Source organism: Streptomyces sp. A0642 (genome assembly GCF_004795105.1).
In the GTDB taxonomy this organism is placed as follows: Bacteria; Actinomycetota; Actinomycetes; order Streptomycetales; family Streptomycetaceae; genus Streptomyces.
Map to the genome: position 1 here is coordinate 1 of NZ_SSBL01000030.1, position 57,671 is coordinate 57,671.

General features: G+C 71.8%; 34 protein-coding genes, 6 tRNA genes, 1 pseudogene and 1 riboswitch (1 of these 42 running past the window's edge). Of the genes and pseudogenes, 19 read left to right on the forward strand and 22 right to left on the reverse strand.

Going from position 1 to position 57,671, the window contains the following annotated elements:
• Nucleotides 1-470: 470 nt before the first annotated feature.
• Nucleotides 471-1,025 carry a MarR family transcriptional regulator gene (locus E6R60_RS31610; protein WP_136330145.1) on the reverse strand — a complete coding sequence of 185 codons (555 nt, stop codon included), beginning with the start codon at nt 1,023-1,025 and terminating at the stop codon, nt 471-473.
• A 148-nt stretch (nt 1,026-1,173) separates the two neighbouring features.
• Here E6R60_RS31610 and E6R60_RS31615 point away from each other — a divergent pair, with 148 nt between their 5' ends.
• Nucleotides 1,174-2,481, forward strand: coding sequence for an MFS transporter (locus E6R60_RS31615; RefSeq protein WP_136330182.1), 1,308 nt, complete (start codon nt 1,174-1,176; stop codon nt 2,479-2,481).
• 6 nt (nt 2,482-2,487) lie between these two features.
• Here the strand turns inward: E6R60_RS31615 and E6R60_RS31620 are convergent, their stop codons facing one another.
• Both E6R60_RS31620 and E6R60_RS31625 read right to left on the reverse strand, forming a co-directional pair.
• The gene (locus E6R60_RS31620) at nt 2,488-4,170 is read right to left on the reverse strand and encodes a SpoIIE family protein phosphatase (RefSeq protein ID WP_136330146.1); all 1,683 of its coding nucleotides are present in this window, start codon (nt 4,168-4,170) and stop codon (nt 2,488-2,490) included.
• Between the two features lie 194 nt (nt 4,171-4,364).
• On the reverse strand, nt 4,365-5,762 hold the full coding sequence (locus E6R60_RS31625) for an NAD(P)/FAD-dependent oxidoreductase (protein WP_136330147.1): 1,398 nt from the start codon (nt 5,760-5,762) through the stop codon (nt 4,365-4,367).
• A 337-nt stretch (nt 5,763-6,099) separates the two neighbouring features.
• On the opposite strand from E6R60_RS31625, the gene E6R60_RS31630 reads away from it, so the two are divergent.
• Both E6R60_RS31630 and E6R60_RS31635 read left to right on the forward strand, forming a co-directional pair.
• Nucleotides 6,100-7,014: a helix-turn-helix domain-containing protein gene (locus E6R60_RS31630; RefSeq protein WP_136330148.1), complete on the forward strand. Its 915-nt coding sequence runs from the start codon at nt 6,100-6,102 to the stop codon at nt 7,012-7,014.
• 678 nt (nt 7,015-7,692) lie between these two features.
• Nucleotides 7,693-9,693 (forward strand): sigma-70 family RNA polymerase sigma factor, encoded by a 2,001-nt coding sequence (locus E6R60_RS31635; protein WP_136330149.1) that lies wholly within the window; start codon nt 7,693-7,695, stop codon nt 9,691-9,693.
• A 192-nt stretch (nt 9,694-9,885) separates the two neighbouring features.
• Here the strand turns inward: E6R60_RS31635 and E6R60_RS31640 are convergent, their stop codons facing one another.
• Nucleotides 9,886-13,380 (reverse strand): BTAD domain-containing putative transcriptional regulator, encoded by a 3,495-nt coding sequence (locus E6R60_RS31640; RefSeq protein ID WP_136330150.1) that lies wholly within the window; start codon nt 13,378-13,380, stop codon nt 9,886-9,888.
• A gap of 241 nt (nt 13,381-13,621) precedes the next feature.
• Nucleotides 13,622-15,733, reverse strand: coding sequence for an asparagine synthase-related protein (locus E6R60_RS31645; protein ID WP_136330151.1), 2,112 nt, complete (start codon nt 15,731-15,733; stop codon nt 13,622-13,624).
• Nucleotides 15,734-17,067: 1,334 nt separating this feature from the next.
• Here E6R60_RS31645 and E6R60_RS31650 point away from each other — a divergent pair.
• The 4 genes from E6R60_RS31650 (at nt 17,068) to E6R60_RS31665 (ending at nt 22,891) form a co-directional block, all read left to right on the forward strand.
• The gene (locus E6R60_RS31650) at nt 17,068-18,732 is read left to right on the forward strand and encodes a sporulation protein (protein ID WP_136330152.1); all 1,665 of its coding nucleotides are present in this window, start codon (nt 17,068-17,070) and stop codon (nt 18,730-18,732) included.
• A 120-nt stretch (nt 18,733-18,852) separates the two neighbouring features.
• Nucleotides 18,853-20,109: an L-2-hydroxyglutarate oxidase gene (gene lhgO / locus E6R60_RS31655; protein WP_136330153.1), complete on the forward strand. Its 1,257-nt coding sequence runs from the start codon at nt 18,853-18,855 to the stop codon at nt 20,107-20,109.
• Nucleotides 20,099-20,983, forward strand: a complete 885-nt coding sequence (gene trmB / locus E6R60_RS31660) for a tRNA (guanosine(46)-N7)-methyltransferase TrmB (RefSeq protein WP_240802763.1) — start codon at nt 20,099-20,101, stop codon at nt 20,981-20,983. Before lhgO ends, trmB begins: the two co-directional genes overlap by 11 nt.
• 378 nt (nt 20,984-21,361) lie before the next feature.
• Nucleotides 21,362-22,891: a PrsW family intramembrane metalloprotease gene (locus E6R60_RS31665; RefSeq protein WP_240802764.1), complete on the forward strand. Its 1,530-nt coding sequence runs from the start codon at nt 21,362-21,364 to the stop codon at nt 22,889-22,891.
• 11 nt (nt 22,892-22,902) lie between these two features.
• On the opposite strand, the gene E6R60_RS31670 is transcribed toward E6R60_RS31665, so the two are convergent.
• The 4 genes from E6R60_RS31670 to E6R60_RS31685 all read right to left on the reverse strand — a co-directional run bounded on the left by E6R60_RS31670 (nt 22,903) and on the right by E6R60_RS31685 (nt 27,260).
• Nucleotides 22,903-23,847 carry an aldo/keto reductase gene (locus tag E6R60_RS31670; protein WP_136330155.1) on the reverse strand — a complete coding sequence of 315 codons (945 nt, stop codon included), beginning with the start codon at nt 23,845-23,847 and terminating at the stop codon, nt 22,903-22,905.
• Between the two features lie 305 nt (nt 23,848-24,152).
• Entirely contained in the window at nt 24,153-25,322 is a 1,170-nt protein-coding gene (locus E6R60_RS31675; RefSeq protein ID WP_136330156.1) for a M23 family metallopeptidase, read from the reverse strand.
• A gap of 11 nt (nt 25,323-25,333) precedes the next feature.
• Nucleotides 25,334-25,489, reverse strand: a riboswitch (cyclic di-AMP (ydaO/yuaA leader).
• 321 nt (nt 25,490-25,810) lie between these two features.
• Entirely contained in the window at nt 25,811-26,998 is a 1,188-nt protein-coding gene (locus tag E6R60_RS31680; protein ID WP_136330157.1) for a PP2C family protein-serine/threonine phosphatase, read from the reverse strand.
• A 188-nt stretch (nt 26,999-27,186) separates the two neighbouring features.
• Nucleotides 27,187-27,260, reverse strand: a tRNA-Met gene (locus E6R60_RS31685).
• Between the two features lie 422 nt (nt 27,261-27,682).
• On the opposite strand from E6R60_RS31685, the gene E6R60_RS31690 reads away from it, so the two are divergent.
• Together E6R60_RS31690 and E6R60_RS31695 are read left to right on the forward strand one after the other, a co-directional pair.
• Nucleotides 27,683-28,051, forward strand: coding sequence for a hypothetical protein (locus tag E6R60_RS31690; RefSeq protein ID WP_240802759.1), 369 nt, complete (start codon nt 27,683-27,685; stop codon nt 28,049-28,051).
• Between the two features lie 104 nt (nt 28,052-28,155).
• Nucleotides 28,156-28,566, forward strand: coding sequence for an SHOCT domain-containing protein (locus tag E6R60_RS31695; RefSeq protein WP_136330158.1), 411 nt, complete (start codon nt 28,156-28,158; stop codon nt 28,564-28,566).
• A gap of 312 nt (nt 28,567-28,878) precedes the next feature.
• Here E6R60_RS31695 and E6R60_RS31700 read toward each other — a convergent pair.
• The 6 genes from E6R60_RS31700 to E6R60_RS31725 all read right to left on the reverse strand — a co-directional run bounded on the left by E6R60_RS31700 (nt 28,879) and on the right by E6R60_RS31725 (nt 38,550).
• A tRNA-Lys gene (locus E6R60_RS31700) sits at nt 28,879-28,952 on the reverse strand.
• A gap of 91 nt (nt 28,953-29,043) precedes the next feature.
• Nucleotides 29,044-30,642, reverse strand: coding sequence for an amino acid permease (locus E6R60_RS31705; protein ID WP_240802760.1), 1,599 nt, complete (start codon nt 30,640-30,642; stop codon nt 29,044-29,046).
• Nucleotides 30,643-30,773: 131 nt separating this feature from the next.
• Nucleotides 30,774-33,845, reverse strand: a complete 3,072-nt coding sequence (locus tag E6R60_RS31710) for an FG-GAP-like repeat-containing protein (RefSeq protein ID WP_240802761.1) — start codon at nt 33,843-33,845, stop codon at nt 30,774-30,776.
• Between the two features lie 491 nt (nt 33,846-34,336).
• Nucleotides 34,337-36,544, reverse strand: coding sequence for a DEAD/DEAH box helicase (locus E6R60_RS31715; protein WP_136330159.1), 2,208 nt, complete (start codon nt 36,542-36,544; stop codon nt 34,337-34,339).
• 241 nt (nt 36,545-36,785) lie between these two features.
• Nucleotides 36,786-37,352, reverse strand: coding sequence for a hypothetical protein (locus tag E6R60_RS31720; RefSeq protein WP_136330160.1), 567 nt, complete (start codon nt 37,350-37,352; stop codon nt 36,786-36,788).
• Nucleotides 37,353-38,199: 847 nt separating this feature from the next.
• On the reverse strand, nt 38,200-38,550 hold the full coding sequence (locus E6R60_RS31725; RefSeq protein ID WP_206309567.1) for a metallopeptidase family protein: 351 nt from the start codon (nt 38,548-38,550) through the stop codon (nt 38,200-38,202).
• 174 nt (nt 38,551-38,724) lie between these two features.
• Here E6R60_RS31725 and E6R60_RS31730 point away from each other — a divergent pair, with 174 nt between their 5' ends.
• From E6R60_RS31730 to E6R60_RS37630, 7 genes and pseudogenes are all read left to right on the forward strand, one after another.
• The gene (locus E6R60_RS31730) at nt 38,725-40,209 is read left to right on the forward strand and encodes a metallophosphoesterase (protein WP_136330161.1); all 1,485 of its coding nucleotides are present in this window, start codon (nt 38,725-38,727) and stop codon (nt 40,207-40,209) included.
• Nucleotides 40,210-40,385: 176 nt separating this feature from the next.
• Nucleotides 40,386-40,458 (forward strand) — tRNA-Glu (locus E6R60_RS31735).
• Between the two features lie 36 nt (nt 40,459-40,494).
• Nucleotides 40,495-40,569 (forward strand) — tRNA-Asp (locus E6R60_RS31740).
• Between the two features lie 23 nt (nt 40,570-40,592).
• Nucleotides 40,593-40,666 (forward strand) — tRNA-Phe (locus E6R60_RS31745).
• A gap of 239 nt (nt 40,667-40,905) precedes the next feature.
• A complete protein-coding gene (gene hrpA / locus E6R60_RS31750) occupies nt 40,906-44,826 on the forward strand; it encodes an ATP-dependent RNA helicase HrpA (RefSeq protein WP_136330162.1) in 3,921 nt (1,306 codons plus the stop codon).
• A 140-nt stretch (nt 44,827-44,966) separates the two neighbouring features.
• A tRNA-Asp gene (locus tag E6R60_RS31755) sits at nt 44,967-45,041 on the forward strand.
• 241 nt (nt 45,042-45,282) lie between these two features.
• Nucleotides 45,283-45,396: pseudogene (locus tag E6R60_RS37630) on the forward strand (DUF6274 family protein); the annotation flags it as partial.
• A 903-nt stretch (nt 45,397-46,299) separates the two neighbouring features.
• On the opposite strand, the gene bldC reads toward E6R60_RS37630, so the two are convergent.
• Together bldC and E6R60_RS31770 are read right to left on the reverse strand one after the other, a co-directional pair.
• Entirely contained in the window at nt 46,300-46,506 is a 207-nt protein-coding gene (gene bldC / locus E6R60_RS31765) for a developmental transcriptional regulator BldC (protein WP_003949541.1), read from the reverse strand.
• A 524-nt stretch (nt 46,507-47,030) separates the two neighbouring features.
• Nucleotides 47,031-47,876 carry a hypothetical protein gene (locus E6R60_RS31770; RefSeq protein WP_136330164.1) on the reverse strand — a complete coding sequence of 282 codons (846 nt, stop codon included), beginning with the start codon at nt 47,874-47,876 and terminating at the stop codon, nt 47,031-47,033.
• Between the two features lie 176 nt (nt 47,877-48,052).
• On the opposite strand from E6R60_RS31770, the gene E6R60_RS31775 reads away from it, so the two are divergent.
• Together E6R60_RS31775 and E6R60_RS31780 are read left to right on the forward strand one after the other, a co-directional pair.
• Nucleotides 48,053-49,144: a Glu/Leu/Phe/Val dehydrogenase dimerization domain-containing protein gene (locus E6R60_RS31775; protein ID WP_136330165.1), complete on the forward strand. Its 1,092-nt coding sequence runs from the start codon at nt 48,053-48,055 to the stop codon at nt 49,142-49,144.
• A gap of 313 nt (nt 49,145-49,457) precedes the next feature.
• Nucleotides 49,458-49,715 carry a DUF3073 domain-containing protein gene (locus E6R60_RS31780; protein WP_136330166.1) on the forward strand — a complete coding sequence of 86 codons (258 nt, stop codon included), beginning with the start codon at nt 49,458-49,460 and terminating at the stop codon, nt 49,713-49,715.
• A gap of 233 nt (nt 49,716-49,948) precedes the next feature.
• Here E6R60_RS31780 and purM read toward each other — a convergent pair whose 3' ends face one another.
• Together purM and purF are read right to left on the reverse strand one after the other, a co-directional pair.
• Nucleotides 49,949-51,022: a phosphoribosylformylglycinamidine cyclo-ligase gene (gene purM / locus E6R60_RS31785; protein WP_136330167.1), complete on the reverse strand. Its 1,074-nt coding sequence runs from the start codon at nt 51,020-51,022 to the stop codon at nt 49,949-49,951.
• 60 nt (nt 51,023-51,082) lie between these two features.
• Nucleotides 51,083-52,609, reverse strand: coding sequence for an amidophosphoribosyltransferase (gene purF / locus E6R60_RS31790; RefSeq protein ID WP_136330168.1), 1,527 nt, complete (start codon nt 52,607-52,609; stop codon nt 51,083-51,085).
• Nucleotides 52,610-53,582: 973 nt separating this feature from the next.
• On the opposite strand from purF, the gene E6R60_RS31795 reads away from it, so the two are divergent.
• Nucleotides 53,583-55,028 (forward strand): sulfatase-like hydrolase/transferase, encoded by a 1,446-nt coding sequence (locus E6R60_RS31795; RefSeq protein ID WP_136330169.1) that lies wholly within the window; start codon nt 53,583-53,585, stop codon nt 55,026-55,028.
• A 33-nt stretch (nt 55,029-55,061) separates the two neighbouring features.
• On the opposite strand, the gene E6R60_RS31800 is transcribed toward E6R60_RS31795, so the two are convergent.
• The 3 genes from E6R60_RS31800 to purL form a co-directional block, all read right to left on the reverse strand.
• Nucleotides 55,062-55,862: a maleylpyruvate isomerase family mycothiol-dependent enzyme gene (locus E6R60_RS31800; RefSeq protein ID WP_136330170.1), complete on the reverse strand. Its 801-nt coding sequence runs from the start codon at nt 55,860-55,862 to the stop codon at nt 55,062-55,064.
• 136 nt (nt 55,863-55,998) lie between these two features.
• Nucleotides 55,999-56,637, reverse strand: a complete 639-nt coding sequence (locus tag E6R60_RS31805) for a TetR/AcrR family transcriptional regulator (protein ID WP_136330187.1) — start codon at nt 56,635-56,637, stop codon at nt 55,999-56,001.
• A gap of 133 nt (nt 56,638-56,770) precedes the next feature.
• On the reverse strand, nt 56,771-57,671 hold the end of the coding sequence (gene purL / locus E6R60_RS31810) for a phosphoribosylformylglycinamidine synthase subunit PurL (RefSeq protein ID WP_136330171.1). Its footprint extends 1,349 nt past the window's final position; only the last 901 of its 2,250 coding nucleotides appear in the window; its start codon lies beyond the right edge, outside the window — the gene reads right to left on this strand; it ends in the stop codon at nt 56,771-56,773.

The window sequence follows — 57,671 nt, forward strand, 5'->3', positions numbered from 1 at the left end:
GGTCTGCCAGGACTTTTCAAAGGAACCTCGAACCTGCCGAAGCAGGTCGGGGTATCAACATATCTGGCGTTGACTTTTGGCACGCTGTTGAGTTCTCAAGGAACGGACGCTTCCTTTGTACTCACCCTCTCGGGCTTTCCTCCGGGCGCTTCCCTTCGGTCTTGCGTTTCCGACTCTATCAGACTCTTTCGTGCCTGATTCCCAGTCAGCGGGATTTGTCTTTCCGGCTGTTGGGCCGTTCCGACGTCCAAACTCTAGCGAATTTTCCCGGCGACTCATAATCGAGTCATCGCAATCAATTCCGGCATGCCGAAATCGATCCCGAGTGGGAGATCATGCTGAGAGTTGGTTGCCGCATACGCGGCGGAGTGGCTGTCGAAGAACCGTCCGGCTCCGTGACAACTCGAAGAACCTTACGGACCGGGGCGGGGCGTGTCAACCCCTCCCCGGACAGGCCCGACGGGTCGGTCTCAGCCCAGGTCGGTGAGGCGGCCGCCGGCATCCGGCTGAGCGTGCTCGACGCGGCGCAGGAGGCGGATCAGCATCTCGCCGAGGACCCCGCGCTCGTCGCCCGAGAGGTCCTGGAGCAGGTCCTCCTCGAATTGCGTGGCCATCCGCATCGCCTCCAGCCACTTCGTGCGGCCCTCGTCCGTCAGCTCGACGATGACCCGCACCCGGTTGTTCTCGTCGCGGTCGCGGGTCACGAGTCCTTCGCCCGCCATGCGGTCGATGCGGTGGGTCATCGCGGCGGGAGTCAGGCCGAGCCGCTTGGCGAGCTCCCCCGGGCCCAGCCGGTAGGGGGCGCCGGACAGGACGAGGGTCTTGAGGACCTCCCACTCGGCGTTGCTGATGCCGAGGGCGGCGACCTGCCGTCCGTACGCCACGTTCATCCGGCGGTTCAGCCGGCCGAGGGCCGAGACGACCTGCTCGACCTGGGGGTCCAGGTCGCGGAACTCGCGTTGGTAGGCGGCGATCTGCTCGTCGAGGCTCGGCTCCTGGAGCTCGGGCTCGGTGGTGTCGGACATGGCGGGCAGTATGGCACGCCCTCCATGGCCGTCGAAGTCCTTCAATCTGTATTGTTGACGTTCTAACTTTAGTGCTAAAGTCTTCGGGTTCGAGTCATTCGACGAACGTGGTTTCGAGACCTTGAGGTAGGTGAGTGTGACCAGGGAAATGGGTGCAGCACTGCGGCGGATCCAGCTGGGGAGCGCGCTGAGCGCGTTCGGGCTGGGGTTCACCGTTCCGTATCTGTACGTCTACGTGGCGCAGGTACGGGATCTGGGTGCCGGTACGGCGGGAGTCGTACTGGCGGTCTTCGCCATGGCAGCGCTGGCCGTCCTGCCGTTCACCGGCCGGGCCATCGACCGTCGCGGGCCCCTGCCCGTGCTGGTCGTCGCCTCGGTCGTCGCCTCCCTGGGCGCTGCCGCGCTGGGCGTCTCCTCGCAGGTCACCGCAGCCGTCGTGTCGGCGGCGGTGCTCGGCGCGGGTACCGCCGTCATGCAGCCGGCCCTCGCCACGATGCTCGTCCGCTGCTCCGGCACCGCCACCCGCACCCGCGCCTTCGCCATGCAGTTCTTCCTTCAGAACCTGGGCCTCGGCATCGGCGGCCTGGTCGGCGGGCTGATCGTGGACACCAGCCGGGCCTCGTCCTTCACGCTGCTGTTCCTGATCGAAGCGGTGATGTTCCTCGTGCTCGGCGCCATCGCGGCGACCGTGCGGATGCCACGTACCCCTGTCGTCGCGGAGGAGGCGACGGCGGGCGAGTCCGCTCCGCGCGGCGGGCTGCGGGTGCTGCTCTCGCACCGGGCCATGGTGCAGCTGTGCGTGCTGGGCTTCGTGGTGTTCTTCGCCTGTTACGGGCAGTTCGAGTCCGGTCTCGCGGCGTACGGCACCGAGGCGGCCGGAATCCAGCCTTCGACGCTCGGGATCGCGCTGGCCGCCAACACCGCCGTCATCGTCGTGGCCCAGTTCGTCGTGCTGCGCCTGGTGGAGCGCCGCAAGCGCAGCCGGGTCATCGCCTCGGTGGGCCTGATCTGGGCGTTCGCCTGGATCGTGGCGGGCTACGCGGGTCTCGGTCACGGGAGCCAGACCATGGCGACCGCCGCGATGATCTCCACGTACGCGCTGTTCGGGCTCGGTGAGGCGATGCTGTCGCCGACCGTCGCCCCTCTGGTCGCCGACCTGGCGCCGGAGTCGATGGTCGGTCAGTACAACTCGGCGTTCGCGCTCTGCAAGCAGCTGGCGCTGGCGGTCGGGCCCGCTGTGGGCGGCCCGATGGGGGCCTCGCTGCACGGGCCGTACATCGTGACGTTCGTGCTCTTCTCGCTGGGCATCACGGTGCTGGCGCTGCGGCTGGGCAAGCGGCTCACCCCCGTACAGGACCAGCCTTCGCTCGCGGCCGTGCCGTCGCGGGTGGTCGCCGTGTCGTTGCCGGAGAACGCGTCGACGGACATGCCGGCGCCGGTCGCCGCCGTCCGCTGACGTCCGCTACTGCGGCAGGGCGAATTCGCACCAGACCGCCTTGCCGCCGCCGGGTGTGCGGCGGCTGCCCCAGGACGTGGCGATCGACGCGACGATCGTGATGCCCCGGCCCGCCTCGTCACCCGGCTCCGCCCGGCGGCGGCGCGGCAGGTGGTCGTCGCCGTCGGTCACCTCGATGATCAGTCGGCGGTCCGTGCGCCGCAGGCCCAGGCGCATCGGCGGCGTCCCGTGCTGCAGGGAGTTGGCCACCAGCTCACCGGCGGCGAGGACGCCGAGGTCGCACAGCTCCATCGGGAAACGCCACGAGGTCAGCACGCCCGTCGCGAAGGCACGGGCGCGCGGGGCCGCTTCGACGCCGCCGAGCAGATCGAGCGAGGCGTTGTGGAACAGCTCCGCCGTCGGGCCCGTGCGGGCGGGGTGCTGGACGACCAGCACGGCCACGTCGTCGTCGTGCTCCGCCGTGACGTTCAGGGAGCGGATCAGACGGTCGCAGACCACCTGGGGCGAGCCCTTCGCCCCCGACAGCGCCCGCTCCAGCGCGGCCACGCCCTCGTCGATGTCCTCGCTCCTGCGCTCGACCAGGCCGTCCGTGTAGAGGACGGCGGTGGAGCCGGGCGGCAGCGCGATCGTGCCCGAGGTGTGGATCCAGCCGCCGGTGCCGAGCGGGGGACCCGTCGGGTCCGCGGCGCGGCGCACGGTGCCGTCCTCGTCGCGCACCAGGATCGGGAGGTGACCCGCGGAGGCGTAGACCAGCAGGCCCTCGTTGGGATCGTGGACGGCGTAGGCGCAGGTCGCGATCTGGCTGGCGTCGATCTCGGCGGCGAGCCCGTCGAGCAGTTGGAGCACCTCGTGCGGGGGGAGGTCGAGGCGGGCGTAGGCGCGCACGGCCGTGCGCAGCTGACCCATCACCGCGGCGGCGCGCACCCCGCGGCCCATCACGTCCCCGATGACCAGCGCGGTCCGGCCCGCCCCGAGGGTGATGACGTCGTACCAGTCGCCGCCGACCGCGGCGTCCGTGCCGCCCGGCTGGTAGGTGGCGGCGATCCGCAGGTCGTCGGGCTGCTCCAGCTCCTGCGGGAGCAGCGAGCGCTGAAGGGTGACGGCCGTTTCACGGTGCCGGCTCTCACTGGTGCGCAGCCGCTCGGCCGCTTCCGCGTGGTCGGTGACATCGACGGCGTACACGAGGACACCGCTCTCGTGCCCCTTGTCCTCGCCGTGTCCCTTGTCCTTGTCGTGCCGTACGGGGGTGCAGGTGACCGTGTACGAGTTGCCGCTGGCGGCCTTGCGGGACTTGACGGTGCGCGGCGTGCCGCTGCGCAGGACCTGGTCCATCAGGGGGAGGAGGCTGAGCTCGGTGAGTTCGGGCATCGCCTCGACCGCGGGGACACCGCTGGGGCGCGGTCCGAACGCGGTGGAGTAGGCGTCGTTGACGTACGCGATGCGGTGGTCGGGGCCGTGCACCAGGGCGACGAGGGCGGGGAGCCGGCTGAGGATGTCGCGGGCGGAGAGGTCCTCCAGCGCGGCTGCGGTGACGCGGGTGGCGGGGCCGTCGGGATCGCCGGCCGCAGGGCCCGGCCGGGTGTCGGCCCGGGCGAACTCGGCGCGGGCGGCCGGTACGGGACTGCGGTCGTCGCGGACGGTTTTACGCTGCGTACCGGGTAGGCGGGCGCTCCAACGCGTGAAGTTCACGGAATCCATTGCCTCGTGTGTCGGTCTGGTCCGCTCGGGCGGGTTGCTTCCTGCGCCGGGGCGTCACCCGTGGGTGCCGGCGGTCGGTCGCCCCTGGAACGGTCTACCTCGGTGGTCACTGTCGGTGGCGGCCTGCCGGGTCACTCTGTGCAGATGTGAGCCCACCTATGGTCACACGTCCAGTGTGCCGGACCCTACTGACAGTCGCCGTCGTCCGGCCGCGGGCGCTTGCCTGCGGCGATTTCGAACTCGGCCCTGGGATGTTCCAGGGAGCCGAGTGAGACGATCTCGCGCTTGAAGAGCCCGGCGAGGGTCCATTCGGCCAGCACCCGGGCCTTCCGGTTGAACGTCGGGACGCGGCTCAGGTGGTACGTGCGGTGCATGAGCCAGGCCGGGTAGCCCTTGAGCCGGCGTCCGTACACATGCGCCACGCCCTTGTGGAGTCCGAGGGAGGCAACGGAACCGGCGTAGCTGTGCCGGTATTCCTTGAGCGGGCGGCCGTCGATCGCGGCGACGAGGTTGTCGGCGAGGACCTTGGCCTGGCGGACGGCGTGCTGGGCGTTGGGGGCGGTCTCCCTGCCCGGTTCGGCGGCCGTCAGGTCGGGGACGGCGGCGGCGTCGCCCGCGGCCCAGGCGTGCTCGGCCCCGTCGACGGTGAGCCGGGCGGTGCAGACGAGCCGGCCGCGTTCGTTCAGGGGCAGGTCGGTGGCGGCGAGCAGCGGGGCGGGTTTCACTCCGGCGGTCCACACGAGCGTGCGTGTCGGGAAGCGGGAGCCGTCGCTGAGCACGGCGATCCGGTCCTCGCAGGACTCCAGCCGGGTGTCGAGGCGTACGTCGATGTTGCGGCCGCGCAGTTCCCCGACCGCGTACCTGCCCATCGACTCCCCTACCTCGGGGAGGATGCGGCCGGTCGCCTCGACGAGGATCCATTTCAGGTCCTCGGCCTTGATGTTGTGGTAATACCGCGAGGTGTAGCGGGCCATGTCCTCCAGTTCGGCGAGCGCCTCCACTCCCGCGTAACCGCCGCCGACGAAGACGAAGGTGAGGGCGGCGTCGCGGATGGCGGGGTCGCGGGTGGCGGACGCGATGTCCATCTGCTCGATCACGTGGTTCCGCAGCCCGATGGCCTCCTCGATCGTCTTGAAGCCGACGCCGTGCTCGGCGAGGCCGGGGACGGGGAGGGTCCGCGAGACGGAGCCGGGGGCGAGGACGAGCTCGTCGTACGTGATCTCCACGGCGCCGGTGCCCTCCTCGTCGGTGGCGAGGGTGGTGACGGTCGCGGTGCGCTTGCTGTGATCGATGCGCCGGGCCTCCCCGACGAGGATGGTGCAGTGCGGCAGGACCCGGCGCAGCGGTACGACGACATGACGAGGTGAGATGGAGCCGGCGGCGGCCTCGGGGAGGAACGGCTGATAGGTCATGTACGGGTCGGGGGTGACGACGACGATCTCCGCGGCACCGCTTCTCAGCCTCTGCTTCAGCTTCCGTTGGAGACGCAGCGCGGTGTACATCCCGACATAGCCCCCACCGACGACGAGAATGCGCACACCCGGCGGGGGGCCGGGGGGTGTTCCCCCGGAATCTGAAGCCATCACCACTCCATGACGCAACGTGCGCAGGAGTTTGTCCACAGCCCCGGCAAATTGTGTGACCGGAGGTTCTGTACGGGCCGTGGGGTGCGGAAGTGGCGTATTTACGGAAGCTCCGCAGGTCAGGGGTTACGGAAAGGGCGGTGGAGGGGGCGCGGCGCGATGTCCGACCCCTCGCCGCTCCGGCCGCATGACGCTCCCGGCGGGCAGCCCCCTTCTGAATTGACCCTCGCTCAACTATGTTCGTATGTCGTCGGGGTGCCGGACGTGACCATCGGTCCACCCTCGACTGACACGGCGGGAGTCTCCGGGGGGAGACGTCATAACCGGGGGAACAGTTATGCATATTCAGGAATCGCATTGGCCGACTGCTGCGGTCACGTCCGAAGGAAACGGACGGATCGGGGCAGTCGGGACGGTGAGCGGAGTCGGGACCGGCGGGACCATCGCACCGTCGGGAGCCCTGACCAGCACGCTGGGGGCCGCGCTCGGCGCCCATGCCGGCGGGACCGGCGCACACAACCGCTCGGCCCCACTGCGGGTGGACGCGCAGCGCAATCTGGAACACGTGCTCCGGGCGGCCCGCGAGGTCTTCGGTGAGCTGGGGTACGGCGCCCCGATGGAGGACGTGGCACGCCGCGCCCGGGTCGGTGTCGGCACGGTGTACCGGCGCTTTCCCAGCAAGGACGTGCTGGTGCGCCGGATAGCCGAGGAGGAGACGGCCCGGCTGACCGATCAGGCCCGGTCGGCGCTGGGGCAGGAGGAGGAGCCGTGGTCGGCCCTGTCGCGCTTCCTGCGGACGTCGGTGGCGTCGGGCGCCGGGCGGCTGCTGCCGCCGCAGATACTGCGGGTCGGCGTCGAGGTCGAGGAGTCCGCGGTCGGTGACGCCGGTGCCGTGCGGACCGCGGAAGGGGCCCCGGGTGAGGCGTGGGAGGAGCCCCGGGTGCCCCAGCAGCGCCAGGAAACCGTTCAGGCTCCGGTCCAGGCCGGTCTGCGCGTGGCCGAGCACCCTTCCGCACCGGAGGCCGACGGCGAGGATCTGGGCGCCGGAGCGGCCGATCTGCTGGAGGTCGTGGGGCGGCTGGTCGACCGGGCGCGGGCGTCCGGTGAGCTGCGCCGCGATGTGACGGTGGCCGATGTACTGCTGGTCATCGCGACAGCGGCGCCCTCACTCCCCGACGCGGACCAGCAGGCGGCGGCCTCGGCCCGGCTGCTGGACATCCTGCTGGAGGGACTGCGCTCGCGGCCTGCGTGACCGCGGGGCGTAGGGGCGGGGCTGGTCGGCGGGCCCGGCCCCTGTCCGGGTTGTGCTGACGGGCGCCCGGGTTCCCCGCATGGGCTACTACGGGTGGGCGGGCCGCTCCCTGGCCGGATGAATCGGGCACGGGCGGTCCGTCGCCCGCCCGTACGGCGGCGCGGGCCCTCCCTCCACTCGGGCGGCACCGATGAGGGCAAGATGCCCGCACCCGATGGGGGCGAGCGAGGGTAGGGCGTCTCCCGCCGGATGGGGGGCAGGCAGGGGGAGGGCTTCCCTCGCCGGATGGGGACAGGCACGGGCAGGGCCTCTCCCCTGCGGACAGGGCCAGCGCACCGGCAGCACTTCCCTCGCCGGATGGAAGTCAGGCACCGGCAGGGCGTCTCCGCTCCGGACAGGGACGGACACCGGCAGGACTTCCCCGTCAGGTCGGGAGCAGGCACGGGCAGGACTTCCCTCTGTCCGGATGGGGCGCTTCCGTCGTTCTCGTCGTGGTCCGTCCCAACTGCCCGGTCAACAAGACCCGTTACCCCTCCCCCGAATGAGTGCCCGCTAGTGCTCGGAGTCGGGAAAACGCCCCGGACGAGTGGTTGACGGGGCCGCAGAGCCATCGTTTCTGCGCTCTGTGGCACGCTAGCCCGGTATTCGGGTCCGACAGCGCATACGGGGGCGTCCGCGATGAGCGGTGACGGGCAACAGGAAGAGTCGCTCGACGGCGTGGTCGCCGCCGGTGGCATGGAGACGGGCGGGATGCCCGGGCACCAGGTGCCGAGCCAGGCCGGGCAGCGGCGCGGGGAAGCCGGCGACGGGGACGGCGGCACCGTACTGCCCGGACCATGGCCGCCCCTCCCGGACGAGGGCCGCGCGGACGCGATCGATGCCGCGGCCGCGGTGCCCATGCAGCGGGCGCCCCTCAGTGCGCCCGCCGGGGACGCCTCCGGGCTCGCCTCCTCCGACGCCCAGTTGATCCAGGCGATGCGCGAGGGCGACGACCTCGCGTACGAGGAGCTGTTCCGTCGGCACTCGGACGCGGTGCGCCGCTACGCGCGTACCTGCTGCCGGGACGCGCACACCGCCGACGACCTGACGGCCGAGGTCTTCGCCCGGACCCTGCAGGCGGTACGGGGCGGCAAGGGGCCGGAGGAGGCGGTGCGCGCCTACCTGATGACGGCGGTCCGGCATGTCGCGGCCGCGTGGACGAAGACCGCGAAGCGTGAGCACCTGGTCGACGACTTCGCCGTGTTCGCCGCGCAGGCGACGCGCACCTCGGAGGTGTCGGACGCGGACACGCTCGATCTCGGCGCCGATGTGATGGCGATGCACGAGGCTGAGCAATCGATGGCGATGCAGGCGTTCCGCAGCCTCCCGGAGCGCTGGCAGGCCGTCCTGTGGCACACCACCGTGGAGGAGGAGTCGCCCAGTGACATCGCCCCGCTGTTCGGACTGACGGCCAACGCCACGTCGGTCCTGGCCAGCCGCGCCCGTGAGGGGCTCAAACAGGCATATCTGCAGGCCCATGTGAGCCAGGCGCTCACCTCCGGCGGTGACTGCGCGCGCTACGCGGACCGGCTCGGCGCCTACGCACGTGGAGGCCTGCGGGTGCGGGCCGAGCGGGGTCTTCGGGGACATCTGGACGAGTGCGCGAAGTGCCGGCTCGCCGCAGGCGAACTGGCCCATGTCAACGCCGGGATTCCCGCGCTGCTGCCGGTCGCCGTCATCGGCTGGTTCGCCGCCGGTTACACGCTCAAGGCCGCGGGGGTCGTGGCGGGTGGCGCCGTGGGTGCCGCCGGCGCGGGGGCGGCCGCCGCGGCGACGGGGGGCAGCTCGTCCGCGGGTTCCGCCGGGGGCGCCGCCGCTTCCGAAGGGCTCGGTGCCCCGGCGAAGGCCGGCATCGCGGCGGCGGTCGCCGTCGCAGCCGCGGCCGGGCTGGTCTGGGCGCTGGTCGGCAATGACCAGCCGCGCCCCGAGGCGAAGCCGGTTGCCCGGCCCCCGGCCGTCGCGCCCGCCGCGCCGGCGCCGACACCGCCGGCACCCGAGCCGAAGCCCGCCGCGCCGGCTCCCCCGGCTCCGACGCCGCCGGAACCCACGCCCACGCCTACGCCCACTCCCCCACCGACCCCGACCCCACCGCCGAAGCCCACTCCGACGCCGAAGCCCGTCCCTCCGCCGCCGCCCGCGCCGAAGCCGACCCAGACTCCCACCCCTGAGGCGCCGACGCCGCCTCCGCCGCCCGCTCCCGCACCGGAGGAGTACCAGGTCAGCGAGCTGGACTACACGCTGCTCGGCGATCACAGCGGGCCCGAGGTGATGCTCGGTGAGAGCGGCTGGGCATGGCAGCGTTCCGGCCTGTCGATCGGCGGCACGCAGTACGCCCACGGGGTGACCGTCCACAGCCGTTCCTCGGTCTCCATTCAGCTGAACCGCCCGTGCACGCGGTACGAGGCGATGGTGGGCGTGGACGACATGACCATGGGCCTGGGCTCAGTGCGGTTCTCGGTGTTCAACGGCGACGGGGCGCGGCTGTGGCAGTCCCCGGTGATGAACGGTGACGACCCGGCCGTTCCGGTGAGCGTCGGCATCGAGGGCCAGGAGCGCATCCGGCTCGTCGTGGAGCCCACGACCCCGATGGGCGGGGTCGCCCTCGCCGACTGGGCCGAGTCACGCATCAGCTGCCGCTGAGCCGCGGGAAGCCGCCCCGCGCCCTTTCTGCGGGGTCACAGCAGGCTCGCTGTGACGCTTCCGGGGTCACGACAGCCAGCTGCGAACTCTCAAGGAGGCGTGGAAGCCCGGCAACGAACCCTCAAGGGGTCTTGGAAGCCCAGCTGCGAGTCTTACGGAGTCGAGGAAGCCACACTGCCCCGTCTCACGGAGTCACGGATGCCTCGCTGCACCGCCCTCCGGATCCGGCAACTCTGCCGTGATGCCCTGGAGCAGGTCGATGACGCCGTCAAGGCTCAGGCCGAGGCCCGCTTCGTGCTCCTCCTCGTACCGCAGCGCACCCAGCTCCTTGCGGGCCAGCCGCTCGGCCGTGTCCACCTCGGCCTGTTCCGCCGGGGTCCTGGGGCCGGACAGCCGCCAGCTGTCGGCGGCGGCCAGGACGCGTGCGGTGGCCGCGTGGTGGCCCACCCTCGGCAGCACGGTCGCCACGCCGTCCGCCAGGAAGCCGGTGACGATCTCGGCGCACTGCGCCTCGCTCGCGGCGACGAGGGCCGCCGTCAAGCCGCGCAGCCCGGCGACGGGGCCGCCCCCGGGCCCGGTTTCGTGCACGGAGATCCGGGCCGAGAGTCCGTCCAGCGCCACGGTGAAGTGTGAGGGTGATCCGCTGCGCCCGGCCTCGCTCCGGGCTGAGACGAGGTGCTGCCGGGCGGTGGTGACATCGCCCGTGTGGAAGGCCATCGTGGCTCGGAGGTAGTGGATGTACGCGGCGGCGTCGCGTACCTGGTGGCTCTCCGCCTCGGCCTCCGAGCGGTCCAGCCGCTCGGCGGCGGCCGTCAGGTCGCCTGTGCGGTAGGAGAGTTCGGCCAGCCGGGCCAGAAGGAACGGTGCCTCGGCATGGGCGCCGACTTCGCGGGCGAGCAGCAGTGCCTCCTCGTAGGCCGCCCGCGCTTCGTCGTAGCGCCCGCGCATCATCCCCGCCTCGGCCGCCGCGCTCGCGACCTGGGCACGCATCCAACGGTCGCCGACGCGGCGGCTCAGCTCGCGCAGTTCGGCGAGGTCGTCGTCGACGCCGGGCATGCCGCCCGGCATGTCGACGATCATGTGGGTGCGGAACATCAGGGTGATGCCGTACTCCCAGGCGCCGCCGTGGGTACGGGCGTTGTCGACGGCCAGGTCGATCTTCCGCCGCACGTCGTCCGCCGTTCCGGTGAGGAACGAGGTCATCGGCCAGAGCAGTCCGGGGAACCGGGTGCCCCATGGTCCGGAGGAGGCGAAGACGTCGGCCAGCCGGTCCACGAACGCGTGGAACCGCGCGTCATTCTGCTCGCTGTCGGTCGACCCGCGCTCCGCCGCGTAGAAGAACCACAGGATGTGGAGGTTCATCCGGTCCCAGTACCGGGGGTCCGTCTCGTCGGCGGGGTCCTCGCCGAGCGCCAGGACCCGCTCGGCCCAGGAGAGGCCCTCGGGCCGGTAGTTGCGCAGCCACCAGAACCAGCCCATACCCAGCACCAGTCGCGTCGCGTCCTGTTCGCAGGGGAGAGCGGCGGACGTCGTACGGTGAAGCGCCGCCCGGATGTTGTCGAGGTCGGTCTCCAGGCGCTGGATCCAGGGGAGCTGGTCGGCCGAACGCAGACGTGGCTCGGCCTCCTCGACGAGCGCGGTGAAGTACGCGGTGTGCGCACGCCCGGCCGCGACGCGTAGGTCCGGGTTCTCGGCGCAGCGTTCGACGGCGTATTCGTGGATGGTCTCCAGGAGGCGGTAGCGCATCGTGCCGTCCGCGGCCGGGGCGGCGACGACCAGGGACTTGTCGACCAGGGCGCCGATCAGGTCGGCGGTGTCGCCCCAGGCGTGCGGGCCGGGACCGGCGGGGCTGCGGATGACGGCTTCCGCGGCGGTCAGGTCCCAGCCGCCCGCGAAGACGGAGACCTGGCACAGGGCGGTGCGCTCGTCCTCGTCGAGGAGGTCCCAGGACCAGTCGACGACCGCGCGCAGGGTCTGCTGGCGGGGCAGCACGGTGCGGCTGCCCCCCGTCAGCAGGCGGAACCGGTCGTCCAGCCGGTCCGCGATCTGGCGCGGCCCGAGGAGCCGCAGCCGCGCGGCAGCGAGTTCGATGGCGAGCGGCAGACCGTCCAGTCGGCGGCAGATCTCGGCGACGGCTTCCGGATCGTGCGCCGGTTCGTGTGCGGGGTCGAAGCCGGGGCGTACGGCTCGGGCGCGCTCGGTGAACAGGCGGTGGGCGGGGTCCGCGGGCAGCGGGTCGACCGGTCGGACGGACTCGCCGGGGACGCCGAGGGGTTCGCGGCTGGTGGCGAGGACGCGGAGCCTCGGACAGCGGGTCAGCAGGGTCTCGGCCAGGGCGGCGGCCGCCCCGATGACGTGCTCGCAGTTGTCGAGGATGAGGAGGACCGGCCGGGCGCGCGAGCCCAGGCGGTCGACGAGCAGCTCCACCGGTTCGGTGCGCGGAGGCCCGTCGTGGCTGCCGTCCCGCAGCAGCGCCGTCTCGCGCAGCCCGAGTGCGGACAGCACGGCTCCCGGGACGGCTTCGGGGTCCTCCACCGGGGCCAGTTCGGCGAGCCAGACGTCGCAGGGGGCGTCGGGGGCGTGGCCCTCGCGTGCTGCGGACTCCTCGGCGAGTCGGGTCTTCCCCGAGCCACCCGGGCCGGTGAGGGTGACCAGCCGGGACCGGGCCAGGTCGTCCCGGAGGGCGCGGAGCTCGGGCTCGCGGCCCACGAAGGAGGTGAGCCTGGGGCGGAGGTTGCCCCGGGCCGGTTTCACGTGAAACGTGCCGGTCGGAGCGGGGGTGGCCGGGTCAGCGGTGACCGGTGCGGGAGCGGCCGGTGCGGGAGCGAGCAGTTCCCGGTGGAGAGCGGTCAGTTCGGGCCCGGGGTCGGTGCCGAGGCCGTCGGCGAGGGTGCGGCGCGCGTCCTCGTACGCGGCGAGCGCGTCGGCCTGCCGGCCATCGGCGCGCAGGGCGCGGATGAGCTGGGCCCGGAAGCGCTCGTCGTACGGGTGGGCGGCGGTCAGCTCCGTCAGTTCGGCGACGAGAGCGGCGGGGTCGGGGGCAGGGGCGGCGGAGTGGGGGGCAGGGGCGGACGCGCCATCGGAGGGCTCCCCGGCGGAGCCCGGGCCGGCGGCGGCGAAGCCCGCGTGGGGGGTGTCTCCGGCCCCGTTCCGTATCGCAAGCCCTCCCCCTCCCGGTGCCGCCGCGCAGCGGAGGTCGGCCTCGATCCGGCGTTCCAGGGCGGCGAGCCGGTGGGCCTCCGGGCGCAGGGCGTGGCCGCGGTCCCCGTCGGGCAGATCGGCGAGTGCGGGGCCGCGCCAGAGGGCGAGTGCGGTACGCAGAGTGCGGGCGGCGTCCGCCGGGGCGCCGGCCTCCAGCTGGGCACCGCCCTGCCGGGCGAGGCGCTCGAAGACGTGCAGGTCGACGTCGTCAGGGCGGGCGGCGAGGCGGTAGCCGCCGGGGCCGCTGGCCAGTGCGTCCTTGCCCAGCACCCGGCGCAGCCGGCCGACGAGGGCCTGGAGCGCGGCGGTGGCGTCTGCCGGGGGCTGGTCCGCCCAGACATCCGCGACGAGCTCGGTGACGGGTACGGCGCGGCCCGGACGCAGGGCGAGGGCGGCGAGCAGGGCGCGCAGCCGCGTACCGCCGAGGGGCAGCGCCGCGCCGCGCTCGTCTCGCGCCTCCGTGACGCCCAGGATCAGATACCGCACCCCGCCATTGTGTCCCGCCCCAGCACAACGGGGCATCGGACGACCCACCCCGCTCACGCGACGGTCCCGGGCGCACGGGACACGAAGCACGGGGACGGGAGGGCGAGGGGACGGGGGGACACCGGCGGGGGGGGGACACCGGCGCACCCGATACGAGCCACGGCGCACCCCCACAGCACGCGCCGGAGAACATCGCCCCCAGCCGCGCCGCGCCGCCGCTCCGGGAAGCCGCCCGAGCCGCCTACCCCTGCAACGAGCGTCGGGCCGGTGCCACCCCGCCGGCGACCGCGCGCTGCCGGGGCGCCGCCGTCCCCGTCCAGCAGGTTCCGCGCCGCGACACGAGGCGGCGCAGCCACAGTTCCGTGGAGGCGAGGTCGGCCAGGCCGTCCAGGGGCAGGGGCTCCCCCTCGGAGGCCGCACGCAGGGCCTTGCGTACGACGCGGGCCTCGACCAGGCCGGCGTCGGCGAGCAGCGGGGCGTCGAACAGGGCGATCAGCTCGGGCAGCGAGGCGCGCAGGCCGGTCCGGGTGACCGCGGTCGAGGTGGCCTGGGACGGGGCGCCCCAGCCGGGCGGCAGCTCGTGGATGCCCGCGCCCGCCAGCACCCGGCGCAGGATCGCCGCACGGGCGCCCGGCTGGACCCTGAGGGATTCGGGGAGCGCGCGGGCGGCGCGTACGACCTGGTTGTCCAGGAAGGGGGCGTGCAGGCGCTGGCTGCGGATCTCGGCGGCCTGCTCCAGGATGCGGTGACCGGCGGCGTGCCGGGCCAGGGAGGCTCGGGCCCGGGCCTCCCCGGGGCGCTGGACCGAGGTGGGGCGGATCGCCGCCTCCTGAAGACGAACCGATACTTCGGCCAGCGCCTCTCCGGTGAGCCACCGGGCGGCCGGACCCGGGCGGGACCACGCCAGTGCGGCGAGGGAGGCGTCTGCGGGGGTGCCGAGGTCGGGGCTGAGGCGGTTGGCGTCGGGCAAGCGGTCGGCCGCGGCTTCGAGTCCGGTGCGGTAGGACGTACGGGCCAGCCGGCGGGCGGCCCGGTAGACGGTCAGCGGCACGAACAGCGAGTGCGCGGACGGGCCTTCGGCCTTGGCGAGCGCGGCGACCGGGCGCACCAGATGGCGCCGTCTGCGGTCGATCAGCAGGTCCGCGAGGCGCGCCGGGTGGGCGTCGAGCACCTGCCGGGCGCCGTCGCCCACGAAATGGTCCGCGCTGCCCGCGGAGAGGCGGCGGCGGTGGCGTTCGACGAGGACGAGGGAGGGGGCCGGCTCATCGGTGAGCGGGCCGTTCTCCAGGGCTGCGTAGGGCAGCGCCTCTTCGCCCGCGGCGACCACGACGTGGTGCAGCCTCGGGTTGGCGGCGATGAGACGGGCGCGTTCGAGCTCGTCCTCGTGGGCGCGGGTCGTCAGATCGTTGAAGGTGACGGCGAGCAGCCGCTCCCCCGCTCCCGTGCCGTGGCCGAGGATCGTGCCGGGCAGGCCGGGAAGCCCGGCGGCGAGCAGGGCGAGCGTGGCCGACGCGCTGCCCCCGGAGAGGTCGGAGCCGATTCCGGGGACGGGTGCGCCCCGGGCGGCGCGGCGTTCGGCGGGGCCCATGCCGGGGACCGGGCCGGGGTCGGGCGGCAGCGTCTCCGGGGCGTGGCGCGGGGCCAGGAGTCTGGCGCGCACCGCTTCGACCAGGGCGTCGCGCACCCCCTCGACGGCGGTCACGGGGTCGACTTCGGGCGCGGCCACGGCAAGGGAGGCCACCGCTTCGTAGCCCGTGATCTCCCGCGAGCCCTCGCGCAGGATCAGTGCGTGCCCGGGCGGGATGCGCTTCACGCCCTCGTACGGCGTGCCGTCGCGCAGCGCCTCCGGGGTCTCCGGGCAGGCGAGCAGGGCGGCGAGGTGGCCGATGTCCAGCTGGGCCTCGATGAGGTCGGCCAGGGGGAGCGCGGCGGTGGCATAAGCCGTCCCGCCGGCCCAGGGAGTGTAGAAGACCGGGCGGGCTCCGGCGAGGTCTCCGGCCACGGTGATCCGGCGGCCTATCTGCACGACGGCCGTATAGCTGCCCGTCCAAGCGGTGAGGTGGCGGAGGGCTCCGCCGCGGGCGGCGAGCAGACCGACGCGCAGTTGTTCGTCCGTGGCCCCGCAGCAGCCGAGGACGGCGAGGCGTGCGGTGGGGGCGCCTTCGGCGGTGTCCACCCGGACGGTACGGATCTCGTCGGGCCGCCAGTCGCCCACCGCCCACAGCGGATCCGGGTCGCCCCACAGGAGTTGGGAACCCACGGGGTGCATCGTGCGCCCCTCGTCACTGCCGCCGACGGCTCCGGCCGTGCCGAAGCTCGCGGCGATACTGCTCCAACCCACCAACCAACGCATCGCCGCCTCCACAGGCTGTGGACAAAAACGGCGCGACAGGGCGCTATCGGGAGAACTCCGGTAACGCGCGGCGCCGTTGCGGACATGCTGCCACGACAACGGCGCGCAGGAGTGGCTACGGAGCGCGCACGTCGTGAGCGCATGCGCCCCTGGCAAAGGCCGGAGCGTGCACGCCCGACCTGGCGTTCCGCGAAAGGCCCGCGCGCGTCGGACCCGACGCCTACGGAGGTACGGATTCCGTGCGTGGGAGTTACGGTTCCGTGCATCGCGTTCCCCGCACACGTGCCCGCGTAACGGCCCGGATCCCGCCACGGCCGCACCCTCGCCGGGGCGGCTCCCGGATGTCCGTGATCCCTCGCCCCCACCTGTGCCCCACCGGCGACATCCGGCCAATCTCGGGAGGCGGGGGAACCGATCGGGCGGCGCATCGCAGCCAACTATGGCCCGGTTCACCCCGGTTCGCTCCAGGCAGCGCACAGACCCGCGGCGGACCCGGTCCGCGGCCGCCACGGCCCGGCAGTGGCTCTTCGGAGCCGGCTCGGCGGCCGGGGCCGTACCGGCTCCCCGCCGGGTCCGGGAGGCGCGGTCCGCCCCCCGGACCGGTCCGCCGCCTGCGGGGAATGAGGCGGCGGTGCTCCCCCAGCCCGCTGTGTCCAGTGCAGCGGGCCGACCCACGCAGCACCCATGCAAGCGCTCCCGCGGGGACCGGGCGAGAGCGCACGGCCGGGCGCACGGCCACACGCCGGGAGCACGCGCGGACACCCCCGGACGAGGCTCCGGCGGCGGCCGCCGAGACCGCACGGAAGGATGCCGGGACGCGCGCCGTGACCCGGATCGGGGCTGGTCGGCGGGCGGAAGGCGGTCGGCGCCACCCCCTCCTTCCCGTCCCCCCGCATCAGGCCCGCGGGGTTCGGCCGCTCCTCCCGGGCGCCGTCCGGCGGTCTCCGCACCGGAGTGCGGGCGGGCCTCACAGACCCTCCCCCGTACCCCCGCTTCCTCTCCCCCGTTCCTCCGCGCTTCCTTCGCGCGGCGTTCGCCTCCCGCTCGCCCACCGCGCCCCTTCCGCCCCTCGCGCCGCACGGCTTCCCCCGAGTCCCCGCCGGTGGCCGGTACGGACAAGAATCCCGCCATACGGACGTCCAGCCCTTAACGGTAGGGATGTGGCGAACTACGCTGGGTTTACTGATGTTCTCAGCAGGGCGGCATATTCCTCGGGGCTCGGCCATATGCGTGTGCGGCCGGAGTGCCGGGGTTCGTCCCTGGGGAGAACCCGGTACGAATGCCGCGCGCCGCATCGGTGACGCGGCTGCCGTCTGTGTGTCGAGGGGTGGCGCATGTCCAGGGAGCAACGCGGACCGAACGACAAGCTCGGAACCGTTCTCGCCCTCGCGGGAATCAGCAACGCCGGGCTCGCCCGGCGGGTCAACGACCTCGGGGCGCAGCGCGGACTGACACTTCGGTACGACAAGACCTCGGTGGCCCGGTGGGTCTCCAAGGGCATGGTGCCGCAGGGCGCCGCGCCCCATCTCATCGCTGCGGCGATCGGCGCCAAGCTCGGCCGGCCTGTCCCGCTGCACGAGATCGGGCTGGCCGACGCCGACCCGGCGCCGGAGGTCGGGCTGGCGTTCCCCCGCGATGTGGGTGAGGCGGTCCGTTCCGCGACCGAGCTCTACCGACTGGATCTGGCCGGGCGGCGGGCGGGCAGCGGCGGGATCTGGCAGTCCCTGGCGGGTTCCTTCTCCGTGAGTGCGTATGCGACCCCTGCCTCCCGCTGGCTGATATCCCCCGCCGACCCGTCGGTGGAACGCGCCTCGACAGCGGCAGCCCCCGCCCAGCACGGCACCCAGGGCGCACGGGGCGCATCGGGGGCGCAAGGCGCATCGACCGCGCCGGGCGCCGCCCACCCGCCCAGCGCCCACGGAAAACAGGGCGCCCCCGCCAAGGACGCGCCGGGACAGCCGACGGCCACCGCCCCCGGGCCCGGCACCTCGCTGCTGGTGGGCCACGGCACGCCCGTTCCCGGGCACGGCCTCTCGATCCCCGTCCAGCCGGGGCCCGACTCCGCCTACGCCGTCTCGCCGCTGCGGGTCGGCCACAGCGACGTGTCCAAACTGCGCGAGGCCGCTCAGGACGCGCGCCGCTGGGACTCCAAGTACGGCGGCGGGGACTGGCGTTCGTCCATGGTCCCGGAATGCTTACGCGTCGACGCGGCACCGCTGCTGCTGGGCTCGTACAGCGACGAGGTCGGCCGGGCGCTCTTCGGCGCGTCGGCCGAACTGACCCGGCTCGCCGGATGGATGGCCTTCGACACCGGTCAGCAGGAAGCGGCCCAGCGCTACTACATCCAGGCGCTGCGCCTGGCGCGGGCCGCGGCCGATGTGCCGCTCGGCGGCTACGTCCTCGCGTCCATGTCGCTGCAGGCGACGTACCGCGGCTTCGCCGACGAGGGCGTCGACCTCGCGCAGGCGGCGGTCGAGCGCAACCGCGGCCTCGCGACGGCCCGCACCATGAGCTTCTTCCGCCTGGTGGAGGCCCGGGCCCACGCGAAGGCGAACGACGCACCGGCCGCCGGAGCCGCTCTGAAGGCCGCCGAGGGGTGGCTGGAGCGGTCCCGGGACGGCGACGCGGACCCGTCGTGGCTGGGCTTCTACTCGTACGACCGGTTCGCCGCCGACGCCGCGGAGTGCCACCTCGACCTGAAGGCGCCGCGGCAGGTGCGGCGGTTCACCGAGCAGGCGCTGTCCCGGCCCACCGAGGAGTTCGTCCGCTCGCACGGCCTGCGCCTCGTCGTCTCCGCCGTCGCCGAGCTGGAGTCCGGGAACCTGGACGCGGCCTGCGCGGCCGGCACCCGTGCCGTGGAGGTGGCGGGCCGCATCTCGTCGGCACGGACCACCGAGTACGTGCGCGATCTGCTGCACCGCCTGGAGCCGTACGGGGACGAACCGCGCGTCGTCGAGCTGAGGGAACGCGCGCGACCGCTGCTCGTCGCCCCCGCATAGCCGGCCCCGGCGCCGAGCCGGGCCCCGCCCGGACCGGCGCGGGATCCGCCACGCTGTGCCCGCACTGGTTTGAACGCGTTGTCAGTGGGTCAGTGCACTATCGGGGTGGGAGGTGGCGTGATGATGACGCACGCGGCGTACGACTGCGATGTGCTGGTGATCGGCGGCGGGATCGTCGGCCTGTCGGCCGCGTATGCGATCACGCGGACCGCACCGGGCACGCGCGTGACCGTGCTGGAGAAGGAGTGGGGCCCCGCGCGCCATCAGACCGGGCGCAACAGCGGGGTGATCCACAGCGGCATCTACTACCCCCCGGGCTCGCTGAAGGCGCGGTACGCGGTACGCGGCGCGGCGGAGATGACCGACTTCTGCCGGGAGCACGGCATCGCGCACGCCGTGACCGGGAAGCTGATCGTCGCGACCGGCCGCTCCGAGCTGCCGCGGCTGCACGCCCTGGTGCAGCGCGGCCGGGAGCACGGGCTGCCGGTGCGCGAGCTGGGGCCCGCGCAGATCGCGGAGTACGAGCCGCGGGTGCGGGGCCTCGCCGCGATCCGGGTGGGCACGACCGGGGTGTGCGACTTCGGCGCGGTCGCCGAGCGCTTCGCCGCCGAGGTGCGGGACGGCGGCGGCCTGATCAGATTCGGCGCCGAGGTCACCGCGATCGACCGGCGGCCGTGGGGCGTCGCGGTGCGGACGGCGGACGGCCTGGTGGTCCGGGCCAGGGTGCTGGTCAACTGCGCCGGGCTGCACTCCGACCGGGTGGCGCGACTGGCGGGCGACGACCCGGGGGTGCGCATCGTGCCCTTCCGGGGGGAGTACTACGAGCTGGCCCGGCCCGAGCTGGTGCGCGGCCTGGTCTATCCGGTGCCCGATCCGGCGTTCCCCTTCCTCGGCGTCCATCTGACCCGGGGCCATGACGGCAGCGTCCACGTCGGTCCGAACGCGGTACCGGCACTGGCCCGCGAGGGGTACGGCTGGCCGGTCGTACGCCCCCGGGAGCTGCTGGACACCCTGAGCTGGCCGGGCTCCTGGCAGATCGCCCGCCGACACTGGCGGTACGGGGCGGGCGAGGTACACCGCTCGCTGTCCAAGCGCGCCTTCACGGCGGCCGTCCGGCGGCTCCTGCCCGACGTGACGGAGGACGATCTGCGCCCCTCCGCCGCCGGGGTCCGGGCGCAGGCCGTCCTGCGCGACGGCACACTCGTGGACGACTTCCTGATCCGTGAAGCCCCTCACACGGTGCACGTGCTGAACGCCCCTTCGCCCGCCGCCACGGCCGCTCTCCCCATCGGGCGGGAGGTGGCACGCAGGGCGCTGCTCCGGGCACAGGGGACGGGGTGGAAGCCGCCCGCCGTAGAATCAGGGCATTGTGTCTGAGCCCTTGAACCCCTCCCCCGCGAACGGCGCCGACGCGGACGGCGCCGACCCCGCGCCCGCGTCCACCGGTACGGACGGCGCCGCGCCCGCGACCGCCGGAATCCCGGACGAGCTGCGCGCCGCGGCCCTCGACCGTGCGCGCAGGCTGCGCCAGGAGCCCCGCTTCCCCGGCGGCCCCGCGGCCGATCCGGCCGGTTCGCACCACGAGCGCCGGATCCGCAGCTTCCAGCCGCGCCGCAGCCGGGTCACCCCTGGCCAGCAGGACGCCCTGGAGCGGCTGTGGCCGAAGTGGGGCCTGGACATCGACGGGCTGCGCGTCCTCGACCTGCCCGAGCTGTTCGACGGGCTCCCGGTGGTCCTGGAGATCGGCTTCGGCATGGGCGAAGCCACCGCGCAGATGGCCGCCGACGACCCGGGCACCGGCATTCTCGCCGTCGACGTGCACACCCCGGGCCAGGGCAACCTCCTCGGTCTCGCGGACCGGAACGGCTTGTCCAACATCCGGGTCGCCAACGGTGACGCGATCATCCTGCTGCGCGAGATGCTGGAGCCGGACGCGCTGGACGGGCTGCGGGTGTACTTCCCCGACCCGTGGCCCAAGTCGCGCCACCACAAGCGCCGGCTGATCCAGCCGGAGTTCCTCGACCTCGCGGCCCAGCGCCTGAAGCCCGGTGCGGTCCTGCACTGCGCGACCGACTGGGAGCCGTACGCCGAGCAGATGCTGGAGGTGCTGACCGCGCACCCCCGCTTCGAGAACACGGCGGCGGACGGCGGTTACGCGCCACGGCCCGCGTTCCGGCCGCTGACCAGGTTCGAGGGTCAGGGTCTGGACAAGGGCCATGTCGTGCACGACCTGCTGTTCGCCCGCTGCTGACCGGCCCGGGGGCCGCTCGGCCCTGCTGACGCCAGAAGCGGCTGACGACGCGTCGTCGCCGGGCGGGCGAGCGGCGGCACGCCGTTCCCGGCCGGACCGGGAGGCGAAGTGCCGTCGCCGGCCCGGCCGGGAAGAGCCCCGACCCCGCCGGCCGGCCGAGGGGCGGGCCGACGTCGCCGGGCCGGCGGGCCCCGTCCACGCGCCATGGCCGTTGTCAGTCCTGCTCGTTAGGGTCATGGAGTGTCGTCCGACGGGTCTGTTCAGCAGCAACTTCAGTCGCAGCCGGCCGTCCCGGTGCTCGCGGAGCACCTGGACGGCGAGGTCCTGACTGCCGCGCCGGACCGGGGGCAGTGGCGGTACCGTCCGCGCCGCGTCGGCATGCTGTGGCGGAGCAAGCCGCTCCGGATCGTCGCCGTCTTCACCGTGCTCGCGCTCTGCGGTCTGGTGATCCTCGCCCTGGTCCGCGACCAGACGGGGACGCAGGGTTTCCTCGTCGGTCTGGGCTTGGCCGTGCTCCCCGTCCCGGTGCTGATGACGGCGTTCCGGTGGCTGGACCGGGTCGAGCCGGGCCCCTGGCGCAACATGCTCTTCGCCTTCGCCTGGGGGGCCTGCGCGGCCGCCCTGGTCGCGATCCTGGCCAACTCCTTCGCGACGCAGTGGATCGCCACCGCCACCGCGGACCCGGGCGGTGCGGACACCCTGGGCGCCACCGTCATAGCGCCGGTCGTGGAGGAGAGCGCCAAAGCGGCGGCCGTGCTGCTGCTCTTCCTGTTCAGGCGGCGGGACTTCGACGGGATCGTCGACGGCGTGGTCGTCGCCGGCTTCACCGCCACGGGCTTCGCCTTCACCGAGAACATCCTCTATCTGGGCAACGCCTTCGGCGAGGACCAGGAGATGGGCTCGGGCTTCGCCTCGGTGACCGCGGCGACGTTCTTCGTACGTGCGGTGATGTCGCCGTTCGCCCATCCGCTCTTCACCGTGATGACCGGCATCGGTTTCGGCATCGCCGCGAGCAGTGCGCGCCACCAGCGCTTCCGGCGCCTCGCGCTCCCCCTGGCGGGCCTGCTCCTCGCGATGGGCATGCACGCCCTGTGGAACGGTTCGTCGACGTTCGGCCCCTACGGTTTCTACGCCGTGTACGGGGCCTTCATGGTTCCGGCGTTCGGGCTGGTGACCTGGCTGGCGATCTGGGCCCGCCGCCGCGAGCTGCGCACCCTCGGCATCGAACTTCCGGTGTACGCGGCGGCCGGCTGGCTGTCCCCCGCCGAGCCTTTCGCCCTCTCCTCCATGCGCGCCCGCGGCATGGCCAGGGACCTCGCACGCCAACGGGCGGCGGCAGCGGCGGCCGGCGCCCCGTACGGCAGCCCCCAGGGCCACACCTACCACCCGGCCCACGCCCCGCACCCCGCTCACGCGCGCATAGCCGCCACCCCGCTGAAAGCGGTGAGGGCCGAGGGCAGGGCCGCGGCCCGTGCGGTCGCCGAGTACGAGTCCTTCGCGACCTCGCTGGCCTTTCTGCGCCGACAGGCCCGCCGCGGCACGGCGGGCCCGGACTTCGCCGAACGTGAGCGGGAGTTGCTGCACCACCTGTGGCAGCGCCGGGAGACCGCCGGGCCGGCCCTGGTGCACGCGGCACAGGCCACGGGCCGTCTGCGTCTGCGGTTCGTACCCGCGGCGCACCGGCCGTACGCGGGCCAGGGCATCGGGCCCGGACCGGCCCAGGGCTACGGAACGCCCCCGCCTCCCGGCCACCACGCCTCCCCGTACGCCGGGCCGCGCCACGACGCCCGGCCGTCCGCAAACCCGCCGCACAACCCGCCGTACGCGAACCACCCGCACACGAGCCCGCCGTACACGCCCCCTCAACGCGCGAACCAGCCGTACCCGCCCCCGCCCTACAGCCCTTAGGGAGCGACGGGTCAGGCGGAAGCCTCCGTGAGGTCCGCCAGCTCCTGGTCCGTCAGCCGCAGGTCTGCGACGGCCACCAGGGCGGGGAGCTGTTCGACCGTACGGGCCGAGGCGATCGGTGCGGCGACGGTCGGCCGGGCGGCCAGCCAGGCCAGCGCCACGGTTGCGATCTCGGCATCCCGCTCCTGGGCCACCTTGTCGAGCGCGGCGAGCACCTTCCGGCCGCGCTCCGATTCCAGGTGCGCTCCCGCGCTCCCGGCTCGGGCGCTCTCCACGGCGCTCCCCGGACGGTACTTGCCGGTGAGGAATCCGGAGGCGAGGGCGTAGTACGGGACGGCCGCGAGCCCGGCCTCGGCGGCGGTGTCCTGGAGCTCGCCCTCGTAGGTGTCCCGGGAGACGAGGTTGTAGTGGGGCTGGAGGGCCACGTAACGGGCGAGCCCCTCGCGCTCCGAGAAGTCCAGCGAGGCGCGCAGCCGCTGGGGGCTGATGTTGGACGCGGCGATCTCGCGGACCTTGCCGTCCTTCACCAGCTGGTCGAGGGCGGTGATGATCTCCTCGACGGGGACCGTCTCGTCGTCGAAGTGCGTGTAGTAGAGATCGATGTGGTCGGTCCCGAGCCGGCGCAGCGACTCCTCGGCGGCGGCCTTGATGGTGGTAGCGGAGAGCCCCTTGTACGCAGGGTGGGCGCCCACCTTGGTGGCCACGACGATGTCGGAACGGTTACCGCGCGCGGCGAGCCACTTGCCGATGAGGGCCTCGGACTCGCCGCCCTCGTTGCCGGGGACCCAGGCCGAGTAGGCGTCGGCGGTGTCGACGAAGTTGCCGCCGGCCGCCACGTACGCGTCGAGAACGGCGAAGGACTGCGCCTCGTCGGCGGTCCAGCCGAAGACGTTGCCCCCGAGGGCGAGCGGGAAGACCTGGAGGCCGGAGGAACCGAGCTTGCGGAGAGAAGTCATGGGTGGAACAACGGCTTCCCCCGACTCCGCTATTCCGTGGCCTGTACACCGGAACCGGTGCCGCGCGGGGGTGACCGCCGCGGGCGGACACGTACAGAGCCCGTGCCGCGCGGGGCGGACGACGCGCGCGGACACGGAGAAACGCGTGGCGGACAAGGCGCACGGACACGGAGAAAGCGTGGCGGACGAGGCTCACGGGCGGGCACCGCGGGCGGGCGGGCCCGGACAGACCGGCAGCCCTGACGTCGGGGGGAGCGTCAGGGCTGCCGGGGTCGCGAGGCCGGAGGACCGGCGGGGTAACGGTCTCAGACCGTCAGGCCCCGGGCGCGCAGCCAGGCCATCGGGTCGATGCCGGTGCCGTCCGCGGTGTGGACCTCCAGGTGGAGGTGCGGGCCGGTCACGTTGCCGGTCGCGCCGACGCGTCCGATGGTGTCGCCCGTCGTGACCTTCTGGCCGATGCTGACGTCGATCGAGGACTGGTGGCAGAACCACACCTCGGTGCCGTCCTCGAGCTCCAGGACCGTGCGGTAGCCGTAGGAACCGGAGTAGCCGGCCGACTTGATCGTCCCGCTGTGGACGGCCTTGATCGGGGTACCGGTCGGCGCCGCGAAGTCGAGGCCCGTGTGGTAGCCGGAGGACCACATCGATCCGGCCTCGCCGAAGGTCGAGGTGATTGTGTACGAGGACGTGGGGATGGCGTAGCTGGCGGCGAGCTTGGCCAGTCGGAGGGCCTCCGCCTTCTTCGCGGCCTCCTCCGCCGCCTTCTTCTTCTCGGCGGCGATCTTGGCCTCGGCGGCGTCCTGCTGCTGCTTCGCCTCGGCGGCGGCCTTCTCGGCGGCCGCCTTCTCCGCGGCCGCCTTGACCTCGGCGTCGGCGGCGTCCTGCTGCTGCTCGGCCTGCTGGAGGATGCGGGCGCGGAGGGCCTCACCGGCGTCGGTGGTGCCCTGCTCGGCCTCGGCAGTGGTGATGCCGGCGGTCGTCAGCGGGGCGGAAGCGGTCGCGACCGCCGTCTTCTCCGCCGCGGACTCGGACTCGCCCGACAACAGCGCGCCGACGCCGGGAAGGGACTTGGCGTCGGGGAGATTGTCCGCGAGGGAATCGGGAAGGGAGATAGAGACCGGCGGCTTGCTCTGGGCGGTGGCCATGCCACCCGCACCGACGGCCGCGATGACGCCGACGCCGAGGACGGTGGAGCTGCGGGCCAGACCATTGCGCTGCTTGGCGACGCGGTGCTTGCCGCGGACGGGGCGGATGGACTCCTCGGTGGGGTTCCACTCCTCCCAGGTCCGCTCGGGCCCGGTCTCGTCGGCGCGGAAGTCGTTGCCGAAGGCGCTGTCCCGATCGGTCCCGTAGTCGGTGGCGTAGTCCGCTCCGTACTCCGTTCCGAAAGCGGGGGCGGGCCGGGTAGCGAAGTCATCGCCGTACGCGGACCCGAACCGGGAGGGAGCTTCGGGGGCAGGCTTGTTGGACGCCACGGGGGCGCACTCCTTTCCTTCCTTCTCGCCTACCGGGTTAGCTGACGGGTTCGGAGCAGGAAGGTCTCCTACGGGTTCCTCCGTCTCGTAGAACGAGGCAGAGACGCCCGATTCACCCCATGTAGGTGGTTCCCCGGTTCCCTTGCGGAATTCGGCGCTCGCGCACGGTGCCGCCACTGACGGCGGCTGGGACAACCGCGCTGCGTTATCGAACGTTAATAGACACCAGGGTCCGATTCCAAGCTGTTCCCACTGATCGTTCACGCCGCTGGCCTGGACTTTACGGGACACAACCGGGTGGAATCGGACGAGTTGATCGCGCCTCAGTTACCCACCAGTTTCTGACGTTGCGTCATATGTTATGCGGAGCGATGCCCTTCGATTACGGACGGTGGCCCCCCGGCGCGGACCACTTCCCGCCCCGCTGTCCCTCCGGACCTCCGGCTCAGCCGCACCGCCCAGCGCCGCCGCGCTCAAGAGCCTCCGGCTCAGCCGCCACCGTCGCCCAGGCCGACGATCTTCACGGTCCTGCGCCGGTCGGGCTGACCCTCGGCGGGCCGGACGACCGCGAGCAGCGCCATGTCGTCCGTCGACTCGCCGCCCGTGTGCAGCCGCACGTCGTCGGTCAGCGCGGAGAGCAGTTCGTCGGGCCCCGGGAAGATCCGCCCCCGGAGCCGCTCGGCGGGGTCGTAGAAGACGCCTTCGGCGTTACGGGCCTCGGACAGGCCGTCCGTATAGAGGAGGAGCGTCGCGCCGGGAGGCAGGTCCCACTCGTCGGCCTGGTCCGGCCACGCCCCCAGGCCCATCCCCAGCGGCAGGGCGGGCACCGACGGACGGAGCACCTCCAGCACCCCGTCCGTGTGCAGCAGCAGCGGCTCGGGGTGGCCCCGGTTGACGATCCGCGCCCGCGCCGCACCCGGCGGGATCTCCGCGAGCACGGCGGTGACGAACCCCTCGAACGCGTCGAGGCCACCGCGCCGGTCCGACTCGCGCGCCAGCGCCCGCTCCAGCCGCTGCGCCACGTCCTCCAGCGTCTCCTCCTGCTCCGCCGCCTCCCGGAAGGCCCCGATGACCACGGCCACCGCCTCCACGGCGTCCAGACCCTTGCCCCGTACGTCCCCGACCACGAGCCGCACGCCGTGCGGGGAGTCCGTCACCGAGAACAGGTCACCGCCGACGAACTCGTCCGCCTGGGCCGCCTCGTACCGCGCGGCCACGTGAAGCCCGCCGATCCTCTCGGACGGCGTCGGCAGCACCGCCCGCATGGCGGTCTCCGCGATGACCCGGGCGGAGGCCAGCTGCTCGTTGCTCCGCCGCACCACCCGGTTGATCACGACGGCGAGCACGGAGACGGTGAGGACGGTGAGCAGTTCACTGGCGGGCACGACCTGGAGCAGGGTGCCGCTGTACGCCCGCAGCCCGACGACCGCCAGCAGCGCGGCCACCCCGGCACGGACGGTGCCGGCCAGCGAGGCGAACGGGGCCGCGATCAGCGGAGCCGCCGCGTAAAGGGGAATGGCGGTGAACTCGGGCGGGCTCAGGGCGTCGAACAGCACGCCCACGCCGATGATCAGCGCAGGCAGCACCTGGACGAACCGACGGGTCCGCACCCCTCCGCCACGACTGCGCCGCCGCTTCTCCCGCTTCCCCACCTGCTGGTCTCCTGCCCGGTACATCCACGGCCGCGGACGGTACCGCGTACCACCCCCAGGCTTCCCGCAGCGGGGTCGCACGGCGACTCCTCGTCGGCCAATGGGGGTACGTACGCGGCCTGCGGCTCCCGCACCCAGCGGCCCGGCTGGCCGACGGCGCACAAACGATTCAGGCCCGGCACGCTGTATGCGTGCCGGGCCTGAATCTTCAGTAGCGGGGACAGGATTTGAACCTGCGACCTCTGGGTTATGAGCCCAGCGAGCTACCGAGCTGCTCCACCCCGCGTCGGTAAACACAACTCTACGGCATGTTCGACGGACTCATGACCACCCGGCGCACACGCCCCCGCGGGCCGTGCCCGCCCCGACCCGCCACCCGCACGCCGGCGCAAGGCCGCGGGAAGCCCCTCGACACCTCAACCACACAGGCGGATCCGATAGTTCCGCATCGCCCTGCCTCAACCAACCTGCCTGATCGGCCCCTTTGAGAGCCAAGAGCACCCCTCCTCCCGCAGAAGCTCTCCACCAGGCCGTCAACGTGTGGAAAACAAGAAGGTGTTGCAAGGAAGACGTGTTCTGCCGCAAGGTAACTGCTGCATCCCCCGGACCGGTGGGCTGCCCGTGCGAGCAGGTCCGGGGCGCGCAGTCGCCGCACCCCGAAAGCCGCTCCCGGTCTCTCATCGCAGCCTGTCTGGAGGGCCCTCGACGATGACCGCACCGCTCACGCCCACTCCCGCCCCGGCCACCTCACCCTCACCCGTACGCGGTGCCGTCATCAGCGGCCTCATCGGCGGCCTGATCGGTGCGGTGATGAGCGCGGTGGTGAACTACACCGCCATCGGCCTCCCGGACAGCGAGTCGGTCAACGCGCTCAATCACGCGATATCGGGCCTGATCAGCGGGTTCCTCGCCGGCTTCATGGGAATCCTCGCGCACAACCGGAAGACCGCATCGGCCGCCCGCGGGGCAGTTGCCGCGGGCGCCCCTGCCACCCCGGAGCCGGCCGAGCCCGCAGAGCGGTCCCCCGACACGGTCTCCGCCGAGGCACCGGGCGCCGCCCCCGTACCGGAGAAGTAGCCGCCACCCGCCACACCGCCCGCAACTCCAACAGGCGATGGCGTAAATAGGGTGATATGACTGATTTCTGATTCAGTCATTCGACGCGGTGCCTGGAGTGGACGATGGACGACTACCCTCTGCTCAACCTCTTCTGGACCATGCTCTGGTTCTTCCTCTGGATCATGTGGCTGTTCCTGCTGTTCCGAGTCATCATGGACATCTTCCGCAGCGACGACCTGGGCGGATGGGGCAAGGCGGGCTGGCTGGTCCTCACGCTGGTCGTGCCGTTCCTGGGCGTGCTGGTCTACGTGATCGCGCGTGGCAAATCCATGGGGACGCGTGACGTGAGGCAGGCCCAGGAACGCGACGCGGCGTTCAAGGCGTACGTGAGAGACGCGGCGGGCACGCCGGACGCGCACGGCTCCCCGAAGAGCAGCCACGTCGAGGACCTGTCCAAACTCGCCGACCTCAAGGACAAGGGCGCCATCACGGAAGAGGAGTACCAGCGGGCGAAGACGAAGCTCCTGGTCTGACACCCGGACACGACGACGACGCTCCTCGTCCGACCCCGGACACGACGACGGTGCCGGCCGCTCCATGGCCGGCACCGTCGCTGTGTCAGCCTTTCGACGGCTGCCGCACCGGCCCGGTCGGCCGACGCGCCGACGGGGTCAACTGCTCGCCGGCGGACCGGGAACGATCGCGACGGCCGCCGCGCACCGGCCCGCCCCGTTGCCCTGGCAACGCGTCACCCCAGAGGGGCGCACGACGGAGTGCCCCGCCCGGAAGAAACCGGACGGGGCACTCCACCGCAGGTCAGAGGGTTTCCCCTCCCCCGCTTCGCGTAGGCCGTGTGGGACTCGAACCCACAACCAACGGATTAAAAGTCCGCTGCTCTGACCAATTGAGCTAACGGCCCTCGGCGAATCACCCCCGAGCATAGCCCGCCGTGGCCCGGCCGCCGATCGGGTATCGGTTGCCGGGCCCCGTCGTCATGGAAGCCGCCTCGTTCAGTGGGAGGCCTTGCGGGCGATCGTGCGTTTGTGATCGGGGTTGAGGAACCAGTGGCGGGCCGAGGCGAACCACCAGGTGGCGGCGAAGCCCAGGACCACCAGCACGGCGACCGGTGCGTAGTTGAAGGTCTCCCAGGTGACGGGCGAGAGCTGGGGCAGCATGAAGAGAACGGTGATGACCACGACCCACACCACCGCGACGATGCCGATCGGGCGGGACCAGCGGCCCAGGTGCCAGGGGCCGGGGCGGAAGTCGTCGCCGCGCAGGAGACGGAGCAGGGTGGGGATGACGTACGCGATGTAGAGGCCGATGACCGCGATGGAGGTGACGGCCGCGTACGCGGTGACGTTGATCAGGTACGGAAGGCCCAGGACCAGCGCGGCGACGGCGGCCAGCCAGACCGCGGCCACGGGCGTGCGGGTGCGAGGGCTCACCGTGTGCCAGACCCGGGAGAAGGGCAGGGCGCCGTCCCGGGAGAACGCGTAGATCATCCGGCTGTTGGCGGTCACGGACGCCATGCCGCAGAAGAGCTGGGCGCCGATCACCACGAGGAGCAGCAGCTTGCCCGTGGTGGCGCCCAGGGCGTCCAGGAGGATCTGCGCGGGCGGGGCGCCGGTCGGGGAGGCCAGGGCTCCGTCGTACGACTGGATGGCGAAGGTGAAGCCGAGGAGGAGGACGAAGCCGGCGATCCAGGAGGTCCAGATGGACTGGACGATGCCGCGCGGGCCCGCGGTCGCGGCGTCGTGCGTCTCCTCGGTCATATGGGCGGAGGCGTCGTAGCCGGTGAAGGTGTACTGCGCCATCAGCAGTCCGATCATCACCACGTAGAACCCGCTGCCCCACCCGGTGTTGTTCACGAACTCGGTGAAGACGAACGACGCCGACTGATGCGAGTCCGGTACGAAGGTCAGCGCGCCGACGATGACGGCGACGCCGAGCACGTGCCACCAGACGCTGACGCTGTTGAGGAGCGCGACGATGCGCACGCCGAAGGTGTTCAGGAGTCCGTGCAGCAGCAGGATCGCGGCGAAGAGGAGGATCGTCCGGCCGGGGGTGACCCGGAAGTCGAACTGGAGATTCAGGTAGGCGCCCAGGAACGACGCGGCCCCGAAGTCGATCCCGGCGGTGACGGCGACCTGGCCGAGCACGTTGAACCAGCCGGTGAACCACGCCCACGCGGCCGCCGAGCGGGGTGGGGCCAGCCGGTGGGCCCAGAAGTACAGGCCCGCGGACGTCGGGTACGCCGAACAGATCTCGGCCATCGCCAGGCCGACGAACAACGTCATCAGCCCGACGCCGACCCAGCCCCACGTGATGACCACCGGGCCGCCGGTGTTCATGCCGAACAGATAGAGCGTCAGGCAGCCGGAGAGCACCGAGATGATGGTGAACGAGACCGCGTAGTTGGAGAAGGCGGACATCCGGCGGGCGAGGACCTGCGTGTACCCGAGTTCGGCCAGCCGCGCCTCGTCGGAACCGGCGGGTGCGGCGGGTGGGGTCGTGGTGTCGGACGCGTGCTTCGACAGATCGGCCGGGACGGCCGCGGAGGGTGGGGACGGTTGTCCGGAAGGCGCTCCAGGTGGGTTGCTTGTCATGCCCCCAGCGATTCCCTCGCCGGGGGCTCGACATGCGCCGGACGCGGCCCGGTGTGGCGGCCGAGCGCGATCCGTCTTCCCCGGGGAGGACGGATCGCGCCTGCGTCACGGAGCCTGGAGTACCGCCTGCGTCAGGAGAGCCTGGAGTACATCTGCCAGCCGCCCCCGACCTTCACGCGCGTCGCGAACTGGCCCTTGCCGTCGCCCCGGTAGCTCCACAGCACCCCGGAGGTGTCCCGGGCCAGCAGATCGGCCTTGCCGTCGCCGCTCAGATCACCCACGCCCACGAGCGCGTTGTAGACCTGCCAGCCGCCGCCGACCTTCACACGGGACGCCAGCGTGCCCTTGGCCGTCCCCGCGTACCGCCACAGCACCCCGGCCGTGTCCCGGGCCAGCAGATCACCCTTGCCGTCACCGGTCAGGTCACCGGCGCCGGACAGGAGGTAGCCCTTCCAGCCGGTACCGATCCTCACACGCCCCTGGAAGGCACCGTCACCCCTGCTCTCGTACAGATACAGGTAACCGGTCGACGTCTCCCGCGCGAGCAGATCCGCCCGGCCGTCCCCGGTCAGGTCACCCGGCGAGGTCAGAGCGTCGTACACGTTCCAGCCCAGACCCACCTTCGTGTACGCGGTCGTCGGCTTCAACGCACCACCGCACGACGGCTTGTACGCCCGCAGCTCACCGCTCTTCACCCGCACCAGCACGTCATTGCACCGGTCGCCGCTCACATCGTCGAACGGCACCGCCGACGTCACCGTGTTCGCGTCCGTCCAGCCCGAACCCGACACCCTCGCGTCCACCAGACCCGTACCCGTACCGGCCCGGAAATCGGCGACACCGGCCGACGTGAACGCCAGCAGATCACCGACGCCGTCGTTCCCGGCGAAGTCACGAGTGACGGCCGCGCCACCCGTCACCTTCACCGAACCCGACACCGACAGGGCCGCACCGCTGCCATCGGCCGGCTTCGCCGACAGGGTCCAGCCGTACGCGCCGTTGGCGACCGGCCGGCCCGCCGGGTCCTTGCCGTCCCAGGTCGCGGCGACCGTGCCACGGGCCTCGCCACCGGAGACGGTGCGTACGACCTGGCCGGACGCCTTGTTCTTCACGGTGAGCTGCCACGACTCGGCCGGCTTGGACAGCCACCACGTGCCTGCCCAGCTCGGAGCGGCCGCCCGCAGATCGAGCGAGGTCACGGGGGCCTTCGCATCGATCACCGACAACGGTGACGCCGGGACGCCCGTGGGCACGATGCGGACCCGCCGGTCGTCACCGGTGTACGCGACATGGCCGCCGAACCGGTCGACCGTCCAGCCGGCACGGCGCACCGTGTTCTCACTCAGGTCCGCCGCGCTCACCAGCGTGCGCTGGGGCAGGGCGGTGTACGTACCCCCGGCCGGCAGGCCGTCGTGCAGATCGAAGAGCGTGAGGCCGCCCTTCTCGGTGTGCGCAACGAAGTAACCGTCGCCCAGGAGGACCTTGGCGTCCGGAGCCGTCGTGGAACGGCCGGTCTGCCGGTCGTAGACACCCGCGCCCTTGAGCCAGTTCGTGTTGTCCCGGCACTCCCAGTACACCCAGCGGCCCACGGCCTGCAGCTCACTGGGAACACACTTGTTGAGCGTGGTGAAGGTGGTACCCGCCGTGCCCGCAGGCAGCGTCTTCGAGGACACCGTGGACGAGTCCGGGGCGTTGCTCCAGAACGTGTTGCCCCACAGCGCCGCCGCGCCCTGCGGCCGCTTCTCCAGAACAGTGCCGGAATCCGGGCCCCGGAACTCGCTGATCACCTGGTTGCCGCCCGACGCCTCGTTCACCACTCCGAACCGGCCGGAGAGGTCGACGAGTTCCGGAGACATCAGGCCGGTGGTGACGGTCGGCCCCCACTTCGGGTCCCCGTTCCGGAAGAGCATGGTCCTGCTCTGCTCGGTCCCCTCCTTGCGGCCGTGGAACCCGTCACCGCTCGCGAACATCGTGACGCAGTAGGAGGCGTCCAGCCATCCGCAGTCCGCGTCCCGTCCGCTCGTGAGACCGTCCACCGACGTCCGGATCTCCTCGGGCCGGCCGGAGGTCTTGAGCCACGTACTGCGGTAGCTGCCGATGTACGTGTACGGCTGGAAGAGGTTCGAGTCGTCGGCCGTGGTGAGGATGCCGCTGCCAAGGGCGATGCCCGCGGGCTGCGCGGGCATGTCCTCGATGTCCGCGACGCGCTTGCGCGTCAGGGTGCCGTCGGCGGCGGCCGTGAACCGGTAGTAGCCCCAGTCGAGGGGGCCCCGCTCGGTCACGGTCTCGGCTCCGGCGACCAGGACGGAGCCGTCCGGCGCCCAGGAGAGTTCGGTGGTGGCGGCGGCGAGCAGCTCGTCCCCGGTGCTGCCGTCGGCGCCGAGACGGTAGAGCGGCTGTCCGCGGTACTGGTTGTCGCCCGAGTTGGCGGCCTGCACGCCGATGAGTGCGTCCCCGACCAGGCGCATCGCGTCACCGGGGAAGTTCTTGATGTCGAGGGCCCGGGGCGGGGCCGACAGGTCGTTCCGGTCGAAGACCTCGGCGACGTCACCCGTGCCGTCACCCGGGCCCACCTGCAGAAGGGTGTCCTTCCCGAGGGTCACCGCGTGCGCGTTCGCGGCCAGCGGGGTGACCTGCCCGCTCGCCAGGTCGACCAGCCACCACCCGTTCTTCATGGTGGTGTCCTCCCAGAGGATCCCCCGGACGACCACGGACCGGGAGTCACCCTCCGAGATGGTCAGGTTCCAGCCCTCGGGAAGGCCTTCCAGCCGCTGGTCCGTGACCTTGCCGGCCTCGGTCCGCAGCAGATGGAGGTCCGTCGTCGCCCGCTCGGTGCCGGTACGGGTGACGACCGTCGTGCCGTACGTCTCGACGTAGGACTGGCCCTCCGGGATCGGAACGGTGGTGGTCGCCCCGCCCCCCGCGCGCTGCTGCAGCGTGACGTGCGGGCTGGGGGTCGGCGAGTGGATCGCCACGGTGTCGGACCCCCGGCCGAAGCCGGTGGGCCAGTCGCCGCGGGGCCGGCCCTCCTCGGGGTCGTACGCGAGGGGCTTCGGCAGCCGGTCGGCCAGCACGGTGGCCGCGCCCGAGGCGTAGTCGATCCAGCGCAGGCGGTCGTCGCCCTCCTGCGCCGTCAGGAAGCCGGTCTCACCGGCGTTGAGTACGCGCGTGGCACGGGGTACGAAGCGTGCGCCCGGGCTCACCACGACAGTCTCGTCCGACGTTTCGGCAACCGCCGTCCCCGTGGTGGCCACACCGGTCCCGGCGGTGACCGCCAGGGTGATCAACAGGGCGATACGGCTGGACGCGCGTCGGCGTCTCCACCCGCTGGATGAGCGAGTCAAAGTAGAAGTCCTCCCCGGGAACCAAGGCACGGGGGGGCTCACGATGCCGCGTGTGCGCGCTGTGGCCTTCGCGGTGCGGCTGATACGCCTGGCACCGCCACCCCCGAGCAGATGCGGCGACTTTAACAGCAGCCGCGGACACAGCGACAGAGTGTTTCGAACCCGTTCAAAGACGCGGCCCGTACGGCGGAGTCGCCGTACGGGCCGCGCATGTACGGGGGGGCAGCCATCCCCTCAGTACAGGGACTTGTACATCTGCCGGCCGCCCCCGCCCGTGCACACAGGCAGGGCCCGTACACCGAAGCGGTGTACGGGCCCTGCTGAGCGATCAGGCGATCACGGTCCGACGATCAGCCGTTGCGCTTCCAGCGCGGCTTGTCGTCGCGGCGGCCGAAGGTGCCGGTGCCGGTACCCGTTCCGGTGCCACCGCGGTGGTCGTCGCGGCGGCCGGTCGGACGGTCGTTGGCGCCGCCGGAGCGGAAGCCGCCCGAGGGGCGGTCGTCACGACGGTCGCGGTTGAACGGACGGTCGCTGCCACCGGAGCGGAAGCCACCGGACGGGCGGTCGTCACGACGGTCGCGGTTGAACGACGGGCGGTCGTTGTCGCGGTTGAACGCGGGACGGTCGTTGTCACGACGCTCGAAGGGACGGCCGCCACGGTCGTCGCGACGGTCACCGCCACCGGAGCGGAAGCCGCCCGAGGGACGCTCGTCACGACGGTCGCGGTTGAACGCGGGACGGTCGTTGTCACGACGCTCGAAGGGACGGCCGCCGCGGTCGTCGCGACGGTCACCGCCACCGGAGCGGAAGCCGCCACCGACCGGACGGTCCTCGCGACGGTCGTTGCTGCCGCGGAACGACGGACGGTCGCTGCTGCCGCGGTAACCGCTGCTGCCGGCCGGACGGCCACTGCGCTCGCCGGTGCGGTCGTTGCCGCCACGGTAACCACCGCGGTCGCCACCGCGGTTGTCCCGGCGCTCGTAGTTGCCGCGGTCGTCGCGGCGCTCCTCGCGCGCGGCCTGCTGCTCCGGCACGGAGGTGGCGGCCAGCAGTGCGGCCTCCGCCTCGGCGGCGACCTCGGCCACCGCCGCCTCGGGGTCGTCGCCCCGCTCGCGTGCGGCGCGGGCGACCAGGCGGTCGGCCTCCTCGCGCAGCTCCACGGCACGGCGCTGGATGCGCTCCAGCTGCTTGGTCAGGTCGGCGGCCTCGCGCTCCGCCTGCTTGGCGGCGTTGTTCGCGGAGTCGGCCTGGACCTCGGTGAGCGAACGGGCGCCGGTGATCTCGGCGACCTCCGGCTCGAAGACGCCCGCGCCCTGGACGATGTGACGCGACGCGTCGACGCCCGCGTCCTCCATCAGGCGGAAGATCTGGCGACGCTGGTGCGGCAGCGCCAGCGAGACGACGACGCCGGACTTGCCGGCACGGGCGGTACGGCCCGAGCGGTGCAGGTAGTCCTTGTGGTCACCGGCCGGGTCCACGTTCAGGACCAGGTCGATGCCGTCGACGTGAATACCGCGGGCGGCGACGTCGGTCGCGACGAGCGCGTTGACGAGGCCCTTCTTGAAGTCCTCGAGAACGCGGGTACGGGCGCCCTGCGTCATGCCGCCGTGCAGTGCGTCCGCCTTGACGCCGGCCTCGATGAGCTGCTCGGCGATGCGGTCGGCGCCCAGCTGGGTGCGGACGAAGATGATGGTGCGGCCCTTGCGGGCGGCGATGGCGGAGGTGACCGGCGCCTTGTCCTTCGGCTTCACGACGAGGACGTGGTGCGACATCGTCGAGACGTTGCCCTGGGCGGAGTCGACCTCGTGGGTGACCGGGTTGGTCAGGTAGCGCTTGACCAGGGTGCCGATCTCGTTCTCCATGGTGGCGGAGAAGAGCATGCGCTGGCCGCCGCCGGGGATCTGGTCGAGCAGCTCGGTGACCTCGGGCAGGAAGCCCAGGTCGGACATCTGGTCGGCCTCGTCGAGGACGGCGACCTGGACGTTCTCCAGGGAGCAGGCGCCCCGGTTGATGATGTCGCGCAGACGGCCCGGGGTGGCGACGAGGACGTCGACACCGCGCTCCAGCGCGTAGATCTGGTTGCCCATCGACGTACCGCCGCAGACGACCTTCATCTTCAGGCCGAGCACGTCGCCGTACGGCTGCAGCGCGTCCGCGACCTGCATCGCGAGCTCACGCGTCGGGGTGAGGATGATCGCGCGGGGCTTCTTCTTCTCGGTGTGCCCGCCGGCCAGCGCCGTCAGGGTCGGCAGACCGAAGGAGAGCGTCTTGCCGGAGCCGGTACGGCCGCGGCCCAGGATGTCCTTGCCGGCCAGGGCGTCCGGGATGGTCGCCGCCTGGATCGGGAAGGGTGCGGTCACACCGTTCTGCGCGAGCTTGCGGACGATGCCCTCGGGCAGGCCCAGCTCGGCGAACGTGATGGTCGGCTCGGCGTCCACCTCGGCGTCGGCCTGCTCGGCCTGGGGGGCGTCGGTCTCGACCGCGACGGCCTCGACTACGGCCTCGGCGGCCTCGATGAGCTCGGCGTTCTCGACGTCGTTCTCGACGTTCTCGGGCATGACGGTGTGGTCAGAACTGGAAATTGACATGCGAAATGCGAAACCTCTCGGAGTCTCGGCACGCGCCCGTAACTCCGTGTTTTCGCAATTTCGACCGCCTCAATGCGGTCCAGCCACGGCAAGGGAGAGTACGCGCCACACGGCGCTCTTCTGTGTCGGCGCCGGGCAATGGGATCAAACGATCTATAACCATACGCACTCTTCCCCCCATTACGCAAACCGCCCCCTCCCGACCACCCCCTCAGGCCGGTCCCACCTGCGGTGATGCCTCTGGAGTCCGTAGCGCGTACACGGCACCCGGCGCACCCATCGCGCCCTTACGGAGCTGAGCGGCCGGTGAGGCAGACGGCACGGGCGGCGCCGGATCGGAGGGTCCCGGGTCGGGCTCCGGCGGGGTCGTCTGCTGCGGGCTCTCGGGGGCGGGCCCCGGGTCGGACGGGGCGGGCGGTTCCGGTTGCGCGGAGGCCTCCGGCCCCGAGGGCTTCGGCGGCACCGGGTGGCCGGCCTTCGCCGGGGCGGACCGGCCGGATTCCGGGCGGGGGCTTCCCGAGGGGGCGGCGGAGCCGCTCGGGTCGGCGGAACGGCCCGCCTTGCGCTCGGCGTGCGCCCCGCCGCCGCCCCCCGTACGGGCCCCGCCCGTCCCGGCCACCGTGGACCCGTCCGGCTCGGCCACCGCGCCCTTCGGTGCGGCGGACCCGGAGGGCGCCGGTTTCCCGCCGTCGGAGCCGATGCTCATGCAGCCGGTGGACGCGGCGATCGTCACCGCGGTGACGGCCATCCAGCGGACGGGTAGGGGCAACTGGCGCACGGGGGCCTCCGGGGGCGGGAATCAGGACGGGCGCTGTGCCCAACTCCCGCCGCCCCGCCGGGGACACGGTTCCCCTGCGGGGGGCGGCGCCTTGTCGTGGTTGCCCCTTGCCGGGGCGCGGGGTTCCGTCCTCAAGCGCCGGACGGGCTTGAGATGTGCGGGCCCCGTGCGGGGTGCGGGTTGCTCCGGCGGGCCGGTTCCGTCCTCAAACGCCGGGCCGGCTTGAGATGTGCGGGCCCCGTGCGGGGTGCGGGTTGCTCCGGCGGGCCGGTTCCGCCCTCAAACGCCGGACGGGCTTGAGATGTGCGGGCCCCGTGCGGGGTGCGGGTTGCTCCGGCGGGCCGGTTCCGTCCTCAAACGCCGGACGGGCTTGAGATGTGCGGGTGCTCCGCGTTGCGGAGGCGCCCTGACCCGGTGGGTGGGGGTTCGGGGTCCCTCCGGGGCGTCTCCTCAAACGACGAACGTTCCGCCGGTACGCAGCCGCACCCGGGTCGGTGTTCGTCGTCCTGCGGGGACTCCCCTGCACGCTCCCGAACCCGCCCGCCGTGCGTCTGCGACAGTCGCAGGGCCGGTGTGCAGACGCAGACGAGGCCGGGTGGGGGCGTGCAGGGGAGTCCCCGCAGGAAATGGCGTACGACCCCAGTCGTTTTCCCACCCGCCCGCACATGCCATTTCTGAGGAGTCTCCCCGGAGGGCCCCCACCCCCACCCACCGGACAGAGGCGAACACCCGCACAACACCGCGCACCCGCACCACCACAGCCCGTCCGGCGCTTGAGGACGGAACCGGCCCGCCGGAGCACCGCCACCCCCGCGGAGCACCCGCACCCCCGCAAGCGCCCCCCGGGTCACCCGTAGCCCAGCGCGTGCAGCCTCTCGTCGTCGATGCCGAAGTGGTGGGCGATCTCGTGCACGACCGTGATCTCCGTCTCGGCCACGACGTCCTCGCGCGACTCGCACATCCGCAGCGTCGGCCCCCGGTAGATGGTGATCCGGTCCGGCAGGACGCCCGCGTACCACTCACCGCGCTCGGTCAGCGGCGTCCCCTCGTAGAGCCCCAGCAGTTCCGGATCATCGGACTCCGGTTCGTCCTCGACGAACACCGCGACGTTGTCCATCAGCCGGGTGAGCTCCGGCGGAATCCGGTCCAGCGCCTCGCCGACCAGTTCCTCGAACGCTTCCCGCGTCATCTCCAGCACCCCGCCATTGTCACGTACGGCCCCCGGACGCGCCCTGGTGTGCGGATATACGCCCCTCCGCCAGGGGCCCCCGCCCCACCGCCGCGGCCCACCCGCCGCGCCCCCTGGGACGCACCCGCCCCACCGCCGCGGCGGCCACGCATATCCGCCTCGCCGCCGGGGCATACGCGCCCAATGGCTCGCGTCCGGCACCTCCCGCGCTCCCTCCCCAGCACCCCGCCGCGGCCGTTCGTCCGTGCGCTCGGTCTGGTCGCCGTCGTGTTGTTCGGCGCCTGGCTGGGGCTGCTGGTCGTCGGCAGCGTCCGGACGCCTGTGGGGCCGATGGACACGACGATGACCCTGCGGCCCTCCCTCAGCGGTGGCACCAAGATCAACGTGTCGCCCCTCGGCGCGCTGGAGCTGGACTCGCACCACGCCCCGGTCCGGCTGGACGTCGACATCGACCGCCTGGACCCGGTCCGCTCGGAGGCCCTGGTCCAGCACCCGGAACGGCTCGCCGGCCTGGAGGACGAGGTCGGCGCCGACGTCGGCGCCGGTGCCCGCGAACTCGCCGTGCGCTCCTGCGTCGCGGTCGTGTCCGGCGCCACCGCGCTCGGCCTCGCCGTCTACCGCAGGCCCCGGCGCGCCCTGGCGGCAGGGGGGCTCGCGCTCGCGCTGCTGACCGCCTCGGGCGTGGGCGCCTACGCCACCTGGAACCCGGAGTCCGTCCTGGAGCCGAAGTTCTCCGGGCTGCTCTCCAGCGCCCCCTCCGTCGTGGGCGACGCCCGTTCGATCGTCACCGACTTCGACGTCTACCAGCAGGAACTCGCCCGGCTGGTCACCAACGTCACCAAGCTGTACGACGCCACCTCGACGCTCCCGGTGTACAGCCCGAACCCCGCCACGCTCCGCGTCCTGCACGTCTCCGACATCCACCTCAACCCGGCGGCCTGGCACATCATCGGCTCGCTCGTCGAGCAGTACGACATCGACGTGATCATCGACTCCGGCGACACGATGGATCACGGCACGGCCGTGGAGAACAGCTTCCTCGACCCGATCGGCGACCTGGGCGCGCCCTACGTCTGGGTCCGCGGCAACCACGACTCGGCGGTGACGCAGCAGTACCTGGCGGGGAAGAAGCGTTTCCGGAACGTGCACGTGCTGGACGAGGGCCGGGCGGTGGACGTCGGCGGGCTGCGGGTGGCGGGCATCGGGGACCCGGAGTTCACCCCGGACCGCACGGGCCCGGAGCAGGCCGAGGGGGTCGAGCGGGAGGCCGGCGTGCGGCTGGCCGCCGCGCTGCGCGCCGGGCAGCGGGCCGGCGCACCGGCCGACATCGCCGTCACCCACGAACCGGAAGCGGCCCGGCAGACGGACGGCACGGTTCCGCTCGTCCTGGCCGGCCATGTGCACCACCGGCAGAACGAGCTGATGAAGGGCGGCACCCGACTGATGGTCGAGGGGTCGACGGGCGGCGGCGGGCTGCGGGCCGTACAGAACAAGAAGCCCGAGCAGGTGCTCGCTTCGGTGCTCTATCTGGACCGCTCCACCCGCCGGCTGCAGGCCTGGGACGAGATCACCCTGGGCGGCCTCGGCCTGACGACCGCCGAGGTCAGCCGCCATCTGCCGGAGGAGGGCCGACCGGACGCAACGCCCTCCCCTATTCGGTTTGGCTGACACCGAAACCCCCGTGTACAGTCTCCGACGTGCCCAAGGGCGCCGGTCGGACTCGGCCGTTCTGACACCTCAAGGGGTGGAAGGAGAAGCGGAACCTTTCGAGGGGAAGCGGAGTCGCACGCTTCTCACTTTCCCTTCGGGCGACAGACGCAGAAGCAAGCTGTACCAGCAGTTCTGCCCTCATCGTCTAGTGGCCCAGGACGCCGCCCTTTCAAGGCGGTAGCACGGGTTCGAATCCCGTTGGGGGCACGCACAACCTGTGCGACACTTAGTCGCACAAAGCTTGGTCCTGTGGAGCAGTTTGGAGTGCTCGCCACCCTGTCAAGGTGGAGGCCGCGGGTTCAAATCCCGTCAGGACCGCTGCAGCCCTTTGTGAGCTGCGTGGCTGGGTAGCTCAGTTGGTACGAGCGATCGCCTGAAAAGCGATAGGTCGCCGGTTCGATCCCGGCCCCAGCCACTCTTCGAAGGCCCCGTCCGGTGGACGGGGCCTTCGCCGTTTACGCGGGCTCTGCCGCCCTCCGTCGAGGGGCCGGACGACCGGCGGCCGGACGGCCGGGACGACGCCGCCGAGCCCCGTGCCCGAGGGCCCGGTCACCGACGACCGGACGACCGGGACAGCGTGACCGGGCCCCGTGACCGAGGCCGCGTGAAATACGTTCGCCGTTCCTCGGGCCCGGGTGAGATCCTGGGACCCGTATGTCTACTTCCTTTGCCGATCTCCAGTCCCAGCTCGCGCAGCTCCCCCTCCGCGACGCGCACCGGCTCGGCCGCCGCCTCGAAGGCGCGCGGCGCATTCGCAAGCCCGAGGCCCAGCAGGCCGTGCTGGACGAGATCGCGGCCCAGGCCACGAAGGCGGCCGGGCGGCTCGCGCTGCGGGCCGGGCGGATGCCTGCCCTCTCGTATCCCGAACAACTGCCGGTCAGCCAGAAGAAGGACGAGATCCTGGAGGCGATACGCGACCACCAGGTCGTGATCGTCGCCGGTGAGACCGGCTCGGGCAAGACCACCCAGATCCCCAAGATCTGCATGGAGCTGGGCCGTGGCGTCCGCGGCATGATCGGGCACACCCAGCCGCGCCGGATCGCGGCCCGTACGGTGGCCGAGCGGATCGCCGAGGAGCTGAACACTCCGCTGGGCGAGGCGGTCGGCTGGAAGGTCCGTTTCACGGACCAGGTCAACCCGGACGCGACCTTCGTCAAGCTGATGACGGACGGCATCCTGCTCGCCGAGATCCAGACGGACCGCGAGCTGCTCGCGTACGACACGATCATCATCGACGAGGCCCACGAGCGGTCGCTGAACATCGACTTCCTGCTCGGCTATCTGGCCCGGCTGCTGCCCAAGCGCCCCGATCTGAAGGTCGTCATCACCTCGGCGACCATCGACCCGGAGCGCTTCGCGCGTCACTTCGGCGAGGCGCCGATCGTGGAGGTCAGCGGGCGTACGTACCCGGTGGAGGTCCGGTACCGCCCGCTGCTGGAGGAGGACAGCGAGGACTCCGACCGCGATCAGATCACCGCCATCTGCGACGCCGTGGACGAGCTCCAGGCGGAGGGGCCGGGCGATGTCCTGGTCTTCCTCTCGGGAGAGCGCGAGATCCGCGACACCGCCGACGCCCTCGGCAAACGCAACCTCAGGCATACCGAGGTACTCCCCCTCTACGCACGCCTGTCGCACGCCGAGCAGCACCGCGTGTTCCAGCGCCACACCGGCCGCAGGGTGGTGCTGGCGACCAACGTCGCCGAGACCTCGCTGACCGTTCCGGGCATCAAGTACGTGATCGACCCGGGCAACGCCCGTATCTCCCGCTACAGCCACCGCACCAAGGTGCAGCGGCTGCCGATCGAGCGGATCTCGCAGGCCAGCGCCAACCAGCGCAAGGGCCGCTGCGGCCGTACGTCGGACGGCATCTGCATCCGGCTGTACTCCGAGGACGACTTCCTGACCCGCCCGGAGTTCACGGACCCGGAGATCCTCCGTACGAACCTGGCCTCCGTCATCCTCCAGATGACCGCCGCCGGTCTCGGCGACATCGAGAAGTTCCCCTTCATCGACCCGCCGGACCACCGCAACATCCGTGACGGCGTACAGCTCCTCCAGGAACTCGGTGCGCTGGATCCGGAGGAGAAGGATCCGAAGAAGCGGCTCACCCCGCTCGGGCGGAAGCTCTCGCAGCTGCCGGTGGACCCGCGGCTGGCCCGTATGGTCATCGAGGCCGACCGGAACGGCTGCGTCCGCGAGGTGATGGTCATCGCCTCCGCGCTCTCCATCCAAGACCCGCGCGAGCGGCCGTCCGAGAAGCAGACGCAGGCCGATCAGCAGCACGCCCGGTTCAAGGACGAGACGTCGGACTTCCTGGCGTTCCTGAATCTGTGGCGCTACATCCGTGAGCAGCAGAAGGAGCGCGGTTCCTCCAGCTTCCGCCGGATGTGCAAGCAGGAGTACCTGAACTTCCTGCGCATCCGCGAATGGCAGGACATCTACGCGCAGCTGCGCACGGTCGCCAAGCAGATGGGGATCGAGCTCAATGAGGACGACGCCCCCGAGCAGTCGGTGCACACCTCTCTGCTGGCCGGCCTGCTCTCGCACATCGGGCTGAAGGACACCGAGAAGAACGAGTACCTGGGCGCCCGCAGCGCCAAGTTCGCGATCTTCCCCGGGTCGGCGCTCTTCAAGAAGCAGCCGCGGTTCGTGATGTCGGCCGAGCTGGTCGAGACGTCCCGGCTGTGGGCGCGGGTCAACGCCCGGGTCGAGCCCGAGTGGATCGAACCGCTGGCCGGGCACCTGCTGAAGCGCACCTACAGCGAGCCGCACTGGGAGAAGGACCAGGCGGCGGTGATGGCGTACGAACGCGTCACGCTGTACGGCGTTCCGATCGTGGCCCAGCGCAAGGTCAATTTCGGCCGGATCGACCAGGAGGCCTCGCGGGATCTCTTCATCCGCAACGCCCTGGTCGAGGGCGACTGGCGCACCCACCACCAGTTCTTCCACGACAACCGCAAGCTCCTCGGCGAGGTCGAGGAGCTGGAGCACCGCGCCCGGCGACGCGACATCCTCGTGGACGACGAGACGCTCTTCGACTTCTACGACCAGCGCATCCCCGAACACGTCGTCTCCGGTGCGCACTTCGACTCGTGGTGGAAGCACAAGCGGCGTGACGAGCCGGACGCGCTGGACTTCGAGCGTTCGATGCTCATCAACGAGAAGGCCGGAGCCGTCACCAAGGACGACTACCCGGACTCCTGGCGGCAGGGGAAGCTCAAGTTCCGGGTGACGTACCAGTTCGAGCCCGGCGCGGACGCCGACGGCGTGACCGTCCACATCCCGCTCCAGGTGCTCAACCAGGTCACGTCCGAGGGCTTCGACTGGCAGATCCCGGGCCTGCGCGAGGAAGTGGTCACGGAACTGATCCGTTCCCTGCCCAAGCCGATCCGCCGGCACTACGTCCCCGCGCCGAACTACGCGGACAAGTTCCTCGACCGGGCCGTGCCGCTCCAGGAGCCGCTGCCGGTCACGCTGGCCCGCGAGCTCCAGCGGATGGTCGGCGTGCCCGTCACCGCGGACGACTTCGACCTGAGCCGGGTCCCGGACCACCTGAAGATCACCTTCCGGGTCGTCGACGAGCGGCGCCGCAAGGTCGCCGAGGACAAGGACCTGGAGGCGCTGCGCGTCCAGCTGCGCCCCAAGGCCCGCCAGGCCCTCTCCAAGGCCGCGGCGGCGACCGCGGGCCCCTCGGGCGAGTCCATCGAGCGTTCGGGGCTCACGGACTGGACGATCGGCACGCTGGACCGGGTGTTCGAGACGCGGCGGGCGGGCCAGCCGGTCAAGGCCTTCCCGGCCCTCGTCGACCAGGGCGAGACCGTGGCCGTACGGCTCTTCGACACGGAGGCCGAGCAGCAGCAGGCGATGTGGCGGGGCACCCGGAAGCTGATCCTGCTGAACATCCCGGTGAACCCGGCGAAGTTCGCCTCGGACAAGCTGACGAACCAGCAGAAGCTGGCCCTGTCCCGCAACCCGCACGGTTCCATCCAGGCGCTCTTCGACGACTGCGCGACGGCGGCGGCCGACCGGCTGATCGCCGCCCACGGCGGCCCCGCCTGGGACGAGGCCTCGTTCCGGAAGCTGTACGACAAGGTGCGCGCCGACCTGGTGGACCTGACCGTCCGCACGATCGGCCAGGTCCAGCAGATCCTGGCGGCCTGGCAGGCGTGCGAGCGCCGGCTGAAGTCGACCAACAGCCTGGTGCTGATCAACAACGTCACGGACGTACGGGACCACCTCGCCCGCCTCGTGCCGCCCGGCTTCGTCACCCTGACCGGGCTGCGCAGGCTGCCCGACCTGATGCGCTACCTGGTCGCCGAGGACCGCCGGCTCCAGCAGATGCCGACGAACGCCCAGCGCGACACCACGCGCATGGAGAAGGTGCACGAGATGCAGGACGAGTACGCCTGGCTGCTGGAGCAACTGCCGCAGGGCAGGCCCGTGCCGCAGGAGGTCCTGGACATCCGCTGGATGATCGAGGAGCTGCGGGTCAGCTACTTCGCGCACGCCCTGGGGACGGCGTTCCCCGTCTCCGACAAGCGGATCGTGAAGGCGATCGACGCCGCCGCCCCGTAGGGAGCCCGGCGGCGCCGATCGGAGCGGCCCTTGCGGCTGTTCGTGTAGCGGCCCCACCACCCGGAGTGAGGTCGACCGCACCCTCCGACCTGCTGTAGAGTCTGTCTTCGCAGCCAGCCGCAAGGCAGCCGCGAAAACCTGGTCCTGTGGAGCAGTTTGGAGTGCTCGCCACCCTGTCAAGGTGGAGGCCGCGGGTTCAAATCCCGTCAGGACCGCAGTAACGAAAGCCCGGATCCCCTGGATCCGGGCTTTCGCGCGTCTTGACTCCGGTGTCCGCCGACGAGTACTCAGAAACCCAGGGCCGCCCCTGGGTTCCCGGGCGGGGCGGCGCGCATCCACCGGGAGGTGGCGCGGATGACGGCATCCACGAGCGAGGACTCCCTGCCGGACCGGGCCGGAGCCCCCGAGCCGGCCCCGGCCCGGCTTCCGGCCGGCAGGAGGCCGCCCCGGCACGAGATCCGTGCCTTGCTGCGCGCCCACCTGGCGGCGGCTTCGGGCTATCGCCATCTCACCCGTCACTGCGCGGTCTGCGCACGCTTGCTGAGGCTCGCGATGGAGCCCCTGACGGCCTCAGGAGCGCCGGAAGCGGCCCCGGCCACCCTGGAAGCCCCGCAACCGCCCGGAGCGGCCCCAGCGGCCGCACCGGCTCCCGGGCGGCCGTCGGAGCGGGCCACGGCCCGCACGGCCCCTCCCGGCCCCCCGCCGGACGCCGACGGGCACGCGGCCACTCCCGGCGAAGCGCCGGAACAGACCGCGCGGCCCGTGATGGGGCCCGGGCCGGCCGCCGCTCCCACGGCACCCGAGGCCAGCCCTCACGCCCTCCCCGGCCGGCCCGTCACCTCCGCGAGGGCAGCCCGTGCCGTCGCGGCACCCGCCTCCACGACGCCCGGCAGGGCCGAGGAGGGTCCCGACGGGCGGATCGGCCCCGCATGGACGGAGGACGAACGTCCCCCCGCCGCGTGACCAATGGCGCGCCGTTCTCCCGCCCCACAGTGGCAGGCTCGTACTTGGCAAGACTCGTGCGGTGTGACGGGTGTCACCGAATCAGTTTTCAGAACGGGTGGCTTTACACCCTTCCTACAACTGGCGAATTTAATATGTGCAATTGCACTACTTGGCGGGGGCGCTCCGGGAATCCCCCGACCGACCCGCTCCGGGCCTCCACCAACCCGGTCGCACCGCCTCTCGCCGAGGCCGGCACGCTCGCACGAGACCCCCGGGAGCCAACCGGACGCCCGGTTTCCAGCGAGGGGAGACGGCCGGGAGACGGCACCCGTCGAGGGCCCCGCGCCGGGCCGCGCACACAAAAAAGATCGCGCTGGACCCGGCGGAGTCCAGCGCGATCTCATGACAAAACCCGTATGACACAGGTATGGCGCCCGTTGGGGCGGGCGCCCGTCATATGGAGCTATGGGTGGGCTATGCGGGTTGGGGGACCCAAAAGCCCAGTTGTGACGCGGCGACAGGGGTATGTCAGGCCTCGCTGCGCTGCTGCGGAATACCCGCAAGCAGTGCGCGGACCTCTGCCTCGCGGTACCGGCGATGTCCACCGAGCGTGCGGATGGACGTGAGCTTGCCTGCCTTGGCCCAACGGGTAACCGTCTTCGGGTCCACGCGGAACATCGTGGCAACCTCAGCCGGGGTCAGCAGCGGCTCGGCATCAGGGGTGCGAGCGGTCATGAGCGGCCTCCTCGGGAGAACCGAACCATCTCGGTTCTTTCCTCTAAATTCTGCACCTTGACCCGCGTTGCCCGAAATGGCGGACGCGGGCCGAGTCGGTTATAGGACGAACGGCTTGTCCTCGGCACTACAACTACACCATCCGTCCAGCCACGTCGGCCAAACCGATGGAATTGCCCTCCCAGGTGTTCATCAGCGACGGAAGCCGATGGACCATGCCATAGCGGACAGTCACACCGCCGTGACGATCAGTCACAGAGCGATCAGGAGCCCTCAGACCCCCCATAGCGTGCAATGCTGAGCATTCCGCCCTTACTTGGACGGAAGGAGTCCTCCCCGGACTCCTTGTCCTATTTTGGCACGAGGAGTAGGGAAGGACGCAAGGGCCCTGTAAGTGCTATCCATCACGCTTGAGGCAAAGGCCCGGTTCGGGACGTAGGTCCCGGGACCACTGAGGTGCGATTCCGCCCCCTCACCCTCACGTGTCACCTGGGTCACAGGTTCATGGATCGTCAGTTCGATCGCTAGTTGGCAAACTGGCGGTCCCTCACGGCCCTCCAGCGCTCCGCGAGACGCGCGTACGCCTCACTCGCCCCCTCGGCGTCCCCGGCGCCCAGGGCCGCGATGCCCTCGGCCACGTCCGCCGCGCTCCGGTCCCCGGCGAGCTGCTCCGCCGCCAGGGCGTGCACCAGCCCGCCGTAGTCCAGCTCGACGAGCGAGCGCGGGTGGAACTCCTCCAGCCACCGCCCGACGTCCACCAGTCCCTCGGTCAGCGGACCGTCGTCCATGGACTCGCGCAGCGTCTTGAGCGCCCGCGCCAGCCGGCGCCGCGCCTGGACCATCGGCGTCCGGTACCGCAGCACCGGCGGCTCGCCGTCCTGCCCGGCCTCCAGGTACTCACGCTCCTCGTCCGTGAAGAGCACGAACCAGCGCACCGGAACCTGCCACACCGCCGTCCTGATCCACGGCCGGGCATCCGGATTGCGCTCCGACCACCGCTCGTGGTCGGCCGCGGCCTGCCCCCGCACCACCGGCGGCAGCACCGCGTCGAGCACCGCGGCGGGGAACATCTCCGCCAGCCCCTCCAGCGCCAGCCACCCGCGCAGCCGAGTCCGCCACGGACAGACGCACACCACGCCGTCCACCTCGGCGACGAACGCGTCGGCGCTCTCGTGCGCCGGCACGCCCACCGGCGGCGTCGCCGCCAAGTCGGCCAGGGAGCGGCGCAGTTCGTCCTGCGCCGTGGGGACCCGCTCGCGGCCCGCGTAGCGGGTCCAGTGAGCGCGTTCGGCTTCCGGGAAGGCCGCCAGTGGCTCGTACACCCGGAGGTAGGACGCGTAAGGGACGAGCACTGAAGACACCACCGACATGCAGCGATCGTGTCACGCCCGTACTCCTGGAGGGGGTGATCCACCGCACTGGCACGGATCTGCCCGCCCTGAGGACTTACGCTCTTGCCCAGTCGGACCGTCCGTGCCGGACGGTCCGGGGCCCTCCCCACCTTCAGGAGGGTCTTTCCGCCGCTTCGTACTTGGGAGTCACCACAGTGACCGATGTGACCGGCGTGCCTGTCGATGTACTGCACACCCTTTTCCGCTCGGACCAGGGGGGCCACGAACAGGTCGTCCTCTGCCAGGACCGTGCCAGCGGCCTCAAGGCCGTCATCGCGCTCCACTCCACCGCCCTGGGCCCGGCCCTCGGCGGCACCCGCTTCTACCCGTACGCCTCCGAGCAGGAGGCCGTCGCGGACGCGCTGAACCTGGCGCGCGGCATGTCGTACAAGAACGCCATGGCCGGTCTCGACCACGGTGGCGGCAAGGCCGTCATCATCGGCGACCCCGAGCAGATCAAGACCGAGGAACTCCTGCTGGCCTACGGCCGTTTCGTGGCGTCGCTCGGCGGCCGCTACGTGACGGCCTGCGACGTCGGCACGTACGTCGCGGACATGGACGTCGTGGCCCGCGAGTGCCGCTGGACCACCGGCCGCTCCCCCGAGAACGGCGGGGCCGGCGACTCCTCCGTGCTCACCGCGTTCGGCGTCTTCCAGGGCATGCGGGCCTCGGCCCAGCACCTGTGGGGCGACCCGACGCTGCGTGGCCGGAAAGTGGGGGTCGCGGGTGTCGGCAAGGTGGGCCACCACCTCGTGGAGCACCTGCTGTCGGACGGCGCCGAGGTCGTGATCACGGATGTGCGCGAGGAGTCCGTCCGCCGGATCACCGCGGAGCACCCCCAGGTCGCCGTCGCGGCGGACACCGAGGCCCTGATCCGTACCGAGGGTCTGGACATCTACGCACCGTGCGCGCTCGGCGGCGCGCTCGACGACGACACCGTCCCGGTGCTCACCGCCTCGGTGGTGTGCGGAGCGGCCAACAACCAGCTCGCGCACCCGGGCGTGGAGAAGGACCTGGCGGACCGGTCGATCCTGTACGCACCCGACTACGTGGTGAACGCCGGCGGCGTGATCCAGGTCGCGGACGAGCTGCACGGCTTCGACTTCGACCGGTGCAAGGCGAAGGCGGCGAAGATCTTCGACACCACCCTGGCGATCTTTGCGCGTGCGAAGGAGGACGGCATTCCGCCGGCCGCCGCGGCCGACCGGATCGCGGAGCAGCGGATGGCCGAGGCCCGCCGTAGCTGACCGGGCAGGGGGCCCTACAGGGCGTCACCCCGGGCGCAGCGCCCACCGGCCCGCCGACCGGCGGAGACAAGACTCACTCCGGTCGGCGGGTCGCGTGCCAATAAGAGGTTAAAATCGCAGTTGACCAGCGGGGACGACCTCTTCGCTGGCCCTCTTCCGGGGCGCGTGATGCGGGCGGCGTACCGTAGGGCCGCGGAAGCAGGTACCGTTAAAGCACTACAGGCACGGTCTCTCTGCCGAGAGTCCGTTCTGAAACATGAACGCGTGTCAAGACTCTGGGGCCGTCGAGCCCCGTCACCGAGGGGGTCGAGCCATGGGGCGCGGCCGGGCAAAGGCCAAGCAGACCAAGGTCGCCCGTCAGCTGAAGTACAGCAGCGGCGGGACTGACCTGTCGCGTCTGGCCAATGAGCTGGGCGCATCACCTTCGAGTCAACCACCGAACGCCGAGCCGTTCGAGGACGACGACGAGGAAGATGACCCGTACGCACAGTACGCGGATCAGTACAACGTCGATGATGACGACGACGAGGACGATCAGTCCGGTCCGTCGTCACAGCGCCGCGGCGCTTGACCTCGCGCTGACACATCAACCCGGTCCGGGCCTGTCCCGGACCGGGTTCTGTGCTGTCCCGGTCCGGAAACTGCTGCTCGGGTGGGTGCGCTGTCCTCGCCGGCCTGGAACGACCCGGGACCGGGCGCCATGTTCATGGCGTGCGGGCCGCTCCGGCTCCCGTGGGGGGACCGCCCCCGGCGGACGGGCCTTCCCGGCCCGCCCGCACCTGAGAGCATCCCGCGCGCCCGGGATCAGCGCGCGTACCCGCCCACGAGCTCCGCACCCGTCGTGTGCGCACCGCGGTCGGTGATCTCGCCCGCGACCCAGGAGTCGACGCCGCGGTCGGCCAGCGTCGTCAGGGCCGCGTCCACCGATTCGGCGGGCACGATCGCGATCATGCCGACGCCCATGTTCAGCGTCTTCTCCAGCTCCAGCTGCTCCACCCGGCCGGCCTTGCCGACGAGGTCGAACACCGCGCCGGGCGTCCAGGTCGAACGGTCCACCGTCGCGTGCAGCCCGTCGGGGATGACCCGGGCCAGGTTGTTGGCCAGGCCGCCACCGGTGACGTGGCTGAAGCCGTGCACCTCGGTCGTACGGGTCAGCGCCAGGCAGTCCAGGGAGTAGATCCGGGTGGGCTCCAGGAGCTCCTCGCCGAGCGTCCGGCCGAACTCCTCGACCTCGCGGTCCAGCGTCCATCCGGCCCGGTCGAAGACGACGTGGCGGACGAGCGAGTACCCGTTGGAGTGAAGACCGGACGACGCCATCGCGATCACGGCGTCACCCTTGCGGATGCGGTCGGGACCCAGCAGACGGTCCGCCTCGACCACGCCCGTACCGGCGCCGGCGACGTCGAAGTCGTCCGGGCCCAGCAGGCCGGGGTGTTCGGCGGTCTCGCCGCCGACCAGGGCGCAGCCCGCCAGGACACAGCCTTCGGCGATGCCCTTCACGATGGCCGCGACACGCTCGGGATGCACCTTGCCGACACAGATGTAGTCGGTCATGAAGAGCGGCTCGGCGCCGCAGACGACGAGGTCGTCCACGACCATGCCGACGAGGTCGTGGCCGATCGTGTCGTACACACCCATCTGTCGGGCGAGGTCGACCTTGGTGCCGACCCCGTCCGTGGCGGAGGCGAGCAGCGGACGCTCGTAGCGCTTGAGCGCCGAGGCGTCGAAGAGGCCGGCGAAGCCGCCGAGGCCGCCGAGGCCCGCCACCTCGGGGCGCTGCGTCTTCTTCACCCACTCCTTCATCAGCTCTACGGCGCGGTCGCCGGCCTCGATGTCGACGCCCGCTGCCGCGTAGGAAGCACCTGTTGTCTCAGACATTGCCTGGGATCTTTCGTGTGGAGATACGGGGCTGGTGGGAAGACTGCCGAGCGGTCCGGGTCACGGACGGCGCAGCGCGTCGGCCGCGGCGGTCGCCGCAGGGCCTGCCGCCAGCTCGGTCTCCAGCAGCTGCTTGCCGAGCAGCTCCGGGTCCGGAAGCTCCATCGGGTACTCGCCGTCGAAGCAGGCGCGGCACAGATTCGGCTTGGCGATCGTCGTCGCCTCGACCATCGCGTCGAGCGAGATGTACGAGAGCGAGTCGGCCCCCATCGACGTGGCGATCTCGTCGACGGTCATGCCGTTGGCGATCAGCTCGGCGCGGGTGGCGAAGTCGATGCCGAAGAAGCAGGGCCACTTCACGGGCGGGGAGGAGATCCGGATGTGGATCTCGGCCGCACCGGCCTCGCGGAGCATCCGGACGAGTGCGCGCTGGGTGTTGCCGCGGACGATCGAGTCGTCGACGACCACCAGTCGCTTGCCCTTGATGACTTCCTTGAGGGGGTTCAGCTTGAGGCGGATGCCGAGCTGCCGGATGGTCTGGGACGGCTGGATGAAGGTCCGGCCCACGTAGGCGTTCTTCACCAGTCCGGCGCCGAAGGGGATACCGCTGGCCTCCGCGTAACCGATGGCGGCGGGGGTGCCGGACTCCGGTGTCGCTATGACCAGATCGGCCTCGACCGGGGCCTCGGCCGCCAGCTTGCGTCCCATCTCCACCCGGGAGAGGTAGACGTTCCGACCGGCGATGTCGGTGTCGGGGCGCGCCAGGTAGACGTACTCGAAGACACAGCCCTTGGGCTTCGCTTCTGCGAAGCGGGAGGTGCGCAGACCGTTCTCGTCGATGGCGACGAGTTCGCCCGGCTCGATCTCGCGGACGAAGCTGGCGCCGCAGATGTCGAGGGCGGCGGACTCGGAGGCCACCACCCAGCCGCGCTCCAGCCGGCCGAGGACCAGCGGGCGGATGCCCTGCGGGTCACGGGCGGCGTAGAGGGTGTGCTCATCCATGAAGACGAGGGAGAAGGCGCCCCTGACATCGGGAAGCACCTTGGCGGCGGCCTCCTCGATGGTGAGCGGCTTGCCGTCGTCGTCGGTCTGGCCGGCGAGCAGGGCGGTCACCAGGTCGGTGTCGTTGGTCGCGGCGACCTGGGTGGCGCGGCCGTCCTTGCGCGGAAGGTCGGCGACCATCTCGGCGAGCTGGGCCGTGTTGACCAGGTTTCCGTTGTGACCCAGGGCGATCGAGCCGTGCGCGGTCGCACGGAACGTCGGCTGCGCGTTCTCCCACACCGAGGCGCCGGTGGTGGAGTAGCGGGCATGACCGACCGCGATATGGCCCTGGAGCGATCCCAGAGACGTTTCGTCGAAGACCTGCGAGACCAGTCCCATGTCCTTGAAGACCAGGATCTGGGACCCGTTGCTCACTGCGATGCCCGCGGACTCCTGTCCACGGTGCTGCAGGGCATACAGTCCGAAATAGGTGAGCTTGGCGACCTCTTCACCCGGAGCCCAGACACCGAAGACGCCACAAGCGTCCTGGGGGCCTTTCTCTCCGGGGAGCAGGTCGTGGTTGAGTCGTCCATCACCACGAGGCACACCACCGAGTGTAGGCGAGATCGACCACTGGTCCGAATTGGGGACGCCCCGCCCGCGGACACGGGAAACGCGCCCTCACCCCCTCGCGCGGCCGTAGCGAACGGTGACGCGCGGTGATCGGTGCCCGGTGGCCGACTGCCGCCCGTGGCCGCCTCGGAGCAGTCGCCGCCCGGAACACCGGCGGGTTACCGACCGGTTCCGGCCATACGGTCCAAGCGCCCACGGGCCGGCCCATGACGCTTCGCGAGGGGGGCCGGGAGGGCCCCGGGGCGGGGTGGCCGAACGCTCGTTTCGTGGTGAGCCTCACATCGAGCGCGGGGCGCTCGGGGCGGTATGCGCTTCTTGTGACGGGTGAGTGGTGGTCTTTCTCGGGGTTGCCCGGAGACCCCGAGGCTGTGGAGGCGCTCGGCCCGCCGGGTTGTCCTGGGGAACCCGGAGGCCGTGGGGGCGGCCGGACCGTTGCCGTGGCCGTCCGGAGTGCGAGACCGGCGTTGACAGGCGCATGCCTCGTTGGCAGGCTCCTGCCCATGCAGCCCCTCGGTGATCGCACGATCACGCTCGTGGAGCGCCGTCACGTCGATCTGGGACGTGTCTCGAGCGCCATCTGTCGCCGCGCCTGATTCCTTCGGCGCACGCGAGGGCTTCGCTTCCCCACCCCTCGGCATCGCGGCGGCCGTATCTCCGTCCTCCGACGCGATCCCCGGCAGCCGCTCGGTGACGCCGCGGTCCTGCGCACCCGGTCCGTACAACGCCTGTGCGCACAGCGCCCGGTACGAGCCGCATGCCTCGCCCTCGCGGCGCTCACCGCACTGCTGACACCCCTGGCGCTCCCTGCGTCGCGCCCGTCCGCCGTGTCTCCCGCACCCCTCATGCCCGTCGCGCCTTCGGGACGCCCGTAGCCGTCCGTCCGGACCTGTCCGGCCGACCGGTGCACGCCCCGTGCGGCGCGGCCTCTTCCTGCCCTGGAGCAGCCATGACCTCCCCCTCCCGCGATTCGGATTCCCGCACTTCTCCGCTGACCCGACGCGCTTTCGGGACCGCTGTCGGCGCCACGGCCGCCGCGGCCGCGGTGGGTCTGCCCGCCGCGGCCCCCGCCGCTGCCGTACCGGCGGAGCCGGCGCACGAGCGGCCCTTCCGGGCGGCCCGGGGCCGGCACTCGCGGCGGCCCAACGTCCTGTTCATCCTCGGGGACGACCTGGGCTGGGCCGACCTCTCCTCCTACGGATCGCCCGACATCCGGACCCCGAACCTGGACCGCCTCGGCCGTCAGGGCGTGCGGTTCACCGACGCGTACGCCGGGTCCGCCACGTGCTCACCGACCCGGTTCAGCCTGTACACCGGCCGCTACCCGGGGCGCACCGAGGGCGGCCTCGCGGAACCCATCGCGGACCGCTCGGTGGGCCTCGACCCCACCCACCCCACCCTCGCCTCACTGCTGCGGGGCGCCGGGTACGCGACCGCGCTGATCGGCAAGTGGCACTGCGGCTATCTGCCGGACTACAGCCCCACCAAGTCGGGGTGGGACGAGTTCTTCGGCAACTTCGGCGGGGCGCTGGAGTACTACTCGAAGCTCGGTCTCGGCGGCGAGTACGACCTCTACGAGGGCGATGCCGAGTACAAGGACCTGCGCTACTACACCCGCATCCTGACCGAGCGGGCGAGTGAGTACGTACAGCGCGACCACGACCGGCCGTGGCTGCTGAACCTGAACTTCACGACCCCGCACTGGCCCTGGATCGCCGAGGGAGACACGGCCGAGAGCGCCGAGATCGTCCGGAAGATCAAGGAGGGCGGTCTCGGAGGACTCTTCCACGCCGACGGGGGCTCCCTCGCCAAGTACAAGGAGATGGTCGAGGACCTGGACCGCTCGGTCGGCGAGGTGCTGAAGGCGCTGAAGCGGTCCGGCCAGGAGGAGGACACCCTGGTCTTCTTCGCCAGCGACAACGGCGGCGAACGCTTCTCGTACCAGTGGCCGCTCTCCGGCAACAAGAGCTCCCTCCAGGAGGGCGGCATCCGCGTCCCGGCCGTGCTGCGCTGGCCGGCCCGGATCGATCCGCACCAGGTGAGCGACCTGCCGCTGTTCTCGCCCGACTGGACGGCGACGCTGCTGGAACTGGCCGGGGCCCGGCCCGACCCGGCCCACCCCCTGGACGGCGTCAGCCTGGCCGGATACCTGCTGCGCGGCGAGGAGCCGAAGGAACGGGACCTGTTCTGGCGCGTACGCGGGGAGCGCGCGCTGCGGCGGGGTGACTGGAAGTACTACCGGGGCAGGAACGGCGCGGATCAGCTGTTCCACCTGGCGTCCGACCAGCGGGAACAGGCGAACCGGGCCGCCGCCGAGCCGGAGCTGCTGGCCGACCTGCGGGCGGCGTGGGAGCGGACGGACGCGGGCCTGCTGCCCTATCCGAAGACCTCCTGATCCCGTACTCCGGTCGCCGCTGCGCTCCTTCCGTCACCCCATCAGGGGCAGCAGCGCGGCCAGGTCCGCCCGCTCACCACTGGCGCTGACCTTGGCCGCGTCGAGTTCCCGCGCCCACTGCGTACGTCCGGTGGCGAGCCTGATCCAGGTGAGCGCGTCGGTCTCGACGACATTGGGCGGGGTGCCGCGGGTGTGACGGGGTCCTTGGACGCACTGGACCACCGCGAACGGCGGGACCCGCACCTCGACCGACCCGCCGGGCGCCTTCTCCGCCAAGGCATCCGCGAGCAACCGGGTGCAGGCGGCGAGCGCCTGGCGGTCGTACGGGATGCCGAGCCCGGTCGCCTCGTTGAGGTCGTACGTATGGACCACGAGCTCCACGGTGCGGGTGACCAGGAAGTCCCCGAGCCGCATCGCGCCCACTCGCGTGGCCAGCAGCCGGTCCTCGGGGACGCCGGGCACCAGGGCCTCGAACCGGTCGGCCACCTCTCCGTACAGCGCGTCCACATCGGGGTGGCCGGCGGCGAGCGCCACGGTGTCGTCGGCGATCCGGCCGGCCCGCTCCGCAGTGGAGAACGGCCACTCCAGCAGACTCACCTCGGCCTTGGCGAGGGCGGGCGCGGGCTGCTCCAGCTTGCTGGTGACGTGCGAGAGCGCCATGGTCAGGTGGACGGCCAGCTCGCGCACGGACCAGGCGCCGAGCCCGCTCGGTCCGTCCATCTGCTGGGGCGTCAGGGTGCGCACGGCAGCCCGGACATGGGAGAACTGTGCCAGGACTGCGGTGCGGGTCCTGGCCGGGTCGTAGCGGCGGGCGCGCTTCTGGGACGGCGGCATGGACGGGAGCCTACGGCGTACCGAAACCCCGTCCCACGGCACCGGCGGCCACACCGCCACGTCGGGCCCCGCCCCGGCCCGGCGGGGGGCCGCCTCCGAGGGCGCCCCGGGCCCTCAGCCCCGCGTCAGCCCCGCGTCAGCCCCGGGTCGCGAAGTCGCCCAGGCCCTTCTCGAGCAGGCCGAACGCCCGCTCGGCCAGCACGGCGGCATCCGCCGCGATGGCCTCGGCGGATTCGCCGGCCAGCAACCGCCGGTGGTTCTCGCTGATCAGGGCGTTCCGGGTGCTGATCAGCTGAGCCGCCACGATGCGCGCCACGGTCGGCTCCTCCCCCTCCCCGACCAGGACGTCGACGAGCAGCTCATCACCGCGCGCGAAGAAGGCGTGCACCCGGGTGAGCAGGGCCGGCGTCTCCTGGATCAAGCGCAGGAGCCCGAGCGCGACCGGTGAATCACTCATCCCGACCGCGGGATCCCGGCCCTCCACGGCGGCCAGGAACTGCCGGCGCACGCCGGCCACCGCGGACTCACCCGGGGCCCGGTCACGTACGCCCTGGGCGACATCCCCGATGTGCTCCTCCATGGGAGCGAGAACCAGGTCTTCTTTACTGTCGAAATAGTTGAAAACCGTCATCTTGGAGACGTCGGCCGCGTCGGCGATCTCCGCCACGGAGACCTGATCGAATCCCCGCTCGCTGAAGAGCCTCGTCGCCTCGGCAAGCAGACGGCGTCGCGTCTGGATCTTCTTGCGCTCGCGGAGGCCCATCCCCTCGGTCACCATGCCATCATTATGTCAGGATGAAACTTGGCCTGAGTCGAATAATTGACCCAGTACATCTGTTACGTGGAAGCCCCCGCCCGGTCGAGCCGGGCGGGGGCCTGCGCGCAAGGTGACGGACGCGTCGACCGGGCTACGCGAGCAGCGCGGGGATCGTCCCCTCGTGGGCCGTGCGCAGCTCGCTCAGCGGGATGCTGAACTCGCCCTGGATCTCGATCTCCTCACCGTCCACGACACCGATCCGGGTGACGGGCAGACCCCGCGCCCCGCACATGTCGTTGAAGCGGAGCTCCTCGCTGCGCGGGATCGAGACGATCGCGCGTCCCGCCGACTCTGAGAACAGGAAGGTGAACGCGTCCAGCCCGTCCGGCACGATCAGCCGGGCGCCCTTCCCGCCGCGCAGGCAGGACTCGGTGACCGCCTGGATGAGGCCGCCGTCGGACAGGTCGTGCGCCGCGTCGATCATGCCGTCGCGGGACGCCGAGATCAGGATCTCGCCGAGCAGCTTCTCGCGGCCCAGGTCGACCTTGGGCGGCATGCCGCCGAGGTGGTTGTGGATCACCTCGGACCAGGCCGAGCCGCCGAACTCCTCGTGCGTGTCACCGAGCAGGTAGAGGAGCTGGCCCTCTTCCTTGAACGCGACCGGCGTCCGCCGCGTCACGTCGTCGATCACACCGAGCACGGCCACGACCGGCGTGGGGTGGATCGCCGTGTCACCGGTCTGGTTGTACAGGGACACGTTGCCGCCCGTGACCGGGGTGCCCAGCTCCAGGCAGCCGTCCGCCAGACCGCGCGTGGCCTCGGCGAACTGCCACATGACGTCCGGGTCCTCGGGCGAACCGAAGTTCAGGCAGTCCGAGATGGCGAGCGGCTTGGCGCCGGAGGCGGCGACGTTGCGGTACGACTCCGCCAGTGCGAGCTGCGCGCCGGTGTACGGGTCGAGCTTCGCGTACCGGCCGTTGCCGTCGGTCGCCATGGCCACGCCGAGGTTGGACTCCTCGTCGATGCGGACCATGCCGGCGTCCTCGGGCATC

Bases quoted from the DNA above. Each gene is read 5' to 3' on its own strand.
- E6R60_RS31610 (WP_136330145.1), bottom strand. From the start codon at position 1,025: ATGTCCGACACCACCGAGCCCGAGCTCCAGGAGCCGAGCCTCGACGAG.
- E6R60_RS31615 (WP_136330182.1), top strand. From the start codon at position 1,174: ATGGGTGCAGCACTGCGGCGGATCCAGCTGGGGAGCGCGCTGAGCGCG.
- E6R60_RS31625 (WP_136330147.1), bottom strand. From the start codon at position 5,762: ATGGCTTCAGATTCCGGGGGAACACCCCCCGGCCCCCCGCCGGGTGTG.
- E6R60_RS31630 (WP_136330148.1), top strand. From the start codon at position 6,100: ATGCATATTCAGGAATCGCATTGGCCGACTGCTGCGGTCACGTCCGAA.
- E6R60_RS31635 (WP_136330149.1), top strand. From the start codon at position 7,693: ATGAGCGGTGACGGGCAACAGGAAGAGTCGCTCGACGGCGTGGTCGCC.
- E6R60_RS31645 (WP_136330151.1), bottom strand. From the start codon at position 15,733: ATGCGTTGGTTGGTGGGTTGGAGCAGTATCGCCGCGAGCTTCGGCACG.
- E6R60_RS31650 (WP_136330152.1), top strand. From the start codon at position 17,068: ATGTCCAGGGAGCAACGCGGACCGAACGACAAGCTCGGAACCGTTCTC.
- lhgO (WP_136330153.1), top strand. From the start codon at position 18,853: ATGATGACGCACGCGGCGTACGACTGCGATGTGCTGGTGATCGGCGGC.
- E6R60_RS31665 (WP_240802764.1), top strand. From the start codon at position 21,362: ATGCTGTGGCGGAGCAAGCCGCTCCGGATCGTCGCCGTCTTCACCGTG.
- E6R60_RS31670 (WP_136330155.1), bottom strand. From the start codon at position 23,847: ATGACTTCTCTCCGCAAGCTCGGTTCCTCCGGCCTCCAGGTCTTCCCG.
- E6R60_RS31680 (WP_136330157.1), bottom strand. From the start codon at position 26,998: ATGTACCGGGCAGGAGACCAGCAGGTGGGGAAGCGGGAGAAGCGGCGG.
- E6R60_RS31690 (WP_240802759.1), top strand. From the start codon at position 27,683: ATGACCGCACCGCTCACGCCCACTCCCGCCCCGGCCACCTCACCCTCA.
- E6R60_RS31695 (WP_136330158.1), top strand. From the start codon at position 28,156: ATGGACGACTACCCTCTGCTCAACCTCTTCTGGACCATGCTCTGGTTC.
- E6R60_RS31705 (WP_240802760.1), bottom strand. From the start codon at position 30,642: ATGACAAGCAACCCACCTGGAGCGCCTTCCGGACAACCGTCCCCACCC.
- E6R60_RS31715 (WP_136330159.1), bottom strand. From the start codon at position 36,544: ATGCCCGAGAACGTCGAGAACGACGTCGAGAACGCCGAGCTCATCGAG.
- E6R60_RS31730 (WP_136330161.1), top strand. From the start codon at position 38,725: ATGGCTCGCGTCCGGCACCTCCCGCGCTCCCTCCCCAGCACCCCGCCG.
- hrpA (WP_136330162.1), top strand. From the start codon at position 40,906: ATGTCTACTTCCTTTGCCGATCTCCAGTCCCAGCTCGCGCAGCTCCCC.
- bldC (WP_003949541.1), bottom strand. From the start codon at position 46,506: ATGACCGCTCGCACCCCTGATGCCGAGCCGCTGCTGACCCCGGCTGAG.
- E6R60_RS31770 (WP_136330164.1), bottom strand. From the start codon at position 47,876: ATGTCGGTGGTGTCTTCAGTGCTCGTCCCTTACGCGTCCTACCTCCGG.
- E6R60_RS31780 (WP_136330166.1), top strand. From the start codon at position 49,458: ATGGGGCGCGGCCGGGCAAAGGCCAAGCAGACCAAGGTCGCCCGTCAG.
- purM (WP_136330167.1), bottom strand. From the start codon at position 51,022: ATGTCTGAGACAACAGGTGCTTCCTACGCGGCAGCGGGCGTCGACATC.
- E6R60_RS31795 (WP_136330169.1), top strand. From the start codon at position 53,583: ATGACCTCCCCCTCCCGCGATTCGGATTCCCGCACTTCTCCGCTGACC.
- E6R60_RS31800 (WP_136330170.1), bottom strand. From the start codon at position 55,862: ATGCCGCCGTCCCAGAAGCGCGCCCGCCGCTACGACCCGGCCAGGACC.